This is a genomic window from Sphaerisporangium sp. NPDC051011, from assembly GCF_040653595.1.
In the GTDB taxonomy this organism is placed as follows: domain Bacteria; phylum Actinomycetota; class Actinomycetes; order Streptosporangiales; family Streptosporangiaceae; genus Sphaerisporangium.
In genome coordinates this window covers 1-55,699 of sequence record NZ_JBFAGG010000011.1, presented here as the reverse complement: position 1 = coordinate 55,699, position 55,699 = coordinate 1, and the positions used below count along the sequence as shown (strand labels likewise).

Sequence of the window (55,699 nt, the reverse complement as noted above, 5' to 3'; positions counted from 1 at the left end):
CGACCGGGTCACCCTCGACGAGTCGGTCAACATGGCCTTCCTCGTCGTGCTCGAATCGATGACCCCGGCCGAGCGCGTCGCGTTCATCCTGCACGACGTCTTCCGCTACCCCTTCGCCGAGGTGGCCGAGATCGTCGGACGTACCCCGGCGGCCTGCCGCCAGCTTGCCTCCTCGGCACGCCGTCGCATCGGCGCCGCGCAGGCTCCCGCGACGCCGGCGATCCACCAGGCCCGCATCGTCAGGGACTTCAAGCAGGCATGGGAAGCCAAGGACATCAACGCCCTCATCGGCCTCCTCGACCCCGACGCCACGGCGATCGCCGATGGCGGCGGCCTCGTCGGCGCCACGCTCCGCCCGGTCGAAGGCGGCGAGCAGATCGCGCGCTCCCTGGTCCATCTCGAGGGCAGGCTCCGCACCCTGACGATCCTGGAGCGTATGGTCAACGGTCAGCCCGGCCTGATCGCTCAGCAGGACGGCGTCACCGTATCGGTGTACGCGTTCGAGGTCGCGGGTGACCGGATCAAGCACATCTGGGCGGTACGCAACCCCGACAAGCTCCGGCTGTGGACGGCGGGGCCCCAGCGCTAGGAGTGTCCAGCAGGGGAGGCGACGCCGCTGGAGGAGGTGCCGGCCGGGGCATGGGAGAGGCGGGTGGCCGGGCCTGGTGTGAGGCCGGCCACCCGCCTGGGGATGTCCGCCGGAGGCCGGGGGACGGACGCCGGTCCGTCCCCCGTGCCCCAGGGTCAGAAGCCGGCGGTGATGCGGGTGAACTCCCACTCACCCGACGGGACGCCGGCGCCGCCGGCGCGGTCGCGGTTGACCGACCAGTAGGCGAACCGGGTCAGGCCCTTGGACCTGGCCCAATCACGGATCTGCGTCCAGGTCCCCGGAGAGGTGACCTCGGACTGGTCCGACAGCCCGTTCATGCCCGAGATGCCCATGTGCGCGTAGGCCTGGGCGTCGCTCCAGCCCCACGCGTTCTTCAGCGCGTTCTTCAGGCCCTCGGAGGCGCTGACGGTGTCGTTGTACATGTTGCCGCCACCGAAGTCGAACGGCATGATCGTGTAGTTGTCGATCGGCACGTTCAGCGCCCGCGACTGGTTGATCAGCCGCGTGCCGTGGTAGTTCGGCCCCGAGACCAGGGTGCCGAAGGTCACCACGACCTTCACGCCCGGGTTGTTCTGCTTGACGATCTTCAGCGCGTTCAGGATACGGTCCTGAACGGTGTAGTTCTCGAACTCGTCGGTGTTCTCGATGTCGAAGTCCACCACCGCCGGCCCGACCGCGTTGATGACCGACTGCACCGCGTTGGCGTAATCCTGCGCCGAGGAGCAGTTCGGGCCGAGCTTGTTACCGCTCCACCCACCGAACGACACCTGCACGCTGCCGCCCTTGGACTTGATGGTGTTGATCGCCTGCTGATCGGCACCACCCGTCAGCGCCCGCTGACCGTCCCACGCGGCATTACAACCACCACTGGACAGGATGAACGCCATCGTGAACGACCTGATACCCGTCGCGTCCATCACCGCGCCCGGGTTCGGCGGGTTACCCCAGCCCATGTACAGATACGGCGCACCGGCCATCTTGCCGGGGTTGCTGCAGCCGGTGGTGGTGGCGGTGACGTCACGGCCGGCCGATTCGCCGGAGGCGTTGTAGGCCTTGACGGTGTAGGTGTGGGTCTGGCAGGTGCCGAGGCCCGAGATGGTGGCGCTGGTGCCGGAGACCTGCGCCTGCTGTGTGGCGCCCTCGTAGACGCGGTAGCCGGTGACCGTGCCGCTGGAGGCGCCCCAGCTCAGCGCGATGCTGTTGCTGGAGGGGGTGGCGGTGACGGTGCCGGGCTGGCCGGGGGCGCCGGTGCCGCCCTGGGTGGTGGCGGTGACCGCGGCGCCGACGGCCGAGCGGTTGCCGGCGGCGTCGCGGGCGCGCACGGTGTAGCTGTAGGTGGTGGAGGCGGCCAGGCCGGAGTCGGTGTAGGTGGTGCCGGTGGCCGTGGTGACCAGGGTGGTGCCGCGGTACACCTCGTAGCCGGTCACACCGACGTTGTCGGTGGAGGCATCCCAGGCCAGCGAGACGCTGCTGGAGGTGGTGGCGGTGACGCGCAGGTTCGCGGGCACCGAGGGCGGCGTGGTGTCGGTGCCGCCGCCGGTGACCGGTTTCCACAGGGCCGGGACGCGGTCGGGCTCCCAGCCGACCAGCGAGGTGTGGCCTTGCACGCACTCGTATTCGACGCCGTTGTAGGTGACGTGGGCGCCGGTGGCGTAGGCGGTGTTCGGGGCCCAGGGGGCGGCGGCCAGCGCGCGGGCCGCGGTGCTGGAGTGCTGCGCGGCGGTGGCGCCGGCGAGCGCGGGGGTGCCCAGGGCGGTCGTCAGGGCGGCCAGGACGGCCAGGGCCGCGAGGAACAGGACGCGGAATCTCACGTGACACTTCCAGGGGGGTGGGGGGTGTGGAGTGTGCCGAGGGCTCGGCCGTGGCCGTGCCGCGTGATGGGACGGCTGCGGGCCGGGATCGCACGGCCGCCGGCCGGTACGCGCCGCGGGATGGCGTGGGCGTGGCGTCGGCCGGGGTGAGGCGGGCGAGGCCCCCTCTGTGAGGGGTGTGCGAGGAGTGGCCTCACTGGAGGCGAAAGGGCAGGTGACGTCCCTGTACCTCCCTTTTCATTAGGAAACTTTCCTAATAATCCCGGATTGTAGCCTTACCCCTCGGCGCCCGCAAGGGCCCGGCGGGACGCCCGCCCGGTCCTGGCCAGGTCGTGGGTCCCGGTCAGGCCAGGCCCGCGTCGTGGGCCAGCAGGGCGATCTGCGTGCGGTTGCCCAGGCCGAGCTTGGTCAGGACGCTGGACACGTGGGCCTTGACCGTGGCCACGCTCATGAACAGCTCCGCGGCGATCTCGGCGTTGGTCGCGCCCTGGGCCACGGCCAGCACCACCTCCCGCTCGCGCGGGGTCAGCCCGGCCATCGCCTCGCGGGCCCGCTGGTAGGCGCCGGCCTGCACGGCGGTGCGGTCCATCAGGCGGCGGGTGATCCGCGGCGACAGGATGGGGTCCCCGGCGGCGACCCGGCGGACCGCGTCCACGATCTGGGCCGGAGGGGTGTCCTTGAGCAGGAAGCCGCTCGCGCCGGCGCGCAGCGCGCGCAGGATGTTCTCGTCGGTGTCGAAGGTGGTCAGCACGATCACCTCGGGCGGGTCGGCGCGCCGCCGCAGCAGGCGGGTGGCCGCGATGCCGTCCACGCGGGGCATCCGGACGTCCATGAGCACCACGTCGGGGGCGTGCGCGTCGGCGGCCGCGAGCACCCCCTCGCCGTCGGCGACCTCGCCCACCACGGCGATGGCCGGGTCGCCGGGGACGCCGTCCAGCATCATCGCCAGCCCGGCCCGCACCAGCGCGTCGTCGTCCACCAGCAGCACGCGCAGCGGGCGGCTCACGCCGGCCCCGCGGATGGCCCCGTCGCCGGTCCTGTCGAGGGTCCTGTCGCCGGCCATGGCAGCCGGGCGCGCAAGCGGAACTCCCCGGCGGTCGTCTCGTGGTCCAGCCGCCCGCCTGCCAGGTGCACCCGCTCGGTGAGCCCCACCAGGCCGGTGCCGGCGCCGGGCGTGATCGGCGGGCCGCCGGCCAGCGGGTTGCGGATGTCGATCACCAGATGGGCGCCCGGCCGTCCCTCCAGGACCACCTCGACGGGACGGCCCGCGGCGTGCTTGCGCGCGTTGGTCAGCCCCTCCTGCACGACCCGGTAGGCGGTGCGGCCGGTGGCGGCGGGCAGGGAGCCCGGCTCGGCCACCCGCTCGCGCAGCCGCACGTGCTCGCCCGCCTGCCGGGACTCCTCCACCAGGCGGGGCAGGTCGGCCAGGACGGGCTGCGGCCGCGCGCCGTCCGCCTCCCCGGTCCCGTCCCCGTTCCGGTCGTGGTCGTCGTCGCGCAGCAGGCCGATCACGTCGCGCAGTTCCTCCAGCGCCTGGTGGACGCCGGCGCGGATCACTCCCGCGGCCTGCGACAGCCGCTCGGGCGGGGAGTCGGGCCGGTACTCAAGCGCCCCGGCGTAGGTGGCCAGCAGTGACAGGCGGTGGGCCAGCACGTCGTGCATCTCGCGGGCGATCCGTGTGCGTTCCAGCATGCGGGCCTCGGCCACCCGGCGGCCCTGCTCGGCCTCGGCGCGGCGGGCCCGCTCGCGCAGCGAGGTGACCAGCGCGCGCCGCGCCTGGGCCAGCGCGCCCCAGCCGGCCAGCGCCCCGTAGGCGACGGCCACCAGGGCCAGCCACCAGCCCGGCGAGATGCCCCCGCTCGGCCGCCACGCCCCCTGGGCCGCGTGCGCGGCGATCCCGGCCGCCGAGACCGCGGCCGCGACGGGGAAGCGCCGCCACTGGGCGACCCGCAGCGCGCCCAGCGTGGCCGCGGGGGTGGCCGCGGGCGACAGCGCCGCCAGGACCGACAGCCCCAGCGTCCCCTCGACCGGCCGCCACAGCAGCACCGGCGACAGCGCGCACGCCAGCGCCCCCGCCGCCACGTCCAGGCCGAGCAGGCCGCCGGCGGCGCCGATGCGCCCCCAGACCGTGAGCGCGGCCAGCGCCCCGGTCGCGGCGATCATCGCCGCCACGGCCGTGGCCGGGACGCGACGCGGCCCTGCCCCGGGTTCGCAGAACAACTCGCCGATCACCTGGTCAGGGTAGCTCCGGGCCCGGCCGTGAGGGCACCTACCAAAGTCGGTACCCGGCCCTACCGCGGCGGGGTGCGCCGCCGCCTCCCGCCCGATGCCTCCCGCCCGCCTCGGCGGCGAGGCTTGGCGGCGAGCGGGGGACGGCCCCGCCACCGGCCCCGGTGGGGGCGGACGGCTCGCGGGGCCGTCCCCGTCAGGCGACATCCGAAGGAGAGCGACATGTCCGGTGAGATCACATCCGCGTCCGCCTCGTCCCGGGGCCAGGCCGTCCGGCGGGCCTCCAGCGTGGCCGGGGCGGCGGCCGCGGCCCTGGCGCTGTGGACGCTGGCGGTCCCGGTCGGCGGGATCGTGTTGGACGTCCGGCTGGGCGGCGACCTCCAGCCCGTCGGGGCCGGCGCGGTCGCCGCGGCGGCCGTGGGGGCCGGGCTGGCGGCCTGGGCGCTGCTGGCGGCGCTGGAGCGGTTCCTCGCCCGCCCGCGCCGCGCCTGGACGATCATCGCCGTCGCGGTGCTCGTCCTGTCGCTGGCCGGCCCGCTCGGTGCCACCGGCACCGCCGCCCTGGTGACGCTGGCCGCCCTGCACCTGATCGTCGGGGCGATCCTCATTCCCGGTCTGGGCGGCTCGGCCCGCCGCCCGTGACGGGGACCGCGCCGGCGATGCCGGCGCCCACGACCTTGCCCACGACCTCGGCCGACGGCGGGGCGCCGTGCCGGCCGGCGAGATGAGGTGGGACCTCGGGCCGTCATAGCCGTCCCCGGCCTGCTCGCGCTGGTTTGTCTATCATGTCCGGATGATCGTGCCCGCGGTGAGAGTGACCGGCGAGATCCAGATGCGTCCCCTCGTGCAGGCCGACGCCGAGCCCCTGGCGCGGGCGTACACGCGCAACCGCGCGCACCTGCGCCCCTGGGAGCCGGAGCGCCCGGAGGACTTCTTCACCCCTGCCGGCCAGGCCGCCCGGGTGGGCGGCCGGCTGGGCGAACAGCGTGAAGGCCGGGCGCTGTCCCTCGTCCTGGCGGACGCCGGCCGGATCGTCGGTGCCATGACCCTGGCCAACATCGTGATGGGCCCGTTCCGCAGTACCGACCTCGGCTACTGGATCGACGCCGAGTACACCGGCCGGGGCCTGGCCACCACGGCCGTCGAGCTGGTGTGCGAGCTTGCCGGGGAGCGTCTGGGCCTGCATCGCGTCCAGGCCAGCACGCTGGTCGGCAACCTCGCCTCCCAGCGCGTGCTCGGCAAGGCCGGGTTCGCCTCGATCGGCATGGCGCCGGACTACCTGCACATCGACGGCGCCTGGCGCGACTGCCTGCTCTTCCAGCGCGTCCTCAACGACCACCGCCCGCCCCTGTGAACCCCGGCCGCCGGCGTGTCCAGGGCGTCGAGGAAGGCATGACCACGGCCGGCAGGAGCGGGTCAGTTTCCCTTCGCGGCGCGGCCGAGGCGAAAGGCCGAGATGAGGAAGAAGATGCCGCCGGGGATGGCGTAGCCGGCCGCGTTGGTCAGCGCCGGGCTGGCCGCGGAGGCACCAAGGATGAACGACGCGCCGGCGAGTACCGAGATGGCGCCGCTGATGATCATCGGCCACTGGCCGCCCATCTTGCGGCGGGTGACGCCCACGATCAGCTGGACCAGCCCGGCCACGATTGCCCAGGCGCCCCACACGCGCAGCACAGCCGGGATGCCGGACGCGCAGGCGATGGCCACGCCGATGGCGGTGATCAGGCTGACCGCGATGTTGACGTACAGCAGGGCAGGTGATCCGGTGGCGCGCGACGCGCGGGCGTCGATGACGGCGGCGGCCACGTCGAACAGCGGGTAGAGCACGAGCAGGGTGACCGCGAGCGGACCCAGGTTCGAGGCGGTCGTGAACATCGCGAGGGCCCAGACGATGGCGAACGCGAACCGGACGAAGTACAGCCGCCGCAGTGCGGACGCGGTCCCGGAAATGCCGGGCGAAGCAGCGATGGAGCTCATGATGATCCTTCTCGGAGTTTGAGTGACGAGGAGACCGCCTCGCTCGTTCCGGGGAGGCACTCCCGGCGCACGGGCGCTGCTGACGGCCATGGTCGCGGCAGATGCTCGACGGAAATCCGGGCCGGCTTCACGCAGGACGGAAAGTCCGAGGTCCTCCGTGCCGCGGACGCCGGACCCGCCGCCGACAGGCCGACCGCGGCGACACGGCCGTACCGATGAACAACGGGGCGGTGCGTACGTAAAGACGACGAGCCACTGGAACAACTCTCCGACGAGACAGAACGTTCTACCTCGCATAGCCTGCAATCTACGGTTGCAAACTGTCAAGACCGAACGTTCTACCTACTAGGATGGTCTCATGCGTAGCGAATCCGAAGGCCGGCCGTCCGAAGCGCGGTCCCGGCTGCTCGACACGGCCACCCGGCTCTTCTACGCGGAGGGCATCCACGCCGTCGGCATCGATCGCATCGTCGCCGAAGCGCAGGTGACGCGGGCCACCCTCTACCGGCACTTCCCCGGCAAGGAAGACCTTGTCCTCGCCTACCTGAACGAGGTCGACCGGGCCATGCGGGGTCAGGCGGACGAGGCCGTCGCCGCCGGACTCCCGGCCGCCGGCACCATCCGGGCCCTCGGCAAGTCCATCGCCCAAGGCATCCAGTCTCCCGGCTTCCGGGGATGCGCCTTCCTCAACGCTGCCGCCGAGTATCCCGACCCCGAGTCCCCGGTGCGCAAGGCCGTGCTCGCCCACCGCCGATGGTTCCTGGAGACCGTCACGGAACTGCTGGCCAAGATCCAGGAGACCGGCGCCGAGCCCGCCGCCCGCCACTTCGTGATGATGCGCGACGGCGCCATGGCCGCCGGATGTCTGTTCGACCCGGTGCTGATCTGCGAGACCTTCCTACGCGGAGTCGAGAGGCTCCTGCAGGTTTATGCCGCCACCGACTACAGCGGACCGGCGGGCGCCTGAAACCGCAGGCGCCTCCGCTCCGGCGCCGGGTGAGGGCCCCGACGACCGCGACGCTCGGCCATCGGGTCATATCAGCCGGCAATTCCCGATTCTCTTCCCATTTACGGCGCCATTTTGATGCTGTCCGTTTTGTGATTCTTCTCGAGGCCCTCTGGTGGCCTCTGGAAGTCCGAGTAACGCTCGGATTCGTCGAGGAGCCGACGCTGGCAGCGGCGCCGGTCTAAGGCTTGACGGCGACGCCGCAGAAGGCCGTGACCTCGTCGGGCACGCCCCAGGGGGTCTCCTCCGGGCGCCAGCGCGACACCGACACCACGCCCGGCTCCAGCAGGCGCAGGCCCTCGAAGTAGGAGGCGATCTGCTGGGGGGTGCGCAGCTTGTACGGGTCGCCCGCCTCGGCGCGGGTCTTCTCGGCCTCGGCGGCGGCCTCGGGGTCGACGGCGTTGGTGCCGTCCTCCAGGACCAGGTGGCTGCCCGGCGCCAGCGCCGCCACCAGATGGTCGCGCACCTCACGCGCCTCGGCGTCGTCCCAGACGTTGCCGAGGATGCCCAGCATCATCAGCGCGATCGGCCGGTCGAAGTCCAGGGTGCGGGCGGCCTCCCGGAGGATGTGCGCGGGGTCGCGGACGTCGGCGTCGACGTAGTCGCACACTCCCTCGCGCGTGCTGGTCAGCAGCGCGCGGGCGTGGACCAGCACCAGCGGGTCGTTGTCCACGTAGACGATCTTGCACGCGGGGTTGACCCGCTGGGCGACCTCGTGGGTGTTGTCGACCGTGGGCAGTCCGGTGCCGAGGTCCAGGAACTGGGTGATCCCGGCCTCGCCGGCGAGGTGGCGCACCGCCCGGCCCAGGAAGGCCCGCGAGTGGCGGGCGACGTCCACGATCCCCGGGTACACCCGGCGGACCTGCTCGCCGACCTCCCGGTCGACCTCGTAGTTGTCCTTGCCGCCCAGCCAGTAGTTCCACACCCTGGCCGAGTGCGGGGTGGTGGTGTCGATGGCCGCGGGGGTCCGTTCGTCTGTCATGGGAGAACTCTTCGTCGTGGAGGTCGGGACGCCGCCGGTGCGTGGGCGCCGGCGGCACATGGACAGGTTTGATCATTCCAGCCTGGACCGGGACTCCAAGTGCCGGGGGACGTTCGTTCAGAGATCCGGGGCCAGAGCGGTCTTGTCTTTCCGGGCCGCGTCAGCTGTCCGCGAGCCGGCAGCGTTCCCTGAAATCGGATATAAGGGTTTAAACCGGAAGGGGAACGCTTCAGTGCATATCTGCCCACTGTGGCTGGAGGATCCGGTTGTTCCTATAGCGAGCCGATCATTCATCGATGACAGATTTAACTAATCGCCTATATCATCACCGCTCGTGGCTGAGGGTGATCACACGAGCCCGTCGCTGGCCGACGACCTGTTCTTCGTCATGCACGACAATGGGAGCGGGCGTCCGCGACTGCATGTCCGTCTCGCGAGCCTGGCGCTGGCGGGTGCCGTCCTCGGTGAGCTGATGCTCGCCGAGCGCGTCACCCTGGACACCGTGCCGGGCCGGGAACGCCTGTACGCGACCTTCCGCGGCACCACCGGCGACCCGGTCACGCAGAACGTGCTCGACCACGTCCTCGCCGAGCCACAGCACCCGGTCGACACCTGGCTCCTGTTCTTCGCCCGCACGGTCTACGCCGACGTCACCGCCAGGATGATCGCTGCGAAACTGCTCAGGCCGCCGACGCGGAACCTGCTGAAACAGCAACCGCCGGCCCCCGTGGACCCGAACGTCGCCGCCTGGCCGCTGGCCCGGCTCAACCTCGCCGTCCAGCGGCGCGAGCCGCCCGTGCTCAGGGACCGCGTCCTTTACGGGCTGTTCGCCGCCACCGGCGGCGCCCAGCGGGTCATGTGGGAGCACGACCCGGCGTTCGCGGCCACCACGCACGCCATGCTTCCCGCACCACTGCAGAAACTCATCGTCCAGACCGAGGTTGCCGTCGGCCAAGCCGTCATCAGCCGTCGGTGATCCACCCCCATTCTCTCGGAGTTCCGGATGTCCCTCACAGAGCAACGGTCCAGCGCCGTCTCCGCCGCACTGGCCAAGGACCGGCTCGGTGTCCCTTCGGTCGTGTTCTTCGTCATCTCCGCGGCCGCGCCGCTGATGGTCGTCGCGGGCTCGGTCCCGACGGCGTACGCGGTGACGGGCGTGATCGGCGTGCCGTTCGCGTTCCTGCTGCTGGGCGCGGTCTTCGCGCTCTTCGCCGTCGGGTACGTGACGATGGCCAGGCACGTCGTGAACGCGGGCGCCTTCTACGCCTACGCCGCCCAGGGACTCGGCCGGACGCAGGGGGTGGCCACCGCGTGGGTGGCGCTGCTGGCCTACAACGCGCTGCAACTGGGTCTGTACGGCATCATCGGATCGGCCGCCGAGCCGCTGCTGCGGGACTGGTTCGGCGGCTCGCCCGCGTGGTGGGTGATCGCGCTGGCGGCGTGGGCGCTGACCGGGCTGCTCGGCCTGCTGCGGGTGGACGTCAACGGCAAGATCCTCTCGGTCCTGCTGGTCAGCGAGATCGCCGTCGTCCTGGTCTTCGACATCGGTGACCTGTTCAACGCCGCCCCGGGCGGCATCGACTTCTCGGGCTTCACCCCGGGGTCGCTGTTCGTGCCCGGCGTGGGCGCCGCGCTGGCCACCGTCGTCGCGGGCTTCGCCGGGATCGAGTCGTCGGTCGTGTTCGCCGAGGAGTCCAAGGACCGCGACCGGACCGTTCCCGTCGCGACCTACCTGGGGATCACGATCATCGCGGTCCTGTACGCGGTGTCGGCCTGGGCCCTGACCGTGCCGACCGGACCGGACGGGATCGTCAAGGCGGCCGCCCAGCAGGGACCCACGCTCGTCTTCAACCAGGCGGCCACCCACCTGGGCTCCACGGTCTCGACGATCGGCTCGGTCCTGTTCGTGACCAGCAGCATCGCCTGCATGATCGCCTTCCACAACACCACGGCCCGCTACATCTTCGCCCTCGGCCGCGAGAACGTGCTCCCCTCGGTGTTCGGGCGCACCTCGGTGCGCACCGCCGCCCCGATGGCCGGATCGATCCTGCAGACGGTGCTCGGGCTGATCGTGATCACCGTCTACGCGGTCTCCGGCCTCGACCCGGTGACCAAGCTGTTCTTCACCTTCGGGGCGTTCGGCGGCCTCGGGCTGCTGACCCTGCTCACCATCACCTCGATCTCGGTGATCGTGTTCTTCTCCCGCAACCCCTCGGGGGAGACGGCGTGGCGCACGCGCATCGCCCCGGCGCTGGCGATCCTCGCGCTCTGCGTGATCATCGGGATGACGCTGATCAACTTCGACACGGTCCTCAACGTCGCGCCCGACTCGGCCATCCGCTGGATCCTGCCGGGCATCTTCGTCGTCGCGATCGCCTTCGGCCTCGTGTGGGGGCGCGTGCTGCGGGCGACCAGGCCCGAGGTGTACGCCAACATCGGCCTCGGCGCGCAGGCCATCGGCGGAGGCTCCAAGTGACGGCCGAGATCACCCTCATGACGGACGCCGCCGCGGCCGGCGAGATCATCGCCGGCACGTTCGGCCACGACGCGATCAGCAGCTGGCTCATCCCGCCGCCCGAGCGGCGGGTGCCGATCCAGCGGCGGTTCTTCACGATGTACACCGCGCACGCGCTGGAGCACGGCCACGTCTACGGGATCCACGAGTCCGGGGAACTCGCCGGGGTCGCGGTCTGGCTCACCGCGCCGTTCCCCGAGATCCCCGGCGAGGAAGAGGCGATCGCCTCCTTCGCCGGAGAACACGCGGGGCGCTACGCCATCCTCGGCCGGCAGATGGAGAAGCTCCACCCGCACGAGCCGCACCACTACCTGGCGTTCATCGCCCTGGAACTGGGACGGACCGGGCGCGGCCTCGGCAGCCTGCTGCTGGAGGAGCACCACCGCCGGCTCGACACCGAAGCAATGCCCGCCTACCTGGAGGCCAGCAGCGAGGCCAGCCGCCGCCTCTACCTGCGCCACGGCTACGTGGACATGCCCGAACTCCTCGAACTACCCGACGGCCCGGTCATGTACCCGATGTGGCGCGCACCGGCCTCCCGCTAGCCGTTCTCCTTGGCGATCGCCTCGCGCACGGCCGGGGCGATCGCCCTGGCCCAGTCGATGCCGGCCGCGACGCCGGGGACGGCCCGGAACTCCCGAAGCTACGGCGAGCCGCAAGGTAGGAGCGGAGTCGGCTCAGCGTGAGCGGCTACCGGATTCGTCCGCCTTCAGGCCGGGGGTGAAGCGGACTCTCCCGCGTAGCGGGGCAGGGAAAGCCGATCCGCCGCCAAGGTGGATCGGCGTCTGTTAGCCTGCTCGCGTCAGGTACCGCTGGACGGGCGGGAACGGAGCCCTTGGGTTCGAAAGCCTGTGGAGACCCGGTAAGACCGCTTCGGTGGCGCAGGTCGGTGAAGCAGGAAGCCGCAGAAGTGCCGCACGTGCGGCACAGGCTGAATCTCCGGCATTCATGCCGGAGAGCGCGTCAAGCCCTCGGATCCTCGCTGAGGTCACGGCGTGCGCTGTCACCGGCATCAGTGGCCGGTGACAGGCAGGCGGCCCGGCGACGCCAGAGGCCGTGTTACTCTAGGGGTCGCAGTGGCGACTGGGTCTGCTGCGGAGATCGAAGGAGGTGAGTTGATGACTGTCGTGGAGACCGCTGCCGTGCGCAGCGCCCGGATCATCCTCACTTCCCGGGCCTCGTCCTGACCCGCACCTGCCTTCCTCTCTCCTAGCGGGAGTTCTTGGTCGCACGTGCCGTCCGGAGGGGCCCCTTCCTAAGGGTCTCCGCGTTGTTTCATCAACCTGCTCATCAGCAACCTGCCTTCTTCTCTCCTGCGCGCGTCCTGACTCCGGCCGAATACGGCTGGGACGAGGAACGCGACCGGTTCTTCGCCGAGTTCATCGAGCCGGCCGGGGGCTGCCGCTTCGCCGACTGCGCCCACACCACCGAGCCGGGCTGTGCCGTTCTGGCGGCCGTCGAGTCCGGTCGCCTCACCCGGCGGCGCCTGGACGGCTACCGCCGGTTGCTGCGCGAGAACGCCTATGCCGCCTCCCGCACCGACGCGCGGCTGCGCGCCGAGCGAGAACGGCCCAAGAAGGACATCGCGCGCCTGCGACGCGCCATCAACCGCTCTTCCCACCGCAAGGCATGACGGAAAGGAATTTGGTCATGGACCTTCCCCGTATCTTCACCATCCGCGAGAGCAGCCACCGCATCCACAACCCGCTGACCGCCGACAAGCTCGCCGTCCTGGGCCAGGCACTTCACCTGGCCCCCGGGACACGAGTGCTCGACCTGGCCAGCGGCTCGGGCGAGATGCTGTGCACCTGGGCACGCGACCTGGGATTCACGGGCACGGGCGTGGACATCAGCACGGTCTTCACCGAGCAGGCCCATGCCCGCGCCATCGAGCTCGGCGTCGCCGATCGGGTCGAGTTCGTCCACGGAGAGGCCTCCGGTCACGTCGCGGACGAGCCGGTCGATCTCGCCGCCTGCGTCGGCGCCACCTGGATCGGCAACGGCGTCGCCGGAACGACCGAGCTGCTCAGCCGCAGCCTCCGCCCCGGAGGCCTGATGCTGATCGGCGAGCCCTACTGGCGTCGGACTCCGCCGGACCAGGAGGCCGCGAAGGCCTGCCACGCCACCAGCATCGCCGACTTCCTGCCGCTGCCCGAGCTGATCGAGCAGTTCGGGGACCTCGGGTACGACGTCGTGGAAATGATGCTGGCCGACCAGGACAGCTGGGACCGGTACTGCGCGGCACAGTGGCTCAACCTCCGCCGCTGGCTCGACCGGAACCCGGACGACGAACTGGCGCCCGAGGTACGGGCCGAGCTCAGCACCGAGCCCGCACGCTACGCGCGCTACATGCGTGAGTATCTCGGCTGGGGAGTCTTCGCACTGATGAAGCGCTGATCGTCAGATCCGCGCGGGGACAGGCGGCACGCCGCCTGTCCCCGCGCGGTTCACAACCGGGTGGCGCTGGTCACCCGCGCGAGAAACCTCGGGCTCCTTCCCTGAATCCTGGCGCCGTCGCGCCCGCGGGATTCTTCGTCCTCCCCGCCGTCGTGTACCCCCCGGTCCTCGGCGGATGAGCGTCGTGGGCCCGGCCCCGGTGACCGGGGCCGGGCGGCCGGTGCGGCGTCAGGGAAGTTCGTAGTTCTCGGTCAGGGCGGCTCCCCGGTGCGGCTTGTACAGGTCGTAGCCGCGGGGGTTGCACTGGAGGCCACCGTTGATGCAGTGGGTCACCAGCTTGTCGAGGATGGCGGGATTGTCCCAGGCGTTGAAGAAGTCGTAGTGCCAGCTGTAGCCGCGTCCGCTGGACAGCCGCGCCTGCGACAGGTCACCGTCCGCGGGGAAGGCGATCTTGAACTCGAGCATCGGTACGGCCACGGGGTGGCTCGACGGGCAGTAGCCGCCGGCGGGGTAGGCCATGTGGCTCTTGTGGTCGGCGCTGTCGAGGTGGACGCCGTCCCAGCAGCTCGGGGCCTGGTAGCGGACGTTCACCTGGGTGCCTGCCGCGCACGAGGCCGGGATGTCCCAGACATTGGAGACGTTCCCGCACTCGAAGCCCTCGACGGCGCCCGGCGCGGTACGGAACTGGTCCTGCGTCGCGGTCGTGCTGCCGGCGACGTAGCGCAGCCCCTGCGGGAAGGGCACGACGCGCCAGTACTCCAGGATGCCGGACTTGTAGTAGATGACCTGGTCGCCGACCGGCTGGATGAGCTGGTCGCCCTTGTAGAAGCTCGGGAACCAGTAGGCCGACTTGTCGTGCGGGTTGGTGCACGAGGTGCCGCCGGCGAGCAGGGACGACAGCGTGCTTCCGGCGTTGGTCGTGGTGTTGCCGACGAAGGTGTGCATGTGCGAGGCGCCCGGCATGCCGGGGTACACGATCGGGTCGTCCGGCTTGTTCGCCGTCCACGAGCAGTTCGCCTGGAACTCGTGGTGGGTCACCTCGTCGGTGAAGGTCGGCTTCGGCCGCGGGGTGGTGCCGGAGCCGCCGCTGCCGTACACCTTGAACTCCCAGAGCGAGTAGCCGTAGCCGGTGCCACGGGCGGTGCCGTACATGCGGACGTATCGGCCGGTCCCGCTGACGTTGAGGGTCTGGGTGCCTCCGCCGCCGGTCGTGGTCGAGTACACGTCGGCCCAGGAGGAGCCGTCCGCCGAGGTCTGGATCTTGAAGGCTTTGCCGTACGCGCCCTCCCAGGAGAGGACGACCTGGGAGATCGTCGCCGTGCCGCCGAGGTCGACCTGGAGCCACTGCGGGTCGGCGGCTGCGCTGGACCAGCGGGTTCCGGGGTCGCCGTCGACGGCGGCACTCGGGCTGTATCCGCCTCCCTCGACGGAGGAGGCGCTGGCGGGCCTGCCCTGGGAGAGCAGGGAGTCCACCGCGCTCACGGGGCCGATGAGGGCCAGGCTCACCACGACCATGGCGACCAGCGTGGACGCGATCAGGCCCAGGCGCAGCATGGACGGACTTCGGGACGGTTGCATGATCTCTCCTGTGGTGGGGGGGTATCGCCGCGGACGACGACCTAAGGAGAGCGCTCTCCAAACGAGCTTGAGTGTTCCGGTTGAGCGTTGTCAAGGGGTGATGACCTCGACGCGAAACACGGGGTTCACGTTCCCGATACGCGCGCACGCGGCCCGTCCGGGCCTCCCGGCGCGACGAGACGGCCGACGCTTCCCCCTCGGTGCGGGCCCGTCCCGGTGCCCCATCTGCGTGGGATTTATTCGCTCTGAACAGCGGGTTTCCGATGTGTACGGAACCGGCCCTTGACGCCGTGCGCCCCCGCGGGCAGGCTCAGATGGGAGAGCGCTCTCCAATCCGTTCGCCCCACAAGGATCCGGACCGTACGAACCCGTCAGGTCGTCCAGACCCGCGGAGGACCGATCGAGGTGAGGCCCCGCCGCGCCGGAAAGGCCAGGTCGTCACGTACTCCGCCGCATGCCGACGGGCGGGCGACCTCGGTTCGCCGAATGTCCGAGGTCGCCCGCCCGCCGGGCCCATTCACCGGTACACCGGGTTCACCGGCCTACCAGGTTCAGCGGTCCTTGCAGCCGTGGCCCTTGCCCGGCTTCGGGCAGTCCGGGGCGGCCTTGACGACCGTGAACGTCGCCGTGCCGACGGCCGAGGTGTTGCCGGCCTTGTCGGTGGCACGGTAGCTCACGGTGTGCGCGCCCGGCTGGGCGGCGACCAGCGGGCTCGTGTACACCGCGTACGGCTGCCCGTCGAGGGAGTACTCCACCGTGGCGACCCCGGAGTCGGCGTCGGTGGCGGAGATGGTCACCGTGGCGGAGCCCACGTAGTTCCAGGCCCAGTCCTGGTTACCGGTGAGCTGGGCCGACACCTGCGGCGGGGTGGTGTCCTTCTGGTCGGGGGCGACCACGGTGAACGTCACCGAGCCGACGGGGGAGGTGTTGCCCGCCTTGTCGGTGGCCCGGTACTTGACCGTGTGCGCGCCCGTCTTGTTCACCGACACCGGAGCCGAGTACGCGGCGAACGCCGCGTCGTCCAGCGAGTACTCCACCTTGTCCACCCCGGACTGGGTGTCGCTCGCCGAGATCGTCACGGTGGCGGACCCGACGTAGTTGCCGTCGGGGTTCTTGTCTCCCGTCACCGTCGCCGAGACCTGCGGCGGGGTGGTGTCCTTCTCCTGCGGAGCGACCACGGTGAACGTCACCGAGCCGACGGCCGAGGTGTTGCCGGCCTTGTCGGTGGCCCGGTAGCTCACGGTGTGCGCGCCCGGCTGGGCGGCGACCAGCGGGCTCGTGTACACCGCGTACGGCTGCCCGTCGAGGGAGTACTCGATCTTGTCGACGCCGGACTCGGTGTCGCTCGCCGTGACGGTCACGGTGGCCGAGCCGACGTAGTTGCCGTCGGGGTTCTTGTCTCCCGTCACCGTCGCCGAGACCTGCGGCGGGGTGGTGTCCTTCTCCTGCGGAGCGACCACGGTGAACGTCACCGTACCGACGGGGGAGGTGTTGCCCGCCTTGTCGGTGGCACGGTACTTCACGGTGTGCGCGCCGGTCTGGTTCACCGAGACGGGAGCCGAGTACGCCGCGAACGCCGCGTTGTCCAGCGAGTACTCCACCTTGTCGACGCCGGACTCGGTGTCGCTCGCCGAGACGGTCACGGTGGCCGAGCCGACGTAGTTGCCGTTGGCGTCCTTGTCGCCCGAGAGCGCCGCCGACACCTGCGGCGGGGTGGTGTCCGTGGGGCCGCCGTCGGTGACCACGAGTTCGCCGACCATCTGGTGGCCGGGGATCGCGCAGAAGAAGCGGTACTTGCCGGGAGTGAGGTTCACCTGGACCTCGTGCCGTCCTCCGCCGGCGTCGAAGGGGCTGGCGATGATGTTGAGGGTGACGTCGTGGTTGTAGCCGGGGGTGGAGACGTCGAAGGTCAGGGTGTGCGTCATCCCGGTGGTGTTGCCGGTCGCCGCGCTGTTCTCGAAGACGATCGTCGCGGGCCCGGCCGTCGCGGTGGCCGGCGTGGACTTGTACTTGGTCATGCTGTCGTCGGCGGTCCAGGTGAGCACCTGCGCCGCCGCCAGGCCTGGCTGAGCGCTCTGGGTCCGCGCGCTCTGGGTCTGCGCGGCGGCCTCGACCGACCAGAGCCACAGCGCCGGAAGCGTCAGGGCCACCAGCACCACGGCGACACGTCGCGCCGCGGCCGGGGCTTTGAAGGCCCGCCTTAACGTGCTGATCACGAGGGCGGGAAGTTTTCGGACATGCATGGGTCGTTGCACCTCTAACAATCTGCGCGTGTGCCGGCGAGGGGCGCGTGCGGGCCGGGGGTGCCGGGCCGGGGAACGCTCCCCGGCCCGGCACCGGCCTCGGGTGTCCCTACAGCTCGCGCACCCGGATGTTGCGGAACTCGATCAGGTCGTTGTCGCTGTGGTTCTGCAACCCGATGAACCCGCTGATGAACTGGCGCAGGTCCGTGGACGGGTCGCCCTTGCGGGACGACTCCTTGCCGGGCGTGTTGTCGAACTGGTTGATCACCACGCCGTTACGGGTGATCGTGTAGTGCTGGCCGACCACCCGGACCTCGTAGTCGTTCCACTGGCCCTTCGGGGTCACCCCCGCCTTGTCCAGGCCGTTGGACGAGAAGTTGTAGACTGAGCCCGTCTTCTGCGGCTCGCCCGTCTCCCCGTCGTAGATCTGGATCTCCTGGCCGCAGTAGATCGCCACCCACGCGGGGGAGGTACGGGCCGACCCGGTCGTGCCGCAGCTTCCGGTGGGACGCCGGTCCAGCGGGGTCCTCGGGTCGGGGAACCGCGTGAACACGCCGCTGTTGGCGCGGAACCCGTCGGGCGCGACGTCGCGGAACTGCAGCCGCAGGGAGAAGTCGGCGTAGGCCTTGTCGGAGTACCACAGCATTCCGAGGCCGCCGGCGCTGCGGATGGTCCCGTCCCGCTGCAGGTCGAACCGTCCGGACGGGGCCTGTGACCAGCCCTGGAAGGACCGCGCCGTCCCGTCGAAGATGGTCTCGTACCCGTTGGTCTTGCCGATGTCGGACTGGGCCGCCGCCTTCTTGAGCGTGGAGGCCTCGGCGTTGTCGATGACGCCGTCCTTGCGGAACTCGTTCACCACGTCGTTGAGGTGGCTCACGAACTGGCCGTGGTTCTTCCAGTCACGCTCGTCGTCGATCAGGTCGTTGATGGTGCACCCGCCGCCGGCCGCGCGGTTGGCCACGCCGGTGTCGGTGTCCAGCAGCCAGACCTTCGCCCGGGCGTCGGGCGCCGCGCACCCGACCGTGACCTCGATCTGCCCGGTGGCCACCTCGCCGTCGGCGTAGGTCACCTTCAGCGTCGCCTTGTAGGTGCCGTAGTTCGCGTAGGTGTGCGTCGGGTTCGCCTCCCGCGCCGGCTTGCTGCCGTCACCGAAGTTCCACTCCCACGCCACACCGCCGGCCTTGGTGCTGGAGAACAGCACCGTCTTCGGCGTGCTCTGCCGGACGGCCCGCACCGCGGCGTCGCTCGGGTTCGGCGTCGCCGGGCCGCCCTTGTAGGTGACGCGGATCAGCTTCTGGTTCGCGTGCAGGCTGAAGAAACCGCCCGCGTAGTCGAGCATGTACAGGGCGCCGTCCGGGCCGAACTTGGCGTCCATCCACGACTGGAGCTGGTTCGCGCCGCCGCCGGAGCGGATGATGGCGCGCAGGTCCTCGCCGAAGGCCGGAGGCGCCTGGTCCTTGACGCCCTTCGGGTCGACGGTGACCGCGACGCGGTTGTTGGCGTTGGACTCGTCGCCGAGGAACCACTTGCCGTCCCAGTACGCCGGCCAGGCGACCCCGCTGGCCGTGTCGACCTGCGAGCGGTGGTAGGTCGGCCCGGACATGACCGCCTGGCCGCCGCCCTTGAGGTAGGGCTGGGTGAGGATCTCGTCGCCCGCCTTGTACGTCGGCAGGCCGCTGCCGTCGGCGCGCTTGGGGTAGACGGGGCCGCCGCCCTGGGGCGAGTACCAGATCATGTTGTCGCGCGCCGGCGGGATGTCGACGAGGCCGGTGTTGCGCGGCGAGGTGTTCTTCAGGTGGTCGCAGTCGTACCAGCCGGCGGGCTGGGTGGCGTCGGTGTTGCTGCGGTCGCGGTAGGGCTGCCTGTTGCCCATGCAGTACGGCCAGCCCTGGTTGCCCGCGGAGGTGATGATGGTCGCGGTCTCGTACTTCGCCGGGCCCCAGGTCTCGCTCGGGCCGCCGGCGTCCGGGCCGACCCATCCGGTGGTCAGCCAGTTGTTCACCTTGTCCCAGGCGAGCCGCGCGATGTTGCGGACGCCCATGACGTAGATCTCCGGGCGGGTCTTGCCGCCGCCCTCTTCCTTCCCGGTGAACAGGTTGCCCTTGGGGATCGTGTACGTGCCGTCGGCCTCGGGGTGGATACGGATGATCTTGCCGTTGAGGTCGTTGGTGTTGCCGGAGGTGCGGCGGGCGTCCTGGAACGAGACGCCCTTGTAGTCCTGCGTCCAGTTGTTGCCGGAGTACCCGTCGGAGCCGCCGGAGGAGTTGCTGTCACCCGAGCCGATGTAGAGGTTGCCGTCCTTGTCGAACGTCATTCCTCCGCCCGCGTGGCAGCAGCTGTGGATCTGGGTGTCCCAGTGCAGCAGGTCCTTGCGGGTCTTCTGGTCGATCGACTGCGTCGCGAAGTCGTAGGTGAACCGCGAGACCGTCCGCTGGCCGATCCGCTTGTCCCTGTCGATCGACTCGTGCGGCATCCAGTAGACGTAGAACCAGCCATTCTGCTCCCACTTGGGGTCGAGCGCGATGCCGAGGAGGCCTTCCTCGTTCTTCACCAGCTCGTCGCCGCTGCCGCGGTTGCCCATGACGGCCAGGGTGGTGAGCAGCTTGGGCTGCTTGGTCTTCGGGTCCCACTGGTGGATGGTGCCGCAGCCGAGGCCGACCTTGGGGTCGTTCCAGTTGACCACGGCCCCGGTCGGGCAGGCCGCCTTGCCGACGTAGAACACCTTGCCGTCGGGGGCGACGGTCAGGCCGTGCGGTTCGCCGATCTGGTCGAGCTGGCCCGACTTGTTCTGCGCGGTCAGTCGCTCGATCGTGTAGTTGGACCCGATGGTGGCCTGGCAGTCACCGCGGACCAGGCCGGTCGCCCACTTGATGGCGCCGTTCAGGTGGCCCTGGAACTGCGTGTCGGTGGTGTAGCTGGCCTCGGTGCCGCCCATTCCGGTGTAGAACGTCCGGCCGCCGTCGTAGTCGCGGCACCACGAGATCGGGTGGAAGGCGCCGTTGCCGTTCAGCCCGGGGGTGTAGGTCCGCTCCTCGACCTGCGCGACCGTGTGGACCTTGCCCAGCGGGCTGGGGGCCCAGTTCATCCACTTGTCGGACCGCGTCCAGGTCAGCGGCAGGCCCTTGTTCGCCGGGTGCTGACGGTCGGTGACGTCGACGGTGGCCTGCTGGACCTTGCTCTCCGGCGGAGGCCCGGCCTCGGGGCCGAACAGCCGCAGCTCGGCGAGCTGGGTCAGGGGCTCACCGCTGTTCGCCGTGATGTCGAGCCGGTAGTACTGGTACACCGTGGTGTTGGTGAACTTGTATTCCTTGGTCTGGAAGCGCTGAGGGAAGGCCTCTCCGGTCCGCTTGTCCAGGTCGGTCCAGGTACTGCCGTCCTGCGAGCCCTTGAGCGTCCAGTCCTTCGGATCGCGGCCCGGGAAGTCGTTGGCCGACGTCAGCGCGTAGTGGGCCAGCGCGAGCGGCTTCTCCAGCTTCACCTGGGCCCACCCGGTCGGCGAGAAGGTGAGCCACTTGGTCTCGTTCTTCCCGTCGACGAGCTTGTCCTTGCCCTCGTTCGGCGGGTTCTCCGCGCTGACCGCTACCTCCACCACCTTCTCGGGGTTGGGGAGACTTCCGGCGGGGCGGCTGCCGATCAGCTCGGTGAACCAGGACGAGTCCTGCTGGGCGCGCGCGGCGTCGTGGACGCCGACGAACCCGCCGCCGTCCCTGATGTACGCGCGGAAGGCGGCCTCCTGGCCGTCGTTCAGCGTCGCGCCCTTGGCCGACAGGAACACCACGCCGCGGTAGCGCTCCAGGTTGTCGGCGGTGAAGACCGCCGGGTTCTCGGACACGTCGACGGAGAAGCCGTTCTTCCTTCCCAGCTCCTTGACCGCCGTCGTGGCCTTCTGGACGGGGTCGTCCTGCTGGGCGGCCGGGCCGTGGAAGACGAGCACCTTGACCGAGGCGTCGCGGTCCGGCTCCTTGTCGCCGGAGGCGGCCTGGGCCTGCACGGCGATCGGCGTCGCCAGCCCCAGCGTCAGGGCGGCGCTCGACACCATGATCAGTGCGCGGCGCAAGGCGGGTGGCCGGGGTCGTACGAAGAGGTCTCTTCGCCTCATCGTTCGCTCCTTCGGGGTCGGGGGGGTTGGGTGAGCGGCACCTCGTGGATGCGCTCCGTGGTGGGCCGCGGTGATGTCCGGGCATGCCGATGGCAGGCGTGACGGCGGCCCGGCGATCTCCTGCTCGCGGGCGTCGATCGGTTTTCGCGCAGGCGGCCGTGCCGCGACGTCCCTCATGTGGTCGCGGACCATGCCGGGTCGTTCGAGGTGCCGTCGGCGTTCCCGGGCATGCCGGGGGGCTGGGCCGTCCTCGAATCGGGTCGTCGCCGGGCCGGCCACCGCCTGGCGGGCGCGGAGACGACGTGGTGCGCGGAGATTGCGGGGGGTGCGGGGGGTTGGGTGACGGGGTTCGTGGGTCCAGTCGTGCGGTGCAGGGGGTGTCGGCGGAGCTCACGGCCACTGAGTGCCGCCGGTATGTCCCTCACGGGGATGACATCTGACCAGATTTGCCCGAATACATCCAGTTCTGCGCGCTGTGGATCACCGTAGCACTCACACGGCACTTCATCCAGATGTGCAAGAAACTTCTGTAAGTTTGAGTTAAACTTCTTGACTTTTCGGCAGAAGAGACGGTTACTTCGATCGAAAGTCCCTCAAACGCCGTCAATCGCATCACTGATTTCGTGCCGTTGCTCCGGCCCGGCCTCCGCCCGGAACGCTCCCGCGTTCCGCGGGCCCGGGAGCCACCACGCCCTCAGGCCGACCCCGGTCGGCGACCACGAGCAGCCGAGGCTCGCCTCACGCAGGCGGGCGTCATACGAATTGGGGAACCATGACCGACGAAGGCAGAGGCACGACCAGGCGCCTCTTCTCCCGCCGTGTCTTCACCACGTCCGCGGCCGCCGCCACGGCGGCCGCGGCGATAGCACCGTTCGTCCCATCGAGTCAGGCCGGCGCGTCCCAGGCGGACAAGCCCGCAGGCAAGCCCGGCGGCGGCGTCCGCCGCATGACCCTCTACGCCGAGAAGCTGCCCGACGGCCAACTCGCCTACGGCCTGGAGCCCGGAAAGGCCACGATCCCCGGACCCCTCATCGAGATGGTCGAGGGGGAGACCCTCGAGATCGAGATGGTCAACAACGCCGACGTGCCCGCCAGCCTGCACGTGCACGGGGTCGACTACGACACGGCCAGCGACGGCACACGCATGAACGACGGCGTGGTCGAGCCGGGCGGCCGGCGCACCTACGTCTGGCGCACCCACGCGCAGGGCCGCCGCCCGGGCGGCACCATCGAGCCCGGCAGCGCCGGCTACTGGCACTACCACGACCACGTCGTCGGGACCGAGCACGGCACGGGCGGCATCCGCAGGGGGCTCTACGGGGCGCTGGTGGTCCGCCGCAAGGGCGACGTGCTCCCCGACAAGACGTTCACCGTCTTCTTCAACGACATGACGATCAACAACCGGCCGGCCCGCGAGGCACCCCAATTCACGGCCAAGCTCGGCGAGCGGGTGGAGTTCATCGTGATCACCCACGGGGACTTCTTCCACACGTTCCACATCCACGGGCACCGCTGGGCCGACAACCGCACCGGCCTGCTGGACGGCCCGAACGACACGAGCCGCGTCATCGACACCAAGACCACGGGCCCGGCCGAGTCGTTCGGCTTCCAGGTGATCGCCGGCGAGCGCGTCGGACCCGGGGCGTGGATGTACCACTGCCACGTCCAAAGCCACTCGGACATGGGGATGGCCGGGATCTTCATGGTGACCGACAAGAACGGCAACGTTCCGGGACACCCGATGATGGATTCGGGTCAGCCGATGGACATGTCCCACTGACCGCCCGCCACCCGCGCCGCCGTGTCACCGCCCCGCCAGGCTGTTCCGGGGCGTGGCCGCTGGGCCGCCGGCGCGGGTGCCCAACGACCGCCGGATCTGACCATCCAGTAAGAATCTTGTGAACCTCCGCCACCCGGAGCCTGGCGGGGGCTTCTCAACGGGGATGAGCGGGCGTAGTTTGGGCGGGACCCACCCCTTTCGATCTTTTCCTCGTGGTCGGCCGCGTGCTCTGACAACGTTGTCGCGATCGTCCGTCCGACCACGGAGGCAGGCCGGACGACGCGATCCTCCAGACCGACCCCCCACCTGGAGCCGAACCATGTTGCCCATCCGATCGGCGGCGGCCGCCCGCCACACCGGCGTCCGCCTCGTCCGGGCGGCGGCCCTTGCCCTCGTCCTGCTGCTGGGAGCGTCGGCCGGACTGCTTCCCGCCGCACCGGCCCGCGCGGCCGCCGAGCCCGTCGTGTGCGCGCTGTCCTGTGACAGGCTGGACCCCTCCAAGGCCGGGCAGGAGACGTTCCCGGTGCCGGAGAAGCGCATCAACGGCCGCCGTCTGGTGCTGCACGTGTCGGACCCGGACGGAATGGCCTGGGGCAGCATCGACGACGGCGTCACCGGGGACGCCGTCTGGCTCGACCGGTCCTGGGACGGCGGCGCCACCTGGGAGGGACTGCTGGGCAAGGCGAGCATTCCCGGCACCTGGACCGGCACCAGGACGCTGATGTACAACATCACCGACCCCGGCCGGCACCGGCGCGGCCTGGTCCGCGCGTGCGGCGACGCCCAGGCGGTGGCGTGCACCGACTGGGTGTACCCGGCCGTGTGCGACGTGCGGTGCGACCGGACCGATTCCGCGCAGGCGGACGGCGACACCCAGCCCGTACCCGCCACCACGTTGTTCGGCCGCACCATCAGGTTGCACATCGACCGGAACGGGATGGCCTGGGGCGGCATCGAGGCCGGTGGCCAGGGCGACGAGGTGTGGCTCGACCGCTCATGGGACTCCGGCGCCACCTGGCCCGGAGGGTCGTCGCTCGGCCGCACGTCCGTCGGGGCCGGCGCGGCCGGCACGCGGACCGCGATGTTCGCCACCCGCGATCCCCGCGGCCGCCTCTACGCGGGCGCCGTCCGCGCCTGCGGCCGGGAGGCCGCGCACCAGGAAGGCAGTTGCACGGCCTGGGCACGACCGGCGGTGAACCGGGTGCGGGCGGCGGCCGACGCGCTCATGTACTCCTACGACCCCTCCACCGCGTGGTGGCCGAGCAGCTGGTGGAACTCCGCCGTCGCGCTCACGACGTTGATCGACACGGCCGACCCGCAGTACGACTGGGTCATCGCCCGCACCTTCGACGTCAACCGCGGGCGCTTCGACGCCGGGCGGCGCGGAACCGACCCCGTCGAAGGCGACTTCATCAGCCGCGCGATCGACGACAGCGCCTGGTGGGGGCTGGCATGGGTGGCCGCCTACGACCGCACCGGCGACGCCCGTTACCTCGGCATGGCCACCACCATCGGCGAATACGTCCACCGGTTCTGGGACCCGGGCTCGTGCGGGGGAGGCGTGTGGTGGGACCGTGAGCGGACCTACAAGAACGCCGTCACCAGCGGCCTGTACCTTCGCCTGACCGCCTCACTGCACCGGCGCGTCCCCGGTGACACGGTGTGGCTCCAGCGGGCCCGGACGGCGGCCGACTGGTACCTCGCCAGCGGGCTCATCAACGCCGACGGGCTGGTCAACGACGGCCTGACCTCGGATTGCCGGAACAACGGCCAGACGGTCTGGACGTACAACCAGGGCCTGGCCATCGGTGGCCTCGTCGAAGTATGGCGCGCGACGGGGGAGACCCGGCTGCTCGACACCGCCAAGCGGCTGGCCGACGCCGCCGTCACCCGCCTGAGCCGCAACGGGGTGCTGACCGAGTCCTGTGACATCGGCCAGAGCTCCTGCGACGACAACCAGAAGCAGTTCAAGGGCATCTTCGCCCGCTACTTCGCCGACCTCGTCCGGGTGACGGGATCGGCGGCCTACCGCAGGTACGCGCAACAGCAGGCCGACTCGATCTGGACCGCCGACCGCGACCCCCTCAACAGGATCGGCCAGCGCTGGGCCGGAGGCACCCCCAACCAGACCGACTGGCGCACCCAGGCCGGCGGCCTGAGCGGCCTCATCCCGAGCTGACCCCCGCCGCCCGGAACCGCACCCGCACTCTTTTCGGCCTGCCGTACGTCACCGGGGTCTACCGCGTCCATCGCCTCTGAGCGGCGGCGATATCCGAGAACTAGGCGCTCAGCACCTTGCGCAGGAGTTCGCCGAACTCGGCGGGGTGCGTGCTGAGGCCCGTGTGCCCGCCGGGGAAGTGGACGAGTTCCGTGCCGAACCGCTCGGCCAGGAACGCGGCGGGACGGTACGGCAGTTCACCGCGCGAGTCCGTTCCGCCCGCGAGCACGAGCCGGTCCGGCAGGGTCTTCAGCCGATCCACGTCCGGGACGTAGGCCATGAAGCTCGGCACGATACGCCCGAGGAAGTAGGGCATGTCCGCCATCGTCCGCTCAGCTCGCGCCTTCGCCTGCGGCGGTGGCTCGATGGCGGCCCGGGCGTCGGCGGGCTCGTCGCCGGGCCGCCTGAGGGCCGCCGCGAACTCGGCCGCCGCGGGCATCAGCCCGTCCCGGCGGAACGTGTCCTGGACGCGGGCGAGCATCGCGCGATGCTCGGCGGCGTCCGGCAGCACCTCCACCACCGGCGGCTCGTGCGTCACGACGCGTTCGATCCGCTCGGGATGAGTGGTGAGCAGATGCAGCGCGACGATCGCCCCCGAACTGCAGCCGGCCACGCGGGCGGGCGCGTCCGGAGACAGCAGCTCCAGCAGCCGGAACGCGTCGTCGGCGTGCTGGGCGACCCGCTGCTCGGCCTTCGGGTCGTCCAGCGGACTGCGGGACAGGCCGCGGGGATCGTAGGACGCGACCGTGTGATCGGCGGCCAGGTCGTCGGCGACGCCGTCGAAGGAGGCCGCGCCGCCCGTGCCGCCGGGGATCAGCAGCATGAGCGGGCCCGTACCGCGCACCTCGTAGTGCAGGGTGGCGCCGTCCACGCGCAGGCGGCCGACCGCGGGGCTGGTCATTTCGGGTCTCCTTCACGGTGTGCGGGCCAGTGCTCCAAGAGGGTGTGCAGGGCGTCGAGGCAGCGGACCCAGGAGTCCTCCGCCGGGCGCGCGTGCGCGAACCCGCCCGTGGCCTCGAGGTTGATGAAGCCGTGGAGCATGCTGCGCGTCAGCCGGACCGCGTCGGTCAGGTCGGGCTCGTCCAGTGCGTAGGCGCGCAGCATGCTGTAGGTCAGCTCGACCGCGCGCCGTGGCCCGGGCGCCTGGGCCGGCAGCTCGGGATCGATCTCTATCGGGATCTGCGTCGCCGTGTAACGGCCAGGGTGGTCGTGGGCGTACGCCCGGTAGGCGTTGGCGAACGCCACCAGCGCGTCCTTCCCGGCCCGCCCGGCGGTGGCCTCCGCGATGCGGACGGTCTTCTCGTCCGCCGCCAGCAGCGCGATCCGCCCGCGCAGATCCTGCAGGTTACGGACGTGCGCGTACAGGCTCGCGTCCTTCACCCCGAGTCGTCGCGCCACCGCTGACATGGTCACGTGGTCAAGCCCGACCTCGTCCGCCAGTTCGGCACCGGCGAGCGTCACCCGATCCGCCGTCAACCCGGCCCGGGCCATACCCGTACCACCCTTCTCCTAGAGGCCTTTGACTCTGCCTAATACCTCTAGGTTATACCTTGGAGCCCAAGGATGGTCGCCCTGTCAGGTGGCAGGGCCGTGGCGGAGGCGAAGGGTGGTTCCTCGGCGGCGTCGCAACTCGCGCGGTCGTGGTCCGGCCGCGGCCGGCACGGCGTCGAACCCGCTCATACGTTCACTCTTTGACCGACGTCCGTGCCCTCGATCGGCTGAGTTCAGGTGCCGGTAGGCGGGTCATCTCAGCTCGCCTCCCGCCGGGGGCTGCCGGTGGGTGTGCAGGTGGAGGTCGCGGAGCAGGCACACCTCGGCCAGATGGTGGATCAGCTCGCGGTTGATGTGCAGTACCAGCGCTGCCAGGGGAAGCTCGGCGTACGGACCCTCCGCCGCCCCGCACGGGCGGGCGAGGCCGGTTTCGCCGAGGGACTCGACCCCGGCCAGCCACGTGGCGTACTCCGCGTCGAGCTGGGCCAGCGCCTCGGCCGCGGTCGCGGCGTACTCGAACGACCGGTAGTCGGTGGGCGCGCGACCGAAGTGCGCGGCGTTGCGCACCGCGAGGACGCCGACGATCACGTGCCCGAGTCGCCAGGCGATCGTCGTGAACGGTGGCGGGTCGGGCGCCGGCCTCGCGACGTCGAGGGCCATCGCGCCGGACCCCAACTGCACCGGTGCGGCCCCGGTACCACGCGGGCGCACGCTCCAGCAGCCAGGCGCAGGCTCCCAGAAGTACTCCTCGTCGGTGAGTCCGTCGAGGCGATCACGCAACTGTCTGGTCCAGTGCCACGAGAGCTGTTCTCGGAGCAGGACATTCCAGGTCTGGTCCGGTCATGGTCCCAGCCTCCCGCATATAGCGGACAGATTCGTTCCTTGATTCGTGGAACGATGGGCGCGTGACCGTCGAGGCGACCACCGAGCGAGTGCTGCGGTTGCTGGCCCTGCTGCAGCGCCGGCCGTCCTGGACCGCCGCCGAGCTCGCCGCCGAGCTGGGGGTCACCGACCGCTCGGTGCGCCGCGACGTGGAGCGGCTGCGCGCGATCGGCTACCCCGTGCACGCGACGGCGGGCGTCGGCGGCGGCTACCAGCTCGGCGCGGGCACCCGGCTGCCGCCGCTGCTCCTCGACGACGAGGAGGCGATCGCGACGGCGGTGTCCCTGCGGCTGGCCTCGGGCGGTACGGTCGCCGGGGCGGGCGAGGCGGCACTGCGGGCGCTCGCGAAGCTCGATCAGGTGATGCCGCCCCGGCTGCGCGCCGAGGTGCGGGCGGTGTACGGCGCCACCGAGACCCTTGTCGGCCCCGGGGTCGAGGTCGACGCGGAGCTGCTGGTCACGCTCGCGCGGGCCTGTCGCGACGCCGTGCGGGTGCGGTTCCGGTACCCCGGCCGCGACGGCGGGGAATGCGAGCGCACGGTCGAACCGGTACGCATGGTCGCCACCGGCCGCCGCTGGTACCTGATGGCCCGGGACACCGACCGCGACGACTGGCGCACCTTCCGGCTGGACCGGATGCGCGACGTGGTGGCGACGACCTGGCGCTTCCGGGCGCGGGAACATCCGGACCCGGTCGCCTACGTGCAGCGGTCCGTGACCGAGGCGCCGTACCGGTACCTCGCCCGGGTACGGGTGCACGCCCGGCCCGACCGGGTGCGGGAGCTGGTACCGCCCCAGATGGGGCGCGTCGAGGACGATCGCGACGGGTGGTGCGTGCTCGTCGTCGGCGGGGAGGACCTGGGCTGGCTCGCCATGCACGTGGCCCGGCTGGGCTTCGAGACGGAGATACTGGAGCCTCCGGAGCTGCGGGAGGCCGCCGCCCTGCTCGCCCGCCGCCTCGCGGCGATGGCCGGAACCGGCTGACGGCCGCGTCAGGGGCTCGTGAGGATGACGAGTCGCTGGGTCGCCCGCGTCATGGCGACATAACGGTCGACCGCTCCTTGGATGCCCTCGCCGAACGTCTCCGGGTCGATGAGGACGACCAGGTCGAACTCGAGCCCCTTCGACAGCTCCGGGGTCAGCGACCGGACGCGGGACGTCGTATGGAATGTGGGGTCGCCGATGACGCAGGCGATCCCCTCGGCGTGTGCGGCGAGCCAGGCGTCGAGGACCGAGTTCAGATCCGAAGTGGATCCGTGGACGACGGGGACGCCGTTGCTGCGGATGGAGGTCGGCACGTTGGCGTCCGGGAGCACGGCCCGGATGACCGGCTCGGCTTCCGCCATGATTTCCGCCGGCGTCCGGTAGTTGGTGCTCAGGGAGGCCAGGTCGATCCGGTCGAGCCCGATCCGCTCGAGCCGTTCCTGCCACGACTCGGTGAACCCGTGCCTGGCCTGGGCACGATCCCCGACGATGGTGAAGCTCCGGGACGGGCACCGGAGCAGCAACATCTGCCACTCCGCGTCGGTCAGTTCCTGAGCCTCGTCCACGACGATGTGCGCGAACGGGCCGGCGAGGTGGTCCGGCTCGGTGCCGGGCACCGCGGTCTCGTCCACCAGGGCGTCCCGTATGTCCTGTCCGTGCAGCATCGTCACCGCACCTTCACCGTCGTCATCGGCCTCGAGCAGGTCATCGACGACCCGCGCCATGCGCTCGCGCTGAGCGGCGACAGAGGCGTCGTGCCGGCGCTTGCGGCGTGACGCCTCCGGGTCGCCGAGCCGCTGCCGCGCCGCGTCCAGCAGCGGCAGGTCGGACACCGTCCAGGCCTGGGGGTCCGCGCGCTGCAACTTCCGAACGTCGTCGAGGCCGAGCCAGGGAGCGCACAGCCGCAGGTAGGCGGGTACCGACCACAGGTCGCCGACGAGGTCGGCCGCTTCGAGCAGCGGCCACGCGCGGTTGAAGGTCGTGAGCAGCTCCCTGTCCCGCAGCAGCGACCTGCGGACCAGGTCGGCCGAGGCCTCGCCGTCGTGCTTGTCCACCAGGATCGTGAGCAGCTCCTCCCAGATCTGGTCGCGCGCCTCGTTGTGCGGAGTACCGGGTTCTGGTGCTTCGAACGCCTCGGCCCAGTCGTCGGCGCTCAGCCAGATGTCGGACCAGTGGGTCGTGACCGTCATCCCCTTGGTGGGCGGGTTCTCGTAGAACCCGACGGCCTTCTCGATCGCCTTCACCAGGTCCGCGGACGACTTCAGGACGGCCACGTCCGGGTCGGCCTCGATCGCCGCCGCGACTCCCTCGGCCACGAGGTCCCGCAGGGTGCAGGTCTGCACGCCCTCCTCTCCGAGGCTGGGGAGGACGTCGGCGACGTAGGCCAGGTAGGGCTGGTGCGGGCCGACGAACAGCACGCCGCCCCGGCGGTGACCGAGGCGAGGGTCGGAGTAGAGCAGGTAGGCGGAGCGGTGCAGGGCGACGACGGTCTTCCCCGTCCCCGGACCGCCGTCGACGACCAGAGCGCCGCGGGATCCCGCGCGGATGATGGCGTCCTGGTCGGCCTGGATGGTGGCGAGCACGTCTCGCATCCGTGCCGACCGGTTGGCGCCCAGGCTGGCGATGAAGGCGGACTGGTCGTCGAGCGCGGCGTGCCCGGCGAACCCGTCCGAGGTGAACACCTCGTCCCAGTAGTCGCTGATCCGGCCGCGGGTCCAGCGATACCTGCGGCGGCTTGCCAGGCCCATCGGGTTGGCGTGGGTGGCGCCGAAGAACGGCTCGATCGCGGGGGAGCGCCAGTCGAGCAGCAGCCGGCGACCCGCGCTGTCGGTAAGGCCGAGTCGTCCGACGTACACGGGCTCGGGGTCGTCCGCGCTGACCATGTGCCCGAGGCACAGGTCCAGACCGAAGCGGCGCAGTGCGCGAAGGCGGGCGGTCAGCCGGTGGATCTCCAAGTCCCGGTCCAGTGCCTGCCGTCCAATGCCGCCGGGCGCCCTGCGCTCGGCATCAAGGCGGTCGGACAGGTCGGCGATCGACTGCTCGAGGCTCTCCGCGATGGCCGCGAAGTGCTGCTCATCGCCGACGATCAGCTTCGGGTCGGCCTTGGGGGAGAGGTGGTCGGGAAGGTCGAATGCGCTGGTAGTAAGAGGGCTCACGTCATCGGCTCCGATCTGGGGTCGCTTGCACCATTGCGCGCGGCAAGGCGTCTGGACCGGCAGGACGAACCTGGAGGCCATGACGGGCAACGCCCCGCCTTGGCTTCGCCTGACGTGGACGGGTGGTGCGGCGACGGCAGGGTGAGCTGGCGTACACGTAGCGGATGCCCGGTTTCTCGGCCACCGACCGCGCGCCGGCCACGGTCTGCATCATGCCGGTCGCCACCAGCGCGTCACATCCCTCGGCCGCCGCGGTGACCGCGTCGAGCCGGCCCGCGATCAACTCGGCCGCGCGCCGGGGCAGGTCCGCCGGCGACGGCGGCAGAGTCCCGGTCGTCAGCGCGCGCGCCGACCAGCCGAAGGGCACCATCGGCACGCCGTCACCGGCCAGCCGCTGCGCGAACTCCTCGTCCGGCGGCGCGCACACCCGCACCTCCGCGCCGAGTGCCCGCAACCGCGCCGCGAGTCCCACCAGCGGTTCGACGTCCCCGCGCGACCCATACGTCGACAACAACACACGCACTTCGCATCCCCCGTTTCCGCAGCTTCCGGCCTCGGCCGACGATCAGGTTCCGGCCTCGGCCGACGATCAGGTTCCGGCCTCGGCCGACGATTCTGCGGCACGACCCGGGTCTTGTGGCAAGCCCCCCGGTGCGCTATACGTTGAGAGTGGAAAGGAGGGGTACTCCCCCTTTCCCTCATCGTCCGCTGTGGTCGGACGGCCTCCGCACAAAGCGGTGGCGCGCCGCGTACGCCGGTACCGTCGGTCCAAGAGGATCACCCCCAGGACTGCGGCCCGTCGGTGGAGGCGGACCATCCCGCCGACGCACCCCGCCATCGCGCCGCGACCGAACTCACCCTCGCCGCAGTCGGCGACATCGGCGCCGCGGCCGCCGCCGCTTTCACCGACTCGAAGCGCTTCCACGGCGTCGATGGCTCTGTCACGTGTGAATAGCCGGCTCGGGCACCAGTTGATGATCAACCGGCTTCGACGTGCGATGTCCCGTGCATGTCGCCGATCTGGCCGCGGCGCTCCTCGAACTCGCCGCGTCCGAGTATCACGGCGTACACCATGTCGCCGGAAGCGATGCGGTAAGCCGATACGAGCTGGGGCTGCTCATCGCCCGTCGTGATGGACTCGACGCGGACCAATTGCCTTCAGGCCGGCGAGCAGACACCAATGTGCCCGGTCCGATAGATGTGCGCCTGGAGTGCGGCATGACTCAACGGCGGCTTCGGACCAGGCTGCGTGGCGCGCGACAGTTTCTGGCGTGAGGGGGCCCGATCTCCCACTGCGCGAGGTCGGTCGCGGAAGAGCCAACAGTACCCTGCCCCAGCCTCTCCGAAGGCCTGCCAGGCGCCGCAGGCGAGCAACCACAGCGGCGGCGGGCGGCCGTACGCCGCGCGGTGGAAGGGCGGCAGGTAGAAGGCTCCACGTCAGAGCGGGGTGAGGACGCAGAACTCGTTGCCCTCCGGGTCGGCCAGGACCGTCCACGACACGTCGCCCTGGCCGAGGTCGAGGTCGGTGGCGCCGAGAGCCCGCAGCCGGGCCACCTCCGCCGCTTGATCGTCACCGGGGTACGGCCGGAGGTCGAGATGGATGCGGTTCTTCACGGTCTTCGCGTCGGGCGTGCGGAGGAACTCGAGATACGGGCCGACGCCCTTGGCGGAGCGCAACACCGCATGATCGTCGGTCACCTCGTGCAGGGTCCAGTCCATCGCCTCGTCCCAGAACCGGGCCATGGCCCGCGGGTTCGCGCAGTCGACCACCACTGCGGCGATCGGCCCGGTGTCCCGGTAGATCGGTCGAGGCTCCAGCACGCAGAACTCGTTTCCCTCCGGGTCGGCGAGGACCGTCCACGGGACGTCGCCCTGGCCCACGTCGGCGGGCGTCGCGCCGAGAGCCTGGAGGCGCGCGACCAAGTCCGCCTGATGGGCCGCAGAGGTGGTGGCGAGGTCGATGTGCACGCGGTCCTTCACCGTTTTGGGTTCCGGGACGGCAAGGACATCGACGCAGACGGCGACGGGGTCGGGGTAGGCGAAACCCTCGGGTTCGACGTTGGTCTCGCCGGGTTCGTCGCCGGTGACGTTCCAGCCGAGCGCCTCCGCCCAGAACCGGCCCAGCGCGGAGTTGTCACGAGCATTCATCGCAATCTGAACAAGCCGCATCGCCATGCCGCCGATCCTATGCTCGCGCCGATCATGAACCACCGGTCCCCGGGGTTGAGGAACCTGCAGACAGTACTTTCGCCTGAGATCGAGGTGGTACCCCCGTACGCCTTCGCCTCAACCGGCGGCACCGGGCAGGTCGGGAACTTCGCTGAGCCGCCGAAGGCCTTGGGGGTAACGGGGCGCCGCGGGTCTCCGGCGCGGCGAACAGCGCGAGCGAACCCAGCATCCCGACGGCGACGACGCAGGTCATGGCGAGACCAAGGTCCCCGCCGAACCAGGAGGCGCGGCGACGACACCGGCGACCAGCGGGCCGCTCGCGGTGATGTAGCGTCCGATCCCGAGGGAGATCTCGCGGTTCATCCCCAGCTCCCGCGCGATATCGCCGCAGGTCCGGCCGGACTCGCGGACCAGCCGCACCGCGTCCTTCTTGAACTCGTCGCCGTACTTCGACGGACGTGCCACCCGACACTCTCCCCATCCATGGAACAAGATCCATTGTCAGGGGTGTCCACGCCGATGGGGGAACCTCAGTCCGGGACTCCGTGGGCGGGCGCAACAGCGGCTACGAGACGGCTTCCAGCGGTAGGTCGTTGCCGCGCCAGGTAGCTGCCAACTCCTGAACCGGCACGTTGAGTGCCTCGCCGGGGTAGACGATCGTGCCGAATCCGGGGGACGGCAGTCGTCCGGTCCCAATCTTGCGCAGGGTTTCCGGCGAGATGCCGGCCGCGTGCGCGACTCGCTAGGTCGCGTCCCGCTCGCGTGTGGCGCAGCAGGACGCCGAGACGCCTGCCGGCTTCGATCTGCTCAGGTGTGAGCGGTTGGCGGACGCTGCTCCCAGGATAGGGCTGGTATTACTATACCGGCCAGTGTGTTAGGGTGGCGGTATAACTATACCGCCACTCTATGACGCGAGGTATTCATGATCGAACTGAAGACGCCTGCGGAGATCCAACGCATGCACGTGGCCGGGCGTTTCGTCGCCGAGGTGCTCTCCGAGGTCGGCCGACTCGCCGACGTGGGCGTCAACCTCCTGGACCTGGAGCACCACGTGCGCGGCATGATCAAACGGCGCGGGGCAGAGTCGTGCTATTGGGACTACGCGCCGTCCTTCGGACGCGGCCCGTTCCGCAACGTCATCTGCCTGTCGGTCAACGACGCCGTCCTGCACGGCCTACCCCACCACTACACGCTGCGTGACGGCGACGTACTCAGCGCGGACCTCGCGGTCAGCGTCGACGGCTGGGTGGCCGACTCGGCGCGCACGGTCGTCGTCGGGACCGCCGCCGAGGAGGACCTGCGGATCATCCGCGCCACCGAGGAAGCGTTGGAGGCGGCGATCGAGGTGGCACGTCCGGGCAACCGCCTGGGTGACATCTCGGCGGCCATCTGGGCGGTAGCCCACGACTACGGTTACCCGGTCAGCACCGAGTTCGGTGGCCACGGCATTGGCCGCACCATGCACGAGGGGCCCCACGTTTCGAACAAGGGCCGGGCAGGGCGTGGCCTTACGCTCCGGCCAGGCCTGACCCTCGCGCTCGAACCCTGGTTCGCCCGCACGACCGACCGGATCGTCTACGACGCCGACGGCTGGACCATTCGGTCGGCGGACGGCTCGCGCACGGCCCACTCCGAGCACACGGTAGCCATCACCGAGGACGCCCCCGTGGTGCTCACCCGGCGTGAATCGGAGAACCCGGCAACGCGGGCTGATTCCGCCAGTCGGCTATCCACAAAGGACGCCTAAGAGGACGTCGAGCACGTCGAGGATATGTTGGGTGCCGCGCACGAGCCGAGTGACCGAGCTGGACGGCAGTCGGTCGGTGCGCGGGCCGTCGAGTACGCGGCGGATCGCCTGCCCGATCACCATAGGCTCAGTCCTCGCCAGGGCTGCGAGACGGACTCCTTCCCAAGACGATCATCGCCTCAGACGTGGTGTCCAGGAAAGCGGGTCTCCAGCTCGACCGTGTCCGGGTCGCGCAGGGGCGCATGGCGCATGCGCATCGGCGAGGTCGCCGCCCACCTCGGCGTCCTGCGGCAGATTCGGGTTGGCGTGCACCGCCTTGCGCCACGCCAGCGGCACCAGCTTGTCGTCGGCTTCGCGCGGCAGCAGCGCCTTGACGCTCACTTTCCGCCCCGCCGGCGCAGGAAGGCGACGGACCCCGGCGAGGATCCGCTTGCCGCCGCACCCAGCGCGTTCGACTCACCCAGCAACGCAAGGAACGGCCTCACCGTGTTGTACCGGGTCGCGAGCGCGTTGCGCACGGCGATCTCGGCCGAGTCCTCGTCCTCCGGCACCAGGGAGACGACCGTGGCGGCCGCGATCGGCACGGCGGCCCGCGGGGCGACTTCCTCCACCGCCGCCCACAGCGCGGCCACGTCCACGTCCGCGCCATGCTCCTCGACGAGCTCCAGCTCCTCGAACAGCACCTTTGCCGACCGCGCGAGGGTACGCGACGCCTTCTCCAGCTGTGGCAGCGTGGACAGCCGTTCCTTGTCCGTCCTCCGCTTCGCCGTGCTGAGCAGCCGGGTGGCCGTGAGCACCTGAAACAGGTCCAGGGGCTCGTCGATCGCCTTCGCCTCCAGGCGCCGCATCACCGCGGTGAGCATCGCCGTGCGCTTCGGCTCCGAGCCGCATGCTCCAGCAGCGGCGCCTTCGACCCGAGCGCGTACCGGGCCAGCGCTGCCAGCCGGTTCGGGGGGATCTGCGACAGCTTCAGGCGGCCGAGCTGGAACGCGGAGATCTCGTCCACCCGCTCCAGCGCGCGGGCGATCGCCGTGCCCGTCGTCCGCGTCGGCGGCCGGCGCAGCCGCTCCAGCTCCGAAACCCGCCCGACCTCCGGCGTCTTCAGCATCGCCTGGCATGACGACCGACGGTAATGCCGCTCGACGTCGATCAGGGAGCTTCCACCGAAGTCGGCCGTAGGGGCTTCTGCCTGTGCTAGAGGCTCATGATCAACGGCTTGGCGTTAACCGCTGTACCGATGTTTCCCGAGGGTGAGACCCACCGTGAGCAATCACGACAGGGCGCCCCGGTCCGACCCAACCAGGCACCCCGATCACAACCGCTTGACGGTGCTCGCGCCGGGTGCCGGGCGATGGGCGATAGCTTGCGGGAACTGCACTTCTCGTGAGTGATCGGCCATCGCGGCGCGCACAACGAATCTGGTTTTTCGAATTTGATTTTCTAGAAAACAGAAAATGCTAGGGTCGGCGTGTGACGGCGGAGACGGTGGACGAGGGGCGCACGGCGCCCGGGTCGGGGCGGGATGCTTCCGGGGAAGCCGCCCCGGGCGGGGTACGGCTGTGCAGGCACTGCGGGGCGGTGGTCGAGCAGCGTGGGGGACGCGGCAGGCCCAAGGAGTACTGCGCGCAGGGCGACTGCCAGGCCGCCGCCAAGCGCGAGCGCGAGATGCGACGCGCCACCCCCGGGCTGGAGGGCGCGCTGGCGCGGGCCGAGGAACTGTACGAGCGTATGGAGAAAGGGCTGGCGGCCGCCATCGGCCCGCTGGCCCAGGTTCTGGCGGACGAGCTCAGCCCGGCGGGGGTGGAGGCGCGCATCAGTGCCGTGCAGGCCGAGGCCCACACCCGCGTGGCGATCGCCCGCACCGAGCGTGAGCAGGCGTTCGAGCAGGTACGCCTGGCACGCGAAGCCACCGAGCACGCCCGCAGGGAACGCGAGCAGATGCGCCGCCAGGCCGAGGAGGCCCTGGCCGAACGCGATACCGCCCTATCGGACGCCGAGACCGCCCGCGAGCAGGCCCTCGCCGCGCTGCGCGAGGCCGCCACCACCGAACGCCTGGCCAAACAGGCCGCCGACCAGGCCACCCGGCGCGCCACCCGCGCCGAAGCCGCCCGTGACCAGGCCGTACGCGAGATGGAAGAGCGCGTCGAGGCGGCAAGCGCCGAGGCGGCCGAGGCCCGCGCCGAAGCCGCCCGCACGGCGCAGCTGGCGGAACAGGCCGGGGCCGAGCGCGACACCGCGCGTGCCGAGGTCCGCCAGGCCCGGCGGGCGCGCACCGAGGCCGAGCAGTCCGCCGCGGCCGCGGACGCCCGCACCCAGGCCGCCGAAGCCGAGCGCGACCGGGCCCAGGCCCGCGCCGAAGAGGCCGAACGGGTACGTACCGAGGCCGTGGGGCAGGCCGCGCGCGCCGCGGCCGACGCAGAACAGGCCTCCACCAGGGCGGCCGCCACCGAACGCGAGGCCGCCGCGCGGGTACGGGCCGCCGGGCGTGAAGCGACCGCGCGCGTCGAGGCGGCGGAGGCTCAGGCGTCCGAGCGCGTACGCGCGGCCGAGGAACAGGCGACCTCGGCGCGGGACCTCGAGCGCGCCGCCACTGCCGAACGCGACCGGCTGTCGGGGGCGCTGGAGATCGAACGGGCCCGCGTCGAGGACCTGCGCGCCCAGGTGGAGTCCCTGCGCGCCGAGTCCGCCCAGCTCCGCGAACGCGCCGTCACCGCCGAACTCCACGCGTCGAGGCCCCCGGCCTCGTGATTCAGGCACGAGGCACGCGCCGAGATGGCCCCGGAGTCCTAGCCAGGCATTGGTTCACTACTCTGTGGTACCGTGTAGCGGTACTCGGTACTACAAAGTACCAGGCGACCGAAGAGGACCCACGATGGACGACCTGACGGAGATGCTGAAGGGCACGCTTGAGGGCTGCGTGCTCGAAATCATCGGCAGCGAGGAGACCTACGGGTACGCCATCACGCGTCGGCTGAACGAACTCGGCTTCGCCGACGTCGTCGAGGGGACGGTTTACACCATCCTGATGCGGCTGGAGAAGAACGGGCTCGTCCAGGCGACGAAACGACCGTCCGGGCTGGGCCCGCCGCGCAAGTTCTATGCGCTCAACGACGCGGGGCGCGAAGAACTCGCAACGTTCTGGGCTAAATGGGAGTACATCACATCACGGATCGACAAGCTCAAGGAGAGCGGGAGATGAACTTCTGGGAGACCATGACAGGCAGCGATCTCACCAGGGAATGGAAGGCGTTCGAAGCCCGGGCCGAGGCATTGCCGGCCGACTACCGGGCGGCGTGGGAAGAGATCAAGGGTCATCTTTCTCCCTACTCGGACTTCACAGGTCGAAACCTGATGCCGATTCTCGACAATGCTCTGGTGCTGCTCGAAGAGACAGCCTCCGATGGGCAGAGCATTCACGAGGTGCTGGGTGACGACATCGAGGGCTTCTGCGCGGCGCTGGCCGGCGGAGAAGGGGCTCGGAGCCATCGCGACCGGTGGCGCGCCCAGTTGAACAGGAACGTCGCAAAGAAATTGGGCCGGCTAGGAGGCTGACGGTGGGCATCCAAGACATCATCGAGGGCAAGAAGCAGTGGCGGGCGCACATGGCGCGGGTCAAGGCGCTCCCGCCGGACTATCAGATCGTCTACAAGGAGATTCAGAGGTACATCTTCAAGGTTGGACCGATCGACTTGCTTGACGGGTCCCTGCTCTCAGGGATCATCGATTTCTTCGAGGAGGGCGTCGCGGCCAACAGGGGAGTCCTGGAACTCATCGGCAACGATGTCGCTGCCTTCTGCGACGACCTGATCAAGGACTCACGCACCTACGCGGACATCTATCAGGCGTCCATCAGCGGGAAACCCGGCACGGCCGAGAAGTAACACCCGTCGACCGGTGCCGGCGGAGTTCTTCGATGGGTGAGCCGAAGGAGAACATCGGGCCCCTGACCGTCGACAGCCTGCTTGCCGCTGCGCGCGCCGAATTACGCCGGTTGTCTCCCGCCGAAGCCGCCGTCGCGGTCGCCCGCGGCGCTCGGCTGGTGGACACCCGCCCGCACTTCCAGCGGGCGGCCGACGGTGAGATCCGGGTGCGATCGTCATCGAACGCAACCATCTGGAATGGCGTCTCGACCCTGCCAGCCTAGCCCGCATCCCCGAGGCGACCTGCCACGACGTCGGCATCACCTGGGACGAGCTCGCGCCGGTGCTGCGGGTCGGCGACCGCCGCGCCGCCCAGCGTCGCCACGCCCGCCTGCTGCAGGCCGCCCGCGACCGCCAGGCCCTCGACGCCGGCGAGGACCACTTGCGTGTCTTCTGCGAGTAGGCGCCGTCCACTTGGACGGCCCCCCGGGAGGGTGCGGGAACACCCCCTCCGAGGCCGCCGCCCGCTACAGCAGAGCGCGGCGAACGGAACCGGATCCGCGAAGTCGTCCGGGGAGGACCCTGTGGAGCTCGCCGAGGAGTCGGTTCGGAGCTACCCGGAGGGGCAGTGGATCAGTCCGAGCGGGAACGGCTGACCAACGCCATCGATGGCGGCACCCGGGCGACAAACCGTAACGAGAGAATGGACATCCGAATGACAGCCGATCAGGGCCGCGACAACGCCACCGTGAGCGGTGGTGGTGACGACATCGAGCACGGTGTAGAGGAAGGCTGGGGAAAGCTCGCTGACGCGTTCCGCGCGAACTTCGAGGCCCCCGGCGAGGTCGGCGCGGCGTGCAGCGTCTACGTGGGCGGCCGCCCCGTCGCCAATCTGTGGGGCGGGCTCGCCGATCGCGAGGCGAACCGACCGTGGCGCAAAAACACCATCGTCCAGGTCGCATCCACGACGAAGGGCGCTACCGCGATCTGTGCCCATATGCTGGCACAGCGCGGTGAGCTGGATCTGGACGCCCCGGTGGCCCGGTACTGGCCGGAGTTCGGCGCCAACGGCAAGGAACAGATCAAAGTGCGCTGGCTGCTGTCACACCAGGCCGGTCTCCCGCTCGTCGACGGACCGCTGACGTTCGAGCAGGCGTGCGCGTGGCACCCGGTCATCCGTGCACTCGATGCGCAGAAGCCGCTGTGGCAGCCGGGCACCGAGCACGTCTACCACGCCGTCACCTACGGGTTTCTGGTCGGGGAGGTCGTGCGTCGGATCACCGGCAAGTCACTCGGCACGTTCTTCGCTGAGGAGGTGGCCGCCCCTCTCGGGCTGAGCGCCTGGATCGGGCTGCCCGCGGAACACGAGGAACGGGTGGCCCGGCTCCACTTCGCCGATGCGTTCAGCGTGGAGGAACTGCTCGCCGGGATGATCGCGGCTACTGGGCTCGATGCGGATACGGTCACCGCATGGGTCGAATCCATGTGGAGCCCGGGCTCGATCCAGATGCGCGCCGGCGAGCTCGGCGGCGCCTTGGACAACACGTCCGGGGAGTACATGTTGACGCGTGCCTGGCGCGCGGCGGAGTTCCCTGCCGCGAACATGCTCGCGGACGCGCGCTCGTTGGCGCGGATGTACGCCGCCACGGTCAGCGACGTCGACGGGGTTCGGCTGCTCGATCCGTCAACGGTCGAGAGGATGACAGTCGTCCAGACCGACAAGACGCGGATGTACGGGCTGCCGCCGGGCCTGGACATCCCGGCCGACCGCTCCTTCTACATGTCGCTGGGGTTCTGGCGAGCATGCCCTCCGGCGCCGATGGTCGGGCCGGGGTCGTTCGGCCACCCGGGCTCCGGCGGATCGATCGCCCTAGGCGACCCCGATGCCGGTGTCGGCTTCGGCTACGTCACCAACCTCTGGAACTTCCGGCCCGACGACCCGCGGGCGTCGAACCTGGCCAAGGCCGTCCGGTCCTGCCTTGGTTGAGACAGCCCTCGTGGGGGTGGGACACCGAATACGCCAGAAAGGGGCCGTGGCCGCGCGTAATCGCTGGTCAGATGTGGTGCTCAGACCGCCAGCGGCGGGGGAAGAACGGGGGAGAGAATCCAAGCCAAAGAATGATCTTGAGTGGCGTTCAGCTTGGGATGTCAGTCTCGTGGGCCGAAGACCTGTTGTTCAAGCCGTTCCATCAGCTCAAGATCGGCACTGCTGCCCGGTCCCGTGATCCGGGCGCGAACCGGCCGCCGCAGGCCGGTGGTGTCCGCCTCCTCTTGCTGGTCCTGGGCGCGGCGGAGATGCACATCACGCTCAATCTTGTTCCGGTACGACCGGAGAGACAGGTTGAGCTGCTGGGGGCGCTGGCGGCCCCGGCAGCCCGGGTGACCGCACTACGGCGTCCGGCCCTCGAGGGCCGGACGCACGCGTGATCGCGGTCGCCTAGCTGACCCAGGGGCCGCAGAGCCAGGAGCTGGGTTCGGAATCACCGCCCCAGGCCCAGCAGGCGTGGAACCGCTGGTCGCCGTCCTGGGGGCTCCAGGGAACGGACGAGGTGTCCGACTCGATGTAGGAGTTCCAGGCGTTCCTCCTGCTCTGCTTGTGCGTGGTCAGCCAGCCGTAGCTGCCCCACAGCTGCCGCTCGATCTTCACCCAGAACGCACTGCAGCAGCTCGCGTTACCGCTCACGGTGAGGTGTGCCCAGCGCGTGGTGCAGCCGGAGCCGCGTACATGCGTGCTGATGGTGCCGTCCCATCGGTAACTGCCGGAGACCGCGCCCCCGCACGCGCTCGTGCTCGCGCTCGCGGGCTGGGTGGTGGCCAGCGGGAGGGCCACGCAGAAGAGGAGGGCTGACACCGCCGACATCAGTGATCGTGTGAGTTTCATAGCGGTTACTTTCGATCAGTGCCATACCCCCCACAAGACCTTTACGTGATAACGCAAAGGTCTTGCCCGGCGTCGTCGAGAAGCCTGCGGCCCAGCGGGGTGAGGTCGTGCGGGACGGCCGGGCTGCGGCGGGTGCTGGTGATCAGCCCCGCCTGCCTCGGCATTCGGCGCGCGGGTCCTTCCAAAGGGAAACGGCGAACACTGGAATCTCTCGGTGAGTTCACCGCCGGCTCCGGCCGTACGACGGCCGATGTAGGTCGGCGTGTATGTGCGTACGCATCCCTTGCGGGTCGAACAGGATAAGTAGCTCGACGACGCCGCCGTCGGCGGTGCCCAGCCAGTGTGGCAAGGACGTGTCGAACTCGGCTGCCTCACCGGGCGGCAACGTCAGGTCGCGCTCGCCGAGGATGAGCCGCAGACGTCCGTTGAGCACGTACAGCCATTCGAAGCCGTCGTGGGTCTGCGGGGTCGGTGCGAGCGGTTCCGGCTGGGCGGGGATGATCATTTTGAACGCGTGTGTCCCGCCCGGCCGCCGGGACAGCGGCACGAAGGTCATCCCGAAGCTCCGGATCGGCGTGAGGTGGATCCGGGGGTCGCCGGTGCGCGGGGCGCCGACGAGGTCGTCCAGCGGAACGTCATAGGTGCGAGCCAGAGGCAGCAGCAACTCCAGGGTCGCCCGGCGCTGCCCGCTTTCCAGCCGGGACAGGGTGCTCTCCGACACGCCGGTCGTCGCCGCGAGGGCGGCGAGGGTGATGCCGCGGTGACGACGCAGCGCACGCAGTCGCGGCCCCACAGAGTCAAGCACCTCGTCCATTTCGTGGTCCACGAGACCATCTTGCCAGAACCGCAAGTTTACGTGCCAAACGGCGGCGAGCCTGGTCAGACTGTGCGCGTACCGACAGAAGGAGTCTTGATGAGCACCACCGATGCGGTCGCGTTCTGGGACGGCGTCTACGCGGCCCGACCGGCGGCCATCGACCCGCAGCCGAACGCTCGTCTCACCGAGACGGTTACTGGCCTGGCGCCCGGCGACGCGTTGGACCTCGGATGCGGTAACGGTGGCGACGCGCTGTGGCTCGCCCGCCAGGGGTGGCACGTCACCGCCGTCGACATCTCGGCCGTGGCGGTTGAACGGCTCGCCACCCTTGCCCGCTCGTACAACCTGGGCGACCACGTCATCACCGTGCGGCATGACCTGCAGGAGTCTTTCCCCCAAGGCCGATTCGACCTGATCTGCGCCCACTACCTGCACACCCCCTTGGACCTGGACAGAGCAACCGTCCTGCGCGCGGCCGCGCACGTACTGCGCCCTGGTGGGCGGCTGCTGATCGTCGACCACGGCTCGACCGCGCCGTGGTCATGGAACCAGGATCCCGACATCCGGTACCCGAACCCGAGGGAGGTCGCCGCCGGTCTCGATCTGGACGCGGCGACATGGACGGTCGAGCGGGCCGACTCACCTCGCCGGATAGCGACCGGGCCGGGCGGGCACACCGCTGAGGTCACCGACCACGTCCTCCTCATCCGCCGCAGCGCCTGACACGGCTAACAGCGCCGCCCCCACCCCATGAAGAGAGAGGACCACCATGCCTAACACCGTGCGCCGCCGCCGCCGCGACACCCCGCCGCCCCGGACCGGGAGCAGCGAGGCTGAGGTCCTGCGCGGATTCCTCGACTACCTCCGGACCTCGATCGCCGCAAAGGTCGACGGTGCCCCCGAACCGCAGGTGCGAACAGCCGCAGTGCCATCAGGCACGAACCTGCTCGGCCTGCTCAACCACCTGACTTTCGTCGAACGCGCGATGTTCCTCGGGGACGACGTCACCGACTGGCAAACGACGTTCCAGGCCGCACCGGCCGACAGCGTGGCCGATGTCGTCGCCGACTACCGCGAGACGGTCGAGCGTGCGAACGAAGTGCTCGACCGGTGCACCGATCTCGGTGCACCGCTCCATCGACCGCGGCCGAACCGCCCCGCTCCCAGCATCCGCTGGGCACTCACCCACATGATCGAGGAGACCGGCCGCCACGCGGGCCACGCGGACATCCTCCGCGAACTGATCGACGGCACGACCGGACGGTGACCCCACCACCTTCTCTAGGACAGGAACACATGATCACCGCAACCCGGCCGTTGTCGCGCCGCTTCCTGCGATCCGCGCGCACGCTGGCGACCGTCACCGCAGCCTGTTCCACGCCGGCAGCCGGCCGGGCCCGGACAAGGTGGTCAGCGGGCGGGATGTGTGCCCGGATAGGGCCCTTGAGCAGCAACCGAATGGCCGACGTTTCATAGGCGAGGACCTATGAAACAGCCGCACCAGTGCTGGGGGATCCACATGGCGACCGGATGGTGATGGTGCAGAGCCGTTTGGTGGCGCGGGTGAGGGCGACGTACAGGTCACGTTCGCCGCCTGGGTGGGCTGCGGCGATCTCCGGTGGGTCGATGAGAACCACGGCGTCGAATTCCAGGCCGCGGGCTTGGGAGACCGGTATAAGGCGGGCCCACCGGTCGATCCCGGAAGTCGCTAGGGCGGCTGCTCTGGTGTCCGCGCAGATCACCGCGAGCAGATCGCCCGGATGTGCTGTGGCCTGGGCCCGGAGTTCCGCCGCCAGAACGGTGGTGAGTGTGTCCTGGTGGGTGGTGAGCTCGCGGGGGATCTGGCCGTGGCGGATCGCGTGGCTTGGCGCTTGGCCGGGGGCGATCCGGGCGAGCAGGTCGCGGGTCGTGAACAAGATCTCGTGGGTGCTGCGGTAGCTGACGGTCAGAGTGTGCAGGGCGTACCGGGAGCCCAGGTGCGGACGTAGCGCTTCAGCCCAGGTACGCGCCGTTGCGGTGGGGCCGGCTTGGGCGAAGTCGCCGACCAGTGTCATCGACCGGGAAGGGCAGCGGCGCAGAGCCATGCGCCACTGCATGGCGGTCAGTTCCTGGGCCTCATCGACGACGACGTGCCCGAAGGTGCGCTCGGGTGGGCCCTCAACCAGGGCCACGGCCTCGTCCAGCAGCGCCGCATCGGCGTCAGACCAGCCGGCACCTGGGATTCGCAGTAGCCGGGACCGTTCCCGGTCGGTCAGCGACGGCAGGTGGAGGGCCATCGTCTCGGCGTCCGCCAGGAGGGTGTGGACAACGCTGTCGGGGAACAGCCGCGGCCACAGAGCCTCCACTGCACGGTCGACGTGGGGGTCGTCGAGGAGGCCGGCTCGGACGGTGTCCGCGTCGAACTGCGTCGTCGGTGCTGCGGTCGGTATGCCGTCGAGGCCGAGGGTGCGTAGGTCGGCCTCGACGGCCTGGTCGAGGTCGAGGCCGGTGCTCTCCATGGCCTCGGCATCGATGGCTTCCAGTGCGGCGGTCGTGGCGAGTTCCAGGGCGTCCGTGACCTGGTCGACCAAGTGCTGCTTGAACAATTCCCTGGCCGGATTGTGCGCCAGGCCGCTCGTGGCGGCCGCCTCCCGTGCCCTGGCCACATCTTCGTCCGGAAGGCGGACCAGTTCCTGTCCCACCTGCACCGCGAAGTCTCCATCGGCGGCTTGGTGGGAGCGGACCAGGACCGCGAGCGCATCGGCCAGCTCGGCCTGGCCCTTGAGGCGGGCGGTGTCGGGTGGCTCCTCGCCGGCGGTGGCCACCCTTGCGAGTCCGGCGCACGTCGCCAAGACCACGTCGTTCTCCCCGAGGGAGGGAAGGACCTGGGAGATGTAGTCGAGGAAGCGCGCGTTCGGGCCGAGGACCAGCACGCCCTGCTCGGCGACCCGCGGGAACCCGTACAGCACAAAGGCAGCCCGGTGCAGCGCGACCACCGTCTTGCCCGTACCCGGGCCGCCCTGCACCACCGTGACCCCGCGGTGCGTGGAGCGCACGATCGCATCCTGCTCGGCCTGCAGGGTGGCGACCGCGGCCCGCATCCGCCCCGTCCGCCCGGCCTCCAGCACCTGTGCCAGCGCGCCGTCGCCCACGACATCGCCGGCAGCCGGTGCCGAGCCGTCCAGGAGTTCGTCACTCACGGCTCGCACCCTGCGGCCCTCGACACGCAGGTGACGGCGGCGCCGCAACCCCAGCGGACGCAGCGGCGTCGCCTCATAGAACGGCCGCGCCGCCTCCGCCCGCCAGTCCACCACCAGCGGCGTCTCGAAACCGTCCGTGTGCAGGCCGATCCGCCCAAGGTGCAGCACCGTCCCGTTCACCGAGTCGATCCGACCGAAGACCAGTCCCTCCTCGGCCCCCTCCAGCCGCCGGACCCGCCCGGCCAGACGCCCGGCGGCGGCCTCACGCGCATACACCTCGCCCGGGCCCACCGCCTCGGACCGCAGCACGTCCGCCAACTGCGCCCGCACCTCCGCAAGCCGCTCATCCAACAGTCGGTAAGCGGCGGTCACCCGCAGCTGCTCCGACTCCACCTGGCGCGCAGCGCCATCGTCATCGAACCGCACCAGTAGCCGGCCTTCCCCTCGTCAAGGCCCTCCACTATGCGACCGAATGTCCGTGAAAGTAAGGCTTGACTTACCTGCACACGTCAGCCGCCGGTGGTGTAGGCGCGGGAGCTGGCGGAGGCGTTCACGCCGACCGGGGCCGAGGCGGCCGGTCATGTTCGCAGCGCGCTGGAATTGGCTGATGAGGTGGAATTGCGGCGGGCGGCGCTGATGTCGGCCAGCAGGCATCGCTCGTTCGTCCACAAGCGGCTGGGGGTGACTTACGAGGCGGCACGGGTCCGGCAGATCGCCGATGTGGCTGCGCGGGCGCGGCTGGCCCGGCTGCTGGTGGTCGACCCCGGTCGCGGCGCACCGCGGGTGCGCTTCGGTCAGGAACTGGACAGCGAATGGCCTGGCGACTGGTCAGGCGAAGAGCCGACACTCGGCAGGCTGGTCCTGCGACGGCGAACACCGTGCCGCTGGCGGTGCTGTCTCCGTGCCACTGAGGAAGGCTGATCGTGACTGAACGCGTACGCGTGGCTGTGCTGGCGGGTGGGCCGTCCGCCGAGCACGAGGTGTCGCTGCAGTCGGCGCAGGCTGTGCTGGATGCACTGCCGAGGGATCTGTACGAGCCCGTCGTCGTCATCATCGACCGGCAGGGCAGGTGGCCGGTGGAGCTGCGACGCGATCTGGCGGACGTGGTCTTCCCTGTGCTGCACGGGCCGTTCGGCGAGGACGGCGTCGTCCAGGGTCACCTGGAGACGCTGGGCATCCCGTACGTGGGCTGCGGCGTCATGGCCTCTGCCGTGGCCATGAACAAGGTCGCGATGCGGCGCATGTTCCTGGCGGAGGACATTCCGGTCACCCCACATGTGTGGTTCACCGAGCACGAATGGCGCACCACCACCGACCACTGGGGTCTGGTGAAGTCGCTCGACTGGCCGATGTACGTCAAACCGGCCAACATGGGCTCCTCCATCGGCATCTCACGTGTCACCTCCATGGAGGAGCTGCGCGCGGGCGTGGAGCTGGCGCTGGCCTACGACCGGGTGGTCATCGTCGAGCAAGGTGTGACCGCGCGCGAGGTCATCTGCGGCGTGCTCGGCGGCTATGACACTCCAGATGCTTCGGTGCCCGGCGAGCTCATCGTGCCCGGCGACTGGCTCGACTATGAGGCCAAGTACCTCAGCCAGGCCGAGATCGCCATCATCCCTGCCGTGCTGCCGGAACGGGTGGCCGAGGGCGTGCGCGAGCTGGCCCTGCGCGCCTTCCGGGTGCTCGGTGGCTACGGCCTGTCCCGTGTCGACTTCCTCTATGAGGAGGACACGGGACGCCTGTACGTGCTGGAGATCAACACCATGCCCGGCTTCACCTCCCGTTCCGTCTACGCCAGGGCCTGGGCGGCAAGCGGTGTCCCGTACCCGGACCTGCTGCGCCGCCTCATCGACCTCGCGTTCGCCAGGAGCGCCGCCAGGAGTGGCTCATGATCCCCATGACGCTGATTGAGATCGCGCAGGTCGTCGGCGCGAACCTGCATGACATGTGCGACCCGCAGGCGCTGGTGACGGCACCCTCCGCGGTCGACTCCCGCGAGGTGGTGTCCGGCGGCCTGTTCGCCGCGACGGTCGGCGCCCGCGTTGACGGTCACGACTACGCGGCCGGCGCCATCGCGGGCGGCGCCGTCGCCGTGCTGGCCTCAAGGCCCGTCGGCGTGCCCGCCCTCGTGGTCGAGGACGTCCAGCTCGCGCTCGGCCGGCTGGCCAGGCACCTGCTCGAACACATCAGCCCGACCGTGATCGGCCTGACCGGCTCCGTGGGCAAGACCACGACCAAGGACCTGCTGGCCCAGGTGCTCGAACGGCACGCCGCGACGGTCGCCACCGACAGGTCGTTCAACAACGAGCTCGGGCTGCCGCTCACCGTGCTGCGTGCCGATACCACCACCCGATACCTAGTGCTGGAAATGGGTGCAGGCCGGAAGGGCGACCTGACGTACCTGACCGGGATCGCACCGCCCCACGTCGGGCTGGTGCTCAATGTCGGCACCGCACATGTGGAGCGGATGGGAACCGGGCCTGCCGACATCGCCGAGGCCAAAGGCGAGCTGGTCGAGGCACTTCCGGGGGACGGGTTCGCACTGCTCAACGCCGACGACCCGTACGTCATGGGCATGGCCGGCCGCACCAGGGCCGGCATCGTGCTGTACGGCAGGTCGGCGCGGGCGCAGGTGCGAGCAGGAAACGTGCGGCTGGGCGAGCGGGCGCGGACCGCGTTCGAGCTGGTGACACCCTCAGGGCGTGCCCCGGTCGAGCTCGACCTCATAGGCGAGCACCAGGTGAGCAACGCCCTGGGCGCCGCCGCCGTCGCCACCGCGCTCGGCCTGGGCGCCGCCGAGATCGCCGATGGGCTGAACGCTGCACGGCGGCGCTCCGCGGGCCGGCTGGAGATCGCCGAACGATCTGACGGCACCACCATCGTCAACGACGCCTACAACGCCAACCCCGAATCCATGCGGGCCGGGCTGCGGGCGGTGAAGGCCCTGGCCGGCGACCGTCGTACCGTCGCCGTGCTCGGCGCGATGGGGCAGCAGGCGGACGCATCCCGCGCGCGGCACGCGGAGATGGGCCGGCTCGTCGCCGACCTTCGCTTCGACGTGCTGATCGCGGTCGGAGCGGGGGATCCGCTCGCGATGGCGGAGGCGGCGCAGTCCTCGAACCCGGGCATGGCCGTCCACACCGCCGAGGACGTGGCCGGGGCCATCAGGCTGGCCACCGCGCTGCTCGAACCGGGAGACGTGGTGTTCGTCAAGGCCTCCAGCGAGATCGGGCTCGCTGCCTGCGCCCGTGCGCTGGCAGCGCCGCTGAGCTGAGCAAGCGGACGCCGTCTTCGAGGCGAGGCTGGAAGGGGGCGCGGCAGCAGGGCACGCGCTCAACCTGGACAAGGCATTGACCGGCACCGCATGCGCAGCGCGTACATGGCTCGTCTCCTTGAGGACGGCGCCGACCTGGCGTTCGTGCAGGAGCAGGTCGGGATGGCCGCCCGCGGCATGTACGCCACCACCGACCTTCGACCGCTCCTGACCGAACGTGGTTTCGAGCTGTCGCAGAGCCAGGTCTACCGGCTGGTCGCCGAACGGCCGGAATGGCTGAACAGCTTTTGGTCTGCTAAATGAGCAGGCACTCCGTTTAGCCTTCCGGCACAAGCCGGCGAAACGGAGTTCCATGCGCACTATCGGTCTCATCGGCGGGTTGAGCTGGGAATCGACGGTGATCTACTACCAGATCATCAACCAGCGGGTCCGCGAGCGACTCGGCGGCAGCCATTCCGCCAACAGCCTCATCTGGTCGGTCGACTACACGACCGTCGAGGACCTGATCTTCGCCGACCGCTGGGACGAGGTGAGTACGTTGCTGACCGGTGCGGGCAGGAAACTGGAGGATCTCGGCGCCGACCTCCTGCTCATCTGCAGCAACACCTTCAGCCGGGTGAGCGACGACGTGGAGCGGGCCGTGAGCGTGCCCGTGCTGCACATCGCCGACGCCCTGGGCGCCGAGGTCCGCGCGAGGGGCATGCGCAAGGTCGGTCTGCTGGGCACTCGCTTCACCATGGAGCAGCCCTTCTACCGGGATCGGCTGGCCGCCCACGGCTTCGATGTGGTCGTCCCGCGGCGTGAGCAGAGGGAACTGGTCCATCGCGTGATCTTCGACGAACTGGTGCGCGGGGTGCTCCGGGAATCGTCCAGGGACGCGTATAACCAGATCATCGATGATTTCGCAGACGACGGCGCTGAAGGCGTCATCCTCGGCTGCACGGAGATCGAGCTGCTGATCAGTGAGAAGGACAGCGCCATCCCGGTGCTGCCGAGCGCTCGACTGCACGCGGAGGCGGCGGCCGGTTTCGCGCTTGCCGACTGACAGGCCCTCGGTCGCGTTCGTGCCGCCGCGCCGGCACGATGTGGCGGCTCAGGTGGATCGGTACGCCGGTGCGTCGGTGCCATACAGTTCCCGGTGCCACAGGTCGGCGCAGACACGTTCGATGCCGGCCGTCAGATGGCGGCGGTAGGTGGTGAAAGGGAGGCCGAGTCGTTCTGCGGCCAGCTCCTGGGTGGGCGTGCTGCGGAGGAACGTGACCGACAGGGCCAGGTGGAACTTGACCGAGCGCGGATCCTCGCGCAGGTCGTCGATCGCCTGGCGTAGTAGGTCACCCAGTGCCGTGGCCGGGTTCTGCCCGGCCCGCTCGGCGATCAGCCTGGTGCGCGTCAGTGGGGAAGCGGCCAGCGCGTCCAGCCGCGACAACTGGCGCAACGCCTTGCGAACCGCCTCGGCGAACTCCGCCTGGGACAGCACCGCCAGTTTCGCCGTCGCGGCACTCGGGCCGTCGGCAGGCCCCGCGACGAGTGGTTGGTTCATCCGCTCCAGCCACGCCTGCGCCGGCACCGCGCGCCAGTCATGAACGAACAGGGTGTACGCGTCATCCCCCAGCCGTGGCTGCTCGGAGATGTCACGCATCCCGTAATGCCGTAAATGCTCCACCCACGCTTGGTTCGGAGACCGTATTTCGATATATGACCATGCCATCCGCTCGGACCGCAAACAATTGCCGATCACTCGCCACTGGATCAAATCCATCACCGGCGAGCTTCCGCGATACGGCGGCAGCGCCCAAAGCCGGCTGACCGCCAAATGTTCACCGGCGCGCAACGGCGTGGTAGCACGCGCATGCGCCCACGCCATGGCCACGATGGGATCGGCCGTCAGCTCCTCCTCATCGAGTTCCGCCAACCGCAACCACGCGGAGAAAGCCACGGGCTCGCCGGTTTCGGTCCGTCGATACAGCCGGAACGCCTCTGGCCGGCGTTCCGCCCAGAAGGCGGCGCAGGCCGCGCCCTCCGCGCCCTCGGCCGCCGTCGCCACCCGGAGCAGCGTCCCGAGGTCCTCCTCCCGCAACACCTGTTCCTGGAACTCGCCCTCGTCGTGGCGGCCGTGGAAGTCGGCCGGCGCGTCGTTGTCGCGGTGCAGGTAGAACAGTGCCGCCACCGCGCCGAGCACGTCCGCGTCGCTCGCCGTGCGCACCTTCTCCGCCAGGTGCGCGTGGATGCGGTCGTGCATCACCGCGTACCCCTCGGGGTCCCGCCATCGCAGGTCCGCCTCCAGCACCTCCCGCACCACGTCATGCGGAAACAGCCCGAGACTGCTCGACTCCACGAACGGTAACCGCCGCAACCACCGGAACAACGTCCCGGCGTCCTCCGGCAAGGCCGCGCGCAGCAGGTCCTCCGTCGTCATGTACGCATGCGCGCAGATCTCCAGAGCATGCCGATGCGCCGCCGAAGGCAACTCGCCCACCAGTTGATCCAGCAACGTGGCCACCACGTCCTGATTCGGCATCCACCGCCTGCCGGTCCCTCCGTCCTTCACCGCCACGGCCGCCCCCAGCAGCAGCGCCAGCGGATGACCACCGGCGAAGGCCAGCAGCGGCTCGCGCGACTCGGCCGGCACCCCGGAGGAGTCCAGCAGGGTCTGCGCATCTCCGGCCCGCAGGTCGCGCAGCGGCAGCACCTCCAGCGCCCCTGCCCATCCCGGATCCGCCTGCCACCGCATATCCGGCGGGTTTCGCCCCGCGATCACCACCAGCGCCCCCATGGGCGCCCGCGGCAGGAACCGCTCGCGAAGCCATCCCTCCAAGCCCTGAATTCGTTCGAAGTTGTCAACCAGCAGCACCGCGTCCGCATCGCGAAGCACCAACTCGGCCTCAGCCTCGGCCGGCGACGGATCCAACATGCGCCCGTCCACCATGGACGCCGGCCGCCCCGCCACCGCGGCCTCGTGAGCGAACCGCCGCAACAAGGCCGACTTCCCGATGCCGCCGGGACCGTGCACGTACAGAACGCTGCAGCCGCCGCCGTACAACGCCGCGTTGAAAACCGCGAGCTCTTCCTCCCGCCCCACAAACGCCATCTCACGCGCTGCTTGCAGGCGCCATCCCAGCAATCCGGACTTGTTGTTACTCCCCGATGACATACCCCTGATCCCTCTCCGAACGCCCGGTCGATACCGCTGTTGAATGCCCGGGCCGAGCCCTTGGGCGCGCCGGTCGGATTATCGGTTCGGTTCTCGGGCGCAAATCCGTCAACGTCCCCAAATCGCACACGTGGCCCCAGACCCGGACCTGGGCTATATCTGGTCCCTGTTCTCGATCACGTAGCCCACGCCGGGGTGGGGTCGTCGTGGTGGCGTGCCGTCGCTGTCCGAGCGGTACTCGAAATGCCACCACTCGTTGTCGTACATGCGGTAAAGGTCGTAGCGGGCGCCGTGTTCCTCCAGCCAGCGCGCGCCTTCGTGGGGGCGCACGTCCAGCGCGATGCCCTTGACGTGGCTGGATTCCGCCGGTGGTAGCACGAGCATGCGTGCCGAGGCCGGGGACCCGGAGCGGCGCACCTCCTCGTCGAACATCCGTTGTTGGACAAGGGGATCGCGGTACCCCGAGGTGAGGCCGATGAGCTGGCCGTGACGCCAGAGCGCCTCGGTGCGCGCCGCGGTGAACGCCGCCATGGCACCGTCGGTGAGCCCGGTGAGATCCTCGGCGGGGAAACGCATCCGCAACGCCCAGCGGCAGGCCAGTTCGCGGGCGCGGCCAGGACGGCGGACGAACGCCGCCGGCAGCAGGAGCACGGCGAGCACCAGCGTGACCACGGCGAACAGCCGGTCTCGGGGCCGAGGTGGGATGGTACGTGGTTCGTTCATGACGAACTACCATTGGCGCCGGATGTGCGCGCGTTGTCCGCCGCATGTCACGGTTTCTCGACGGCTGCCACCGTCGGCGCGACCGTGACACAACCATGACACGGCGCGGACGAGGCGGGGACACGGCCGGCCGACAGTGGATGGGGTTGACCGGCGGGCAAGTTACGGAGCGTGCGGTGAAACTCGGCGGCGTGTCGCGAGTGTTGTTGATCGAGGATGACCCTGCCGTGCGGGAGGGCCTTGAGCTGGCCCTGACCCGGCATGGGCACCGGGTGCGCGCGGTGGAGTCCGGCGAGCAGGGGCTGGACCGGCTGCGTACGGACCTTCCCGACGTCGTCGTACTCGATCTGATGTTGCCTGGCATGGACGGGTTCGAGGTCTGCCGCCGCATCCGGGCCGCCTGGGAGGTACCGATCATCATGCTGACCGCGCGCGGCGACGACATGGACGTGGTGGCCGGGTTGGAGGCGGGCGCCGACGACTACGTGGTCAAGCCGGCACAGCCCAGGGTGCTCGAGGCACGCATTCGCGCGGTGCTCCGGCGGATCGGCCGGGACCAGGCGGAGCTGGAGCGGCACGGGGACCTGACCATCGATCGGGCCGGGCTGGTGGTCGCCAACCGCGGCGCGCCGGTCAGCCTCGCCCCGACCGAGCTGCGCCTGCTGCTCGAGCTCTCCGCCACGCCGGGCCGGGTGCACAGCCGTCAGCAGCTGCTGGAGTCGGTGTGGGAGCACGGGTATTTCGGCGACTCGCGTCTCGTGGACGCGTGCGTGCAGCGGTTGCGCGCGAAGATCGAGGACGACTCGGCTGCGCCCGTCTACGTGCAGACGGTGCGTGGGTTCGGGTACCGGTTCGGGCCGGTGTGAAGCGGCCGGTGGTATCTCGGCCGAGCCTGGGGCTGCGTGCCCGGCTGTTGTTCGCGTTCGCACTGTTGTGTGTGGTCACCGCGGCGGCGGTGGCCGGCGGGAGCTACGTCCAGGCCCGCAACGCCATCCTCCAGCGGACCCAGGATGCCGCGGTGGAGGCGATGAGAAGCCGCCTGGAGGCGCTCTTCCCGTTGCAGAATCCGGCGCCGGACGCGGGCGAGCTCGGCGAGATCGCCCGCACCGTGGCCGACGGGAACAACGACGCGATCGCCATCTACCACGAGACGCGCTCGCCGGCCGGCCCCGGCCGGCCATGCCGGCCTTTCGGCGGGCCATGCCGGCATGGCCTGGATCCCGGGGCGATTCCACCGGAGCTGCGGCGGGCGGTGGCCGACGGCGACATCGCGTGGCAACGCGTGATGTGGTCGGACGTCCCCATCCTGATCATCGGCTCGCCGTTGCTGATCGTCGAGCGGGACCGGACGACGCGGGTGTCCGGCATAGAGGTCTACACCGCACGCAGCCTGCTTCGCGAACAGCGCAGCATCGACGAGCTCGCCGCACGCGCCTGGCTCACCGGCGGGGGGGCCCTGGCGTTCGCGGTCGTCCTGGCGTTGCTGGCCACCCGGGGCGTGCTGCGCCCGGTGCGCGAGCTCGGCCGGGCGGCACGCCTGCTGGGCGAGGGCGAGATGCGGACCAGGATCGCGGTCCGCGGCTCCGATGAGCTGGCCGAGGTGGCACGCACGTTCAACAACACCGCCGCGGAGCTGGAACGGCACGTCAAGCAGCTGCGCAAGATGGAGGCCGACGCCCGCCGGTTCGTGGCCGACGTGTCCCACGAGCTGCGCACCCCGCTGGCCGTGCTCGCCGCGGTCGCCGACGTCCTGGACGAGGAGGCGGCCCGGCTGCCCGAGCCCGCCGGCAGGGCCGCCAGGCTGGTCAGCCAGGAGACGCTCAACCTCACCGGGCTGGTGAACGACCTCATCGAGATCAGCAGGTTCGACTCCGGCGTGGCGGCCCTGGCACTGAACGAGGTCGACGTGGCCGAGCTGGTGCGCGCGACCCTGCGTACGCGGGGCTGGTCGGAGCAGGTGCACACCGAGCTTCCAGCCGCCGTGACGGCACGTCTGGACCCGCGCCGAGTGGACGTCATCCTCGCGAACCTGGTCGGCAACGCCCTGCGGCACGGCGAGCCACCGGTGTCGGTACGGCTGTCCGCCGACCCGCACTGGATCGCTCTCGAGGTCCGCGACCACGGGCCGGGGCTGGACGAAGCGGTGCTGCCGCACGTGTTCGACCGGTTCTACAAGGCCAGCGCGGCCAGGGCCAGGTCCGAGGGCAGCGGCCTGGGCCTGGCCATCGCGCGGGAGAACGTGCGCCTGCACCGAGGCGACCTCACCGTCACCAACGCCCCGGACGGCGGCGCCATCTTCACGCTGCGCCTGCCACGCCGGGCACACGATCTGGACGGAGGCCCCGAGTGAGGACCGGGCTCGCCCGCCGCGGGCTCGCCGCGGGCCTCGTATCGCTCGTCGCCGTGGCTGGCTGCGGCGTGCGACCCAGCGACGCCATCCGCGCCGGCGACCCGCCGAGCGGAGCCGTCGCACCAACCATGACGATCACCCTCTACCTGGTGAAGAACGGCCGACTCAGCGCGGTAACGCGGCCCGGTGGTCGTCCACTGTTCCCGGCGGACAGGCTCGCGCTGCTGGCGGCCGGACCCACCCCCGAGGAACAGGCGCACGGACTCACCACCGACGTCCCGCCCGAAGCCGGCCCGTTCTCGGTGACCGCCGAGGCGGCCGGCCGCTTGGTGGTGACCCTGTCCACTCCGGCCGGCGACCTGTCCACACTGGCCGTCGAGCAGATCGTGTGCACGGCAGCCGCCACGGTGCCGGAAAGCCTTGCCCAGATCACCGTCGTCGGTGCTGGGCAGAGCGTCAGCCCCCGGAACTGCCCGGGGTAACGTTGACGCGCTCCCCGGCATGAATGCCGGAGATTCAGCCTGTGCCGCACGTGCGGCACTTCTGCGGCTTCCTGCTTCACCGACCTGCGCCACCGAAGCGGTCTTACCG

General features: G+C 70.4%; 56 protein-coding genes and 1 pseudogene (1 of these 57 cut by a window edge). 30 read left to right on the top strand and 27 right to left on the bottom strand.

Annotated features, from left to right (window positions below):
- On the top strand, nucleotides 1-589 hold the 3' portion of the coding sequence (gene sigJ, locus AB0H21_RS25025) for an RNA polymerase sigma factor SigJ (protein WP_358520784.1). The gene continues 356 nt to the left of window position 1, outside the view; only the last 589 of its 945 coding nucleotides appear in the window; the start codon falls outside the window, past its left edge; its stop codon occupies nucleotides 587-589.
- Nucleotides 590-744: 155 nt separating this feature from the next.
- On the opposite strand, the gene AB0H21_RS25020 is transcribed toward sigJ, so the two are convergent.
- The 3 genes from AB0H21_RS25020 to AB0H21_RS25010 all read right to left on the bottom strand — a co-directional run bounded on the left by AB0H21_RS25020 (nucleotide 745) and on the right by AB0H21_RS25010 (nucleotide 4,653).
- On the bottom strand, nucleotides 745-2,421 hold the full coding sequence (locus tag AB0H21_RS25020; protein ID WP_358520782.1) for a carbohydrate-binding protein: 1,677 nt from the start codon (nucleotides 2,419-2,421) through the stop codon (nucleotides 745-747).
- Between the two features lie 343 nt (nucleotides 2,422-2,764).
- Nucleotides 2,765-3,427: a response regulator transcription factor gene (locus AB0H21_RS25015; RefSeq protein WP_358520779.1), complete on the bottom strand. Its 663-nt coding sequence runs from the start codon at nucleotides 3,425-3,427 to the stop codon at nucleotides 2,765-2,767.
- Entirely contained in the window at nucleotides 3,424-4,653 is a 1,230-nt protein-coding gene (locus AB0H21_RS25010) for a histidine kinase (RefSeq protein WP_358520777.1), read from the bottom strand. The genes AB0H21_RS25015 and AB0H21_RS25010 overlap by 4 nt, the downstream gene beginning before the upstream one ends.
- A gap of 219 nt (nucleotides 4,654-4,872) precedes the next feature.
- On the opposite strand from AB0H21_RS25010, the gene AB0H21_RS25005 reads away from it, so the two are divergent.
- Together AB0H21_RS25005 and AB0H21_RS25000 are read left to right on the top strand one after the other, a co-directional pair.
- On the top strand, nucleotides 4,873-5,292 hold the full coding sequence (locus AB0H21_RS25005) for a DUF6069 family protein (RefSeq protein ID WP_358520774.1): 420 nt from the start codon (nucleotides 4,873-4,875) through the stop codon (nucleotides 5,290-5,292).
- Between the two features lie 151 nt (nucleotides 5,293-5,443).
- Nucleotides 5,444-6,004, top strand: coding sequence for a GNAT family protein (locus tag AB0H21_RS25000; protein ID WP_358520771.1), 561 nt, complete (start codon nucleotides 5,444-5,446; stop codon nucleotides 6,002-6,004).
- A 62-nt stretch (nucleotides 6,005-6,066) separates the two neighbouring features.
- Here AB0H21_RS25000 and AB0H21_RS24995 read toward each other — a convergent pair whose 3' ends face one another.
- On the bottom strand, nucleotides 6,067-6,627 hold the full coding sequence (locus AB0H21_RS24995; protein ID WP_358520768.1) for a hypothetical protein: 561 nt from the start codon (nucleotides 6,625-6,627) through the stop codon (nucleotides 6,067-6,069).
- A 358-nt stretch (nucleotides 6,628-6,985) separates the two neighbouring features.
- On the opposite strand from AB0H21_RS24995, the gene AB0H21_RS24990 reads away from it, so the two are divergent.
- Entirely contained in the window at nucleotides 6,986-7,594 is a 609-nt protein-coding gene (locus tag AB0H21_RS24990) for a helix-turn-helix domain-containing protein (RefSeq protein ID WP_358520765.1), read from the top strand.
- A gap of 220 nt (nucleotides 7,595-7,814) precedes the next feature.
- On the opposite strand, the gene AB0H21_RS24985 is transcribed toward AB0H21_RS24990, so the two are convergent.
- Nucleotides 7,815-8,615: an SAM-dependent methyltransferase gene (locus AB0H21_RS24985; RefSeq protein WP_358520762.1), complete on the bottom strand. Its 801-nt coding sequence runs from the start codon at nucleotides 8,613-8,615 to the stop codon at nucleotides 7,815-7,817.
- 334 nt (nucleotides 8,616-8,949) lie between these two features.
- On the opposite strand from AB0H21_RS24985, the gene AB0H21_RS24980 reads away from it, so the two are divergent.
- From AB0H21_RS24980 to AB0H21_RS24960, 5 genes are all read left to right on the top strand, one after another.
- The gene (locus AB0H21_RS24980; protein WP_358520759.1) at nucleotides 8,950-9,591 is read left to right on the top strand and encodes a GPP34 family phosphoprotein; all 642 of its coding nucleotides are present in this window, start codon (nucleotides 8,950-8,952) and stop codon (nucleotides 9,589-9,591) included.
- A gap of 27 nt (nucleotides 9,592-9,618) precedes the next feature.
- Nucleotides 9,619-11,091: an APC family permease gene (locus AB0H21_RS24975; RefSeq protein ID WP_358520758.1), complete on the top strand. Its 1,473-nt coding sequence runs from the start codon at nucleotides 9,619-9,621 to the stop codon at nucleotides 11,089-11,091.
- Nucleotides 11,088-11,675 carry a GNAT family N-acetyltransferase gene (locus tag AB0H21_RS24970; protein WP_358520757.1) on the top strand — a complete coding sequence of 196 codons (588 nt, stop codon included), beginning with the start codon at nucleotides 11,088-11,090 and terminating at the stop codon, nucleotides 11,673-11,675. The genes AB0H21_RS24975 and AB0H21_RS24970 overlap by 4 nt, the downstream gene beginning before the upstream one ends.
- A 725-nt stretch (nucleotides 11,676-12,400) precedes the next feature.
- The gene (locus AB0H21_RS24965) at nucleotides 12,401-12,763 is read left to right on the top strand and encodes a hypothetical protein (protein WP_358520755.1); all 363 of its coding nucleotides are present in this window, start codon (nucleotides 12,401-12,403) and stop codon (nucleotides 12,761-12,763) included.
- 17 nt (nucleotides 12,764-12,780) lie between these two features.
- Complete coding sequence (locus AB0H21_RS24960; RefSeq protein ID WP_358520754.1) at nucleotides 12,781-13,527, top strand: class I SAM-dependent methyltransferase; 747 nt, start codon at nucleotides 12,781-12,783, stop codon at nucleotides 13,525-13,527.
- 228 nt (nucleotides 13,528-13,755) lie between these two features.
- Here AB0H21_RS24960 and AB0H21_RS24955 read toward each other — a convergent pair whose 3' ends face one another.
- The 3 genes from AB0H21_RS24955 to AB0H21_RS24945 form a co-directional block, all read right to left on the bottom strand.
- Nucleotides 13,756-15,105, bottom strand: coding sequence for a DUF1996 domain-containing protein (locus tag AB0H21_RS24955; RefSeq protein WP_358520753.1), 1,350 nt, complete (start codon nucleotides 15,103-15,105; stop codon nucleotides 13,756-13,758).
- A gap of 551 nt (nucleotides 15,106-15,656) precedes the next feature.
- Nucleotides 15,657-17,348 carry a hypothetical protein gene (locus AB0H21_RS24950; protein WP_358520751.1) on the bottom strand — a complete coding sequence of 564 codons (1,692 nt, stop codon included), beginning with the start codon at nucleotides 17,346-17,348 and terminating at the stop codon, nucleotides 15,657-15,659.
- A 109-nt stretch (nucleotides 17,349-17,457) separates the two neighbouring features.
- Nucleotides 17,458-21,447, bottom strand: a complete 3,990-nt coding sequence (locus AB0H21_RS24945; RefSeq protein WP_358520750.1) for a ThuA domain-containing protein — start codon at nucleotides 21,445-21,447, stop codon at nucleotides 17,458-17,460.
- A gap of 772 nt (nucleotides 21,448-22,219) precedes the next feature.
- On the opposite strand from AB0H21_RS24945, the gene AB0H21_RS24940 reads away from it, so the two are divergent.
- Both AB0H21_RS24940 and AB0H21_RS24935 read left to right on the top strand, forming a co-directional pair.
- The gene (locus AB0H21_RS24940; protein WP_358520748.1) at nucleotides 22,220-23,227 is read left to right on the top strand and encodes a multicopper oxidase domain-containing protein; all 1,008 of its coding nucleotides are present in this window, start codon (nucleotides 22,220-22,222) and stop codon (nucleotides 23,225-23,227) included.
- Nucleotides 23,228-23,546: 319 nt separating this feature from the next.
- Entirely contained in the window at nucleotides 23,547-25,406 is a 1,860-nt protein-coding gene (locus tag AB0H21_RS24935; RefSeq protein ID WP_358520746.1) for a glycoside hydrolase family 76 protein, read from the top strand.
- 100 nt (nucleotides 25,407-25,506) lie between these two features.
- Here the strand turns inward: AB0H21_RS24935 and AB0H21_RS24930 are convergent, their stop codons facing one another.
- The 3 genes from AB0H21_RS24930 to AB0H21_RS24920 form a co-directional block, all read right to left on the bottom strand.
- Nucleotides 25,507-26,346 carry an alpha/beta hydrolase gene (locus AB0H21_RS24930; RefSeq protein ID WP_358520744.1) on the bottom strand — a complete coding sequence of 280 codons (840 nt, stop codon included), beginning with the start codon at nucleotides 26,344-26,346 and terminating at the stop codon, nucleotides 25,507-25,509.
- Complete coding sequence (locus AB0H21_RS24925; protein ID WP_358520742.1) at nucleotides 26,343-26,936, bottom strand: WHG domain-containing protein; 594 nt, start codon at nucleotides 26,934-26,936, stop codon at nucleotides 26,343-26,345. The genes AB0H21_RS24930 and AB0H21_RS24925 overlap by 4 nt, the downstream gene beginning before the upstream one ends.
- A 252-nt stretch (nucleotides 26,937-27,188) precedes the next feature.
- Nucleotides 27,189-27,755, bottom strand: a complete 567-nt coding sequence (locus AB0H21_RS24920; RefSeq protein WP_358521345.1) for a DinB family protein — start codon at nucleotides 27,753-27,755, stop codon at nucleotides 27,189-27,191.
- Nucleotides 27,756-27,841: 86 nt separating this feature from the next.
- On the opposite strand from AB0H21_RS24920, the gene AB0H21_RS24915 reads away from it, so the two are divergent.
- Nucleotides 27,842-28,801, top strand: a complete 960-nt coding sequence (locus AB0H21_RS24915) for a YafY family protein (RefSeq protein WP_358520740.1) — start codon at nucleotides 27,842-27,844, stop codon at nucleotides 28,799-28,801.
- An 8-nt stretch (nucleotides 28,802-28,809) separates the two neighbouring features.
- Here AB0H21_RS24915 and helR read toward each other — a convergent pair whose 3' ends face one another.
- From helR to AB0H21_RS24885, 6 genes and pseudogenes are all read right to left on the bottom strand, one after another.
- The gene (gene helR / locus AB0H21_RS24910; protein WP_358520738.1) at nucleotides 28,810-30,957 is read right to left on the bottom strand and encodes an RNA polymerase recycling motor ATPase HelR; all 2,148 of its coding nucleotides are present in this window, start codon (nucleotides 30,955-30,957) and stop codon (nucleotides 28,810-28,812) included.
- Nucleotide 30,958: 1 nt separating this feature from the next.
- Entirely contained in the window at nucleotides 30,959-31,474 is a 516-nt protein-coding gene (locus AB0H21_RS24905) for a glycosyltransferase (RefSeq protein ID WP_358520737.1), read from the bottom strand.
- Nucleotides 31,475-31,935: 461 nt separating this feature from the next.
- Nucleotides 31,936-32,109, bottom strand: coding sequence for a hypothetical protein (locus AB0H21_RS24900; RefSeq protein WP_358520736.1), 174 nt, complete (start codon nucleotides 32,107-32,109; stop codon nucleotides 31,936-31,938).
- A gap of 285 nt (nucleotides 32,110-32,394) precedes the next feature.
- The gene (locus AB0H21_RS24895) at nucleotides 32,395-33,105 is read right to left on the bottom strand and encodes a VOC family protein (protein ID WP_358520734.1); all 711 of its coding nucleotides are present in this window, start codon (nucleotides 33,103-33,105) and stop codon (nucleotides 32,395-32,397) included.
- Between the two features lie 270 nt (nucleotides 33,106-33,375).
- On the bottom strand, nucleotides 33,376-33,591 hold the full coding sequence (locus AB0H21_RS24890; RefSeq protein ID WP_358520732.1) for a transposase: 216 nt from the start codon (nucleotides 33,589-33,591) through the stop codon (nucleotides 33,376-33,378).
- 100 nt (nucleotides 33,592-33,691) lie between these two features.
- A pseudogene (locus AB0H21_RS24885) lies at nucleotides 33,692-33,929 on the bottom strand (helix-turn-helix transcriptional regulator).
- A gap of 119 nt (nucleotides 33,930-34,048) precedes the next feature.
- Between AB0H21_RS24885 and map the strand changes: the two are divergent.
- Nucleotides 34,049-34,873 carry a type I methionyl aminopeptidase gene (gene map / locus AB0H21_RS24880; protein WP_358520730.1) on the top strand — a complete coding sequence of 275 codons (825 nt, stop codon included), beginning with the start codon at nucleotides 34,049-34,051 and terminating at the stop codon, nucleotides 34,871-34,873.
- Between the two features lie 171 nt (nucleotides 34,874-35,044).
- Here map and AB0H21_RS24875 read toward each other — a convergent pair whose 3' ends face one another.
- Genes AB0H21_RS24875 through AB0H21_RS24865 form a run of 3 tightly spaced genes read right to left on the bottom strand, consistent with a single transcriptional unit; the run spans nucleotide 35,045 to nucleotide 35,981 of the window.
- Nucleotides 35,045-35,254, bottom strand: coding sequence for a hypothetical protein (locus AB0H21_RS24875; RefSeq protein WP_358520727.1), 210 nt, complete (start codon nucleotides 35,252-35,254; stop codon nucleotides 35,045-35,047).
- Nucleotides 35,251-35,736: a hypothetical protein gene (locus tag AB0H21_RS24870; RefSeq protein WP_358520725.1), complete on the bottom strand. Its 486-nt coding sequence runs from the start codon at nucleotides 35,734-35,736 to the stop codon at nucleotides 35,251-35,253. Before AB0H21_RS24870 ends, AB0H21_RS24875 begins: the two co-directional genes overlap by 4 nt.
- Entirely contained in the window at nucleotides 35,721-35,981 is a 261-nt protein-coding gene (locus AB0H21_RS24865; protein ID WP_358520722.1) for a hypothetical protein, read from the bottom strand. The genes AB0H21_RS24870 and AB0H21_RS24865 overlap by 16 nt, the downstream gene beginning before the upstream one ends.
- Before the next feature lie 362 nt (nucleotides 35,982-36,343).
- Here AB0H21_RS24865 and AB0H21_RS24860 point away from each other — a divergent pair, with 362 nt between their 5' ends.
- The 5 genes from AB0H21_RS24860 (at nucleotide 36,344) to AB0H21_RS24840 (ending at nucleotide 39,017) form a co-directional block, all read left to right on the top strand.
- Nucleotides 36,344-37,621, top strand: coding sequence for a hypothetical protein (locus AB0H21_RS24860; RefSeq protein ID WP_358520719.1), 1,278 nt, complete (start codon nucleotides 36,344-36,346; stop codon nucleotides 37,619-37,621).
- A 124-nt stretch (nucleotides 37,622-37,745) separates the two neighbouring features.
- Entirely contained in the window at nucleotides 37,746-38,072 is a 327-nt protein-coding gene (locus AB0H21_RS24855) for a PadR family transcriptional regulator (protein WP_358520716.1), read from the top strand.
- Entirely contained in the window at nucleotides 38,069-38,425 is a 357-nt protein-coding gene (locus AB0H21_RS24850; protein ID WP_358520713.1) for a DUF1048 domain-containing protein, read from the top strand. The genes AB0H21_RS24855 and AB0H21_RS24850 overlap by 4 nt, the downstream gene beginning before the upstream one ends.
- Before the next feature lie 2 nt (nucleotides 38,426-38,427).
- On the top strand, nucleotides 38,428-38,754 hold the full coding sequence (locus tag AB0H21_RS24845) for a DUF1048 domain-containing protein (protein WP_358520711.1): 327 nt from the start codon (nucleotides 38,428-38,430) through the stop codon (nucleotides 38,752-38,754).
- Between the two features lie 32 nt (nucleotides 38,755-38,786).
- Nucleotides 38,787-39,017, top strand: coding sequence for a hypothetical protein (locus AB0H21_RS24840; RefSeq protein ID WP_358520709.1), 231 nt, complete (start codon nucleotides 38,787-38,789; stop codon nucleotides 39,015-39,017).
- On the opposite strand, the gene AB0H21_RS24835 is transcribed toward AB0H21_RS24840, so the two are convergent.
- Nucleotides 39,014-39,175, bottom strand: a complete 162-nt coding sequence (locus tag AB0H21_RS24835) for a hypothetical protein (protein WP_358520707.1) — start codon at nucleotides 39,173-39,175, stop codon at nucleotides 39,014-39,016. The genes AB0H21_RS24840 and AB0H21_RS24835 overlap by 4 nt on opposite strands.
- 273 nt (nucleotides 39,176-39,448) lie before the next feature.
- On the opposite strand from AB0H21_RS24835, the gene AB0H21_RS24830 reads away from it, so the two are divergent.
- The gene (locus AB0H21_RS24830; RefSeq protein WP_358520704.1) at nucleotides 39,449-40,720 is read left to right on the top strand and encodes a serine hydrolase domain-containing protein; all 1,272 of its coding nucleotides are present in this window, start codon (nucleotides 39,449-39,451) and stop codon (nucleotides 40,718-40,720) included.
- Between the two features lie 131 nt (nucleotides 40,721-40,851).
- On the top strand, nucleotides 40,852-41,160 hold the full coding sequence (locus AB0H21_RS24825) for a hypothetical protein (protein WP_358520701.1): 309 nt from the start codon (nucleotides 40,852-40,854) through the stop codon (nucleotides 41,158-41,160).
- Between the two features lie 10 nt (nucleotides 41,161-41,170).
- Here the strand turns inward: AB0H21_RS24825 and AB0H21_RS24820 are convergent, their stop codons facing one another.
- Genes AB0H21_RS24820 through AB0H21_RS24810 form a run of 3 tightly spaced genes read right to left on the bottom strand, consistent with a single transcriptional unit; the run spans nucleotide 41,171 to nucleotide 42,440 of the window.
- Nucleotides 41,171-41,614: a hypothetical protein gene (locus AB0H21_RS24820; RefSeq protein WP_358520699.1), complete on the bottom strand. Its 444-nt coding sequence runs from the start codon at nucleotides 41,612-41,614 to the stop codon at nucleotides 41,171-41,173.
- 41 nt (nucleotides 41,615-41,655) lie between these two features.
- Nucleotides 41,656-41,778, bottom strand: a complete 123-nt coding sequence (locus AB0H21_RS24815; protein WP_358520696.1) for a hypothetical protein — start codon at nucleotides 41,776-41,778, stop codon at nucleotides 41,656-41,658.
- A 56-nt stretch (nucleotides 41,779-41,834) separates the two neighbouring features.
- Nucleotides 41,835-42,440, bottom strand: a complete 606-nt coding sequence (locus AB0H21_RS24810; protein ID WP_358520693.1) for an XRE family transcriptional regulator — start codon at nucleotides 42,438-42,440, stop codon at nucleotides 41,835-41,837.
- 87 nt (nucleotides 42,441-42,527) lie between these two features.
- On the opposite strand from AB0H21_RS24810, the gene AB0H21_RS24805 reads away from it, so the two are divergent.
- Both AB0H21_RS24805 and AB0H21_RS24800 read left to right on the top strand, forming a co-directional pair.
- A complete protein-coding gene (locus AB0H21_RS24805; protein WP_358520691.1) occupies nucleotides 42,528-43,154 on the top strand; it encodes a class I SAM-dependent methyltransferase in 627 nt (208 codons plus the stop codon).
- 58 nt (nucleotides 43,155-43,212) lie between these two features.
- The gene (locus AB0H21_RS24800) at nucleotides 43,213-43,698 is read left to right on the top strand and encodes a DinB family protein (RefSeq protein WP_358520689.1); all 486 of its coding nucleotides are present in this window, start codon (nucleotides 43,213-43,215) and stop codon (nucleotides 43,696-43,698) included.
- A gap of 217 nt (nucleotides 43,699-43,915) precedes the next feature.
- Here AB0H21_RS24800 and AB0H21_RS24795 read toward each other — a convergent pair whose 3' ends face one another.
- Nucleotides 43,916-46,003, bottom strand: a complete 2,088-nt coding sequence (locus AB0H21_RS24795) for an AAA family ATPase (RefSeq protein ID WP_358520686.1) — start codon at nucleotides 46,001-46,003, stop codon at nucleotides 43,916-43,918.
- Nucleotides 46,004-46,210: 207 nt separating this feature from the next.
- Between AB0H21_RS24795 and AB0H21_RS24790 the strand changes: the two genes are divergently transcribed.
- The 5 genes from AB0H21_RS24790 (at nucleotide 46,211) to AB0H21_RS24770 (ending at nucleotide 49,929) form a co-directional block, all read left to right on the top strand.
- Nucleotides 46,211-46,531, top strand: a complete 321-nt coding sequence (locus tag AB0H21_RS24790) for a hypothetical protein (protein WP_358520683.1) — start codon at nucleotides 46,211-46,213, stop codon at nucleotides 46,529-46,531.
- A gap of 2 nt (nucleotides 46,532-46,533) precedes the next feature.
- Entirely contained in the window at nucleotides 46,534-47,502 is a 969-nt protein-coding gene (locus AB0H21_RS24785) for a D-alanine--D-alanine ligase family protein (RefSeq protein WP_358520680.1), read from the top strand.
- Nucleotides 47,499-48,884 carry a UDP-N-acetylmuramoyl-tripeptide--D-alanyl-D-alanine ligase gene (gene murF / locus AB0H21_RS24780; protein ID WP_358520678.1) on the top strand — a complete coding sequence of 462 codons (1,386 nt, stop codon included), beginning with the start codon at nucleotides 47,499-47,501 and terminating at the stop codon, nucleotides 48,882-48,884. Before AB0H21_RS24785 ends, murF begins: the two co-directional genes overlap by 4 nt.
- 90 nt (nucleotides 48,885-48,974) lie before the next feature.
- A complete protein-coding gene (locus tag AB0H21_RS24775) occupies nucleotides 48,975-49,187 on the top strand; it encodes a hypothetical protein (RefSeq protein ID WP_358520675.1) in 213 nt (70 codons plus the stop codon).
- Between the two features lie 49 nt (nucleotides 49,188-49,236).
- Nucleotides 49,237-49,929: an aspartate/glutamate racemase family protein gene (locus tag AB0H21_RS24770; protein ID WP_358520673.1), complete on the top strand. Its 693-nt coding sequence runs from the start codon at nucleotides 49,237-49,239 to the stop codon at nucleotides 49,927-49,929.
- A gap of 48 nt (nucleotides 49,930-49,977) precedes the next feature.
- Here the strand turns inward: AB0H21_RS24770 and AB0H21_RS24765 are convergent, their stop codons facing one another.
- Complete coding sequence (locus tag AB0H21_RS24765; RefSeq protein WP_358520670.1) at nucleotides 49,978-52,035, bottom strand: AAA family ATPase; 2,058 nt, start codon at nucleotides 52,033-52,035, stop codon at nucleotides 49,978-49,980.
- A 153-nt stretch (nucleotides 52,036-52,188) separates the two neighbouring features.
- Nucleotides 52,189-52,758 carry a D,D-peptidase/D,D-carboxypeptidase VanY-N gene (gene vanY-N, locus AB0H21_RS24760; protein ID WP_358520667.1) on the bottom strand — a complete coding sequence of 190 codons (570 nt, stop codon included), beginning with the start codon at nucleotides 52,756-52,758 and terminating at the stop codon, nucleotides 52,189-52,191.
- Nucleotides 52,759-52,949: 191 nt separating this feature from the next.
- Here vanY-N and AB0H21_RS24755 point away from each other — a divergent pair, with 191 nt between their 5' ends.
- The 3 genes from AB0H21_RS24755 to AB0H21_RS24745 are packed head-to-tail and all read left to right on the top strand — an operon-like array spanning nucleotide 52,950 to nucleotide 55,590.
- Complete coding sequence (locus AB0H21_RS24755; protein ID WP_358520665.1) at nucleotides 52,950-53,624, top strand: response regulator transcription factor; 675 nt, start codon at nucleotides 52,950-52,952, stop codon at nucleotides 53,622-53,624.
- 8 nt (nucleotides 53,625-53,632) lie between these two features.
- Entirely contained in the window at nucleotides 53,633-55,108 is a 1,476-nt protein-coding gene (locus AB0H21_RS24750; RefSeq protein ID WP_358520663.1) for a HAMP domain-containing sensor histidine kinase, read from the top strand.
- Entirely contained in the window at nucleotides 55,105-55,590 is a 486-nt protein-coding gene (locus tag AB0H21_RS24745) for a hypothetical protein (protein ID WP_358520660.1), read from the top strand. Before AB0H21_RS24750 ends, AB0H21_RS24745 begins: the two co-directional genes overlap by 4 nt.
- Nucleotides 55,591-55,699 lie beyond the last annotated feature (109 nt).

Bases quoted from the DNA above. Each gene is read 5' to 3' on its own strand.
- AB0H21_RS25005 (WP_358520774.1), top strand. From the start codon at position 4,873: ATGTCCGGTGAGATCACATCCGCGTCCGCCTCGTCCCGGGGCCAGGCC.
- AB0H21_RS25000 (WP_358520771.1), top strand. From the start codon at position 5,444: ATGATCGTGCCCGCGGTGAGAGTGACCGGCGAGATCCAGATGCGTCCC.
- AB0H21_RS24995 (WP_358520768.1), bottom strand. From the start codon at position 6,627: ATGAGCTCCATCGCTGCTTCGCCCGGCATTTCCGGGACCGCGTCCGCA.
- AB0H21_RS24990 (WP_358520765.1), top strand. From the start codon at position 6,986: ATGCGTAGCGAATCCGAAGGCCGGCCGTCCGAAGCGCGGTCCCGGCTG.
- AB0H21_RS24985 (WP_358520762.1), bottom strand. From the start codon at position 8,615: ATGACAGACGAACGGACCCCCGCGGCCATCGACACCACCACCCCGCAC.
- AB0H21_RS24975 (WP_358520758.1), top strand. From the start codon at position 9,619: ATGTCCCTCACAGAGCAACGGTCCAGCGCCGTCTCCGCCGCACTGGCC.
- AB0H21_RS24960 (WP_358520754.1), top strand. From the start codon at position 12,781: ATGGACCTTCCCCGTATCTTCACCATCCGCGAGAGCAGCCACCGCATC.
- AB0H21_RS24955 (WP_358520753.1), bottom strand. From the start codon at position 15,105: ATGCAACCGTCCCGAAGTCCGTCCATGCTGCGCCTGGGCCTGATCGCG.
- AB0H21_RS24950 (WP_358520751.1), bottom strand. From the start codon at position 17,348: ATGCATGTCCGAAAACTTCCCGCCCTCGTGATCAGCACGTTAAGGCGG.
- AB0H21_RS24945 (WP_358520750.1), bottom strand. From the start codon at position 21,447: ATGAGGCGAAGAGACCTCTTCGTACGACCCCGGCCACCCGCCTTGCGC.
- AB0H21_RS24940 (WP_358520748.1), top strand. From the start codon at position 22,220: ATGACCGACGAAGGCAGAGGCACGACCAGGCGCCTCTTCTCCCGCCGT.
- AB0H21_RS24935 (WP_358520746.1), top strand. From the start codon at position 23,547: ATGTTGCCCATCCGATCGGCGGCGGCCGCCCGCCACACCGGCGTCCGC.
- AB0H21_RS24930 (WP_358520744.1), bottom strand. From the start codon at position 26,346: ATGACCAGCCCCGCGGTCGGCCGCCTGCGCGTGGACGGCGCCACCCTG.
- AB0H21_RS24925 (WP_358520742.1), bottom strand. From the start codon at position 26,936: ATGGCCCGGGCCGGGTTGACGGCGGATCGGGTGACGCTCGCCGGTGCC.
- AB0H21_RS24895 (WP_358520734.1), bottom strand. From the start codon at position 33,105: ATGAATGCTCGTGACAACTCCGCGCTGGGCCGGTTCTGGGCGGAGGCG.
- map (WP_358520730.1), top strand. From the start codon at position 34,049: ATGATCGAACTGAAGACGCCTGCGGAGATCCAACGCATGCACGTGGCC.
- AB0H21_RS24870 (WP_358520725.1), bottom strand. From the start codon at position 35,736: ATGCTCACCGCGGTGATGCGGCGCCTGGAGGCGAAGGCGATCGACGAG.
- AB0H21_RS24865 (WP_358520722.1), bottom strand. From the start codon at position 35,981: ATGCTGAAGACGCCGGAGGTCGGGCGGGTTTCGGAGCTGGAGCGGCTG.
- AB0H21_RS24855 (WP_358520716.1), top strand. From the start codon at position 37,746: ATGGACGACCTGACGGAGATGCTGAAGGGCACGCTTGAGGGCTGCGTG.
- AB0H21_RS24850 (WP_358520713.1), top strand. From the start codon at position 38,069: ATGAACTTCTGGGAGACCATGACAGGCAGCGATCTCACCAGGGAATGG.
- AB0H21_RS24840 (WP_358520709.1), top strand. From the start codon at position 38,787: ATGGGTGAGCCGAAGGAGAACATCGGGCCCCTGACCGTCGACAGCCTG.
- AB0H21_RS24830 (WP_358520704.1), top strand. From the start codon at position 39,449: ATGACAGCCGATCAGGGCCGCGACAACGCCACCGTGAGCGGTGGTGGT.
- AB0H21_RS24825 (WP_358520701.1), top strand. From the start codon at position 40,852: ATGATCTTGAGTGGCGTTCAGCTTGGGATGTCAGTCTCGTGGGCCGAA.
- AB0H21_RS24820 (WP_358520699.1), bottom strand. From the start codon at position 41,614: ATGAAACTCACACGATCACTGATGTCGGCGGTGTCAGCCCTCCTCTTC.
- AB0H21_RS24815 (WP_358520696.1), bottom strand. From the start codon at position 41,778: ATGCCGAGGCAGGCGGGGCTGATCACCAGCACCCGCCGCAGCCCGGCC.
- AB0H21_RS24805 (WP_358520691.1), top strand. From the start codon at position 42,528: ATGAGCACCACCGATGCGGTCGCGTTCTGGGACGGCGTCTACGCGGCC.
- murF (WP_358520678.1), top strand. From the start codon at position 47,499: ATGATCCCCATGACGCTGATTGAGATCGCGCAGGTCGTCGGCGCGAAC.
- AB0H21_RS24775 (WP_358520675.1), top strand. From the start codon at position 48,975: ATGCGCAGCGCGTACATGGCTCGTCTCCTTGAGGACGGCGCCGACCTG.
- AB0H21_RS24770 (WP_358520673.1), top strand. From the start codon at position 49,237: ATGCGCACTATCGGTCTCATCGGCGGGTTGAGCTGGGAATCGACGGTG.
- AB0H21_RS24765 (WP_358520670.1), bottom strand. From the start codon at position 52,035: ATGTCATCGGGGAGTAACAACAAGTCCGGATTGCTGGGATGGCGCCTG.
- vanY-N (WP_358520667.1), bottom strand. From the start codon at position 52,758: ATGAACGAACCACGTACCATCCCACCTCGGCCCCGAGACCGGCTGTTC.